This is a genomic window from Rothia koreensis, from assembly GCF_052232265.1.
Classification (GTDB): domain Bacteria; phylum Actinomycetota; class Actinomycetes; order Actinomycetales; family Micrococcaceae; genus Rothia; species Rothia koreensis.
In genome coordinates, this window is sequence record NZ_CP197643.1 from 2767943 (window position 1) to 2822968 (window position 55026).

Below are 55026 nucleotides of genomic sequence, written 5' to 3' on the forward strand. Positions count from 1 at the left end.
CGAACCAGAGCACGGCCAGCAACAGGAAAGCGGTATTGCGCCAGAGGGTCCAATGGGTCACCGGCTCCGTATTGGCTTGGCCGAAGCAATTGCACGAGACGGGCTCGTCAAATCCCAGCGCACGGTAGATCAGCGCCCAGTAGGTCACGAACAAGGCGACCGCGACCAGCGCCGCGATCGGCGCGGCCCACCCCGGAGAACACAGGAGAACAAGGCCCAGGAGGACCTCGCCCCAAGGGAACGCGCGTTTGATCCAGCCTCGGTCCAACCAAGGCGGAACACCCAACTGCTCGAAGGCCGCGGACACACTGCCTCGGGCACGCAATTTCGAAATCCCCGATATCCCGAGCACGACGGCCAGGATCATCGGCGGAGCAAGAAAAGCCGTCATGGTTGCTCCTCTGGGTCAGTGGGTGGACTTGCGGTACCGGGCGGGTTCGAGACGACGAGACCGCCGTCCTCGAGGATCGTGTCGAGGACGACGTCGAAAGCCCCCGGCGGTGGCGGCCCGTAGATTTCGGACAGCCTTTCTTCGAGGTGATGCCTGGTCCGGCCGTCCCCGGCCTCGATCCACAGATCCGCGCCGAGCTCCGAGTAGATCACCGTACGCTCCGGGTGCATGAGAAGCATCCCGTGGTCGGTGACGATTCCGCAGGTCTCGACGCTCCGCGAATACAATCGCTCCGATCCTTTCGGTTCCGGGACGACCGGGCCGGGCAGGTCGGAGCTCGGCAGATCGTGCCCCGCCGGTTCCCCGGGTGCGGACCCCGGGATGTATTTCCAGGGCTCGACCCCGGCGTCTCGTCGGGTTTCGAGAGAGTCTGCGAGGAGCCCGGGCAGTTGCGAAGAATCCGTGTAGGTCACTGCGTCGACTCCGCCGATCCGATCCGCCAATTCGGCGAGCCTCAGCAGACCGTCTCGCGTCCGCGCCAGCCCGGAGGACTGTTCCGCGAGAACCTGCAGTGATTCCAGCAATGGCAGGCAGCGCAGCCCTCGCGCCGCGTCCTCGTGCGGTCGGGTCCCGGCGTCGAGGCGGTCGAGAACGACGAGGCGCGCGAGCTCCGGACGCACGGGCGAGGCCGGATCGTGGTGTCGCAGCCCCAGGGCCGACGCCGCGATTTGGGTCTTGGGCTCTGCCGGTTTCGCGATGATCGACAACGGTTTCGGATACGGCAGAACTGCCAGAGTCTCCGGGTCGATCGCGCACGTTTCGTCGCTGAGGTACACCCATCCCGCCCGGGCGAGGGCACGCGAGGCGGTTGTCTTGCCCCGCCCGGAAGGGCCGACGAGGGCGACCACCTGGCCGGTTCCGGGCTGCATCAGCGCCGCAGCATGAAAGAGGTGCATCCGGCCGATGTGTCGGCGGATCAGCTCGAGCGTGACCAGAGAGGTGAAATCTTGGGCGACCCGGGGCACGTCGGCGTCGACCGTCAGTACGGGCACCTCACGACTCCCGACGGTGGTCGCGGGCATGGGATTCTGCCGGGTCGCGAGAACGATGCTCACGTGCTCCGGGTTCCATGGGGGCGAAGGCTCCGGGGCCGGGCACGCTTCACAATCGGTCCAGGCGGATACCAAGGTCTCGATCAGCCTTGGAGACACCCCCGGACCCGCGAAGACATCGACGACCGCCCCCATAGCCCTCATGGTGAACACGAGGGTCTCGGTCATTGTCCGTATCTATTTCTCGAAAACGTCTGTCGTGTGGAAGTTCTGGTAACTGCGGGATGCCGTCGGACCTCGTTGGCCCTGGTAACGGTTGCCGTAGGTCCCGGAGCCGTAGGGATGATCCGTGGGCGAGCTGAGGCGGAAGAAGCACAGTTGCCCGACCTTCGACCCCGGCCACAGCAGAATCGGCAATGTCGCCATGTTGGACAGTTCCAGAGTCACGTGGCCCGAGAAACCGGGATCGATGAAACCCGCGGTGGAATGGGTCAGCAGGCCGAGACGGCCCAGGGACGACTTGCCCTCCAGGCGGGCGGCGACGTCGTCGGGGAGGGTGACCTGCTCGTAGGTCGACCCCAGCACGAATTCCCCCGGGTGCAGGATGAACGGCTCGTCCGGTTTGGTCTCGATCAATCGAGTCAGCTCCGGCTGGTCCTCACGAGGATCGATGTACGGATACTTGTGGTTGTCGAACAGCCGGAAGTACCTGTCCAAGCGCACGTCAATACTCGCGGGTTGCATCATCTCCGGATCATAGGGATCCAGCCGGATGCGTCCGCGGTCGATGTCCTGGCGTATATCGTGGTCTGAAATCAGCACGGTTTAAGAATAAGACATGCTCGGAGTGCACCCGCCACCGGTTCGCACCGCTTCCGATGATGCGCTACGATAATTTCTGGTCCTTTGAGGATCATGCGGCTGTAGCTCAATGGTAGAGCGCACGCTTCCCAAGCCTGATACGCGGGTTCGATTCCCGTCAGCCGCTCCGATTCCGCCGAGCCATTCCATGAAGTGAGTTGGTCCGGTGCCACGCAGCCGGTGAATGATCGGCAACGACGACGGGCCGCAGAGGTTTCTGCGGCCCGTCGTCGTATTCCATGGATGCCCGGCCCTGATGAACGTGCCGAAGCGTCCGTCGCCCGTGACACGAAGCCCGAGACCCAGGCCCCATCATCAAGGACTCGTCCTTCAGCCGAGCAGGTTGGTCCTGGCCCCTGGTTGCTGGGCAGGGTCTTCCGGCTTGCGGAGCAGGGCCACCAGGAAGGTGGAGTCCGGGCCCCACGGGTCGAGCTCCCAGGTCGACAGCCTGAGATCCACGTCCAACCCGGCATCCTCCGCGTCCTGGAAGAAGTCGTCGAAGAGATACCCCCGGCCTGCGCCGAACCCGACCGCTGCACGTCCGCCCGGCGTGAGGGCACGCTTGAACCCTTCCAGAACCGCCCGGCGGGTGGATGGAGCCAGAAAAGTCATCACATTGCCCGCGCAGACCACGGTATCGACCGCGCCCATGACCTCGGCTGGCATCGCCGCGTCCAGGTCGGCGAGGTCACCGGTCAGCCAAGTCGCCTCCGGGTGGTCGATGCGAGCTTGGTCGATGAGTTCGGGGTCGACGTCGGTCCCGATCACCCGGTGTCCGCGGCGTTCGAGTTCGCCGCCGACGCGGCCCGGTCCGCATCCTGCGTCGAGGATGGTCGAACCTCGCGATGACATGGCGTCAATCGTCCGGGCTTCCCCGTCCAAATCGGCTCCCTGCGCGCGCATCGCCTCGAACCGTTCGATGTACCACCGGGAGTGACCGGGGTTGTTCTTCTTCTGGACTTCCCACAGTGAAGGTTCGCGCATGCGTCGAGTCTAGCCTGCCCCGTGGGTCAGTCCTTCCCTGGCCCCGAAGACCTCGGGCCAGACGCCCAGGATCACAATCAGCGCCAGGAACACCAGGCCCATGGCCGCGATCAGGGTCGACCGGAAGGCCGGGTGCAATTCGTGCCACGAGACGAGGCCCTTGTGCTTGGCGGCCAGCTCCGTGACATTGATCGACGAATACACGGTGGTCTGGGGTGTGACCTTGCCGGACAGGGTCCGGAGCGTCTTGGCGTCCCAGACACGTCCGTCAAAACGCATCAAGGATTTTCCTTGGGGGCCCGTGAACCAGAGGCCGGGGATCCCCCTGTACCTCAGTCGTGCCCAGGCGCCGTCCCCGGCCGACAGGGCCGCTTTGGGCTTCAGCTTCTCCACGAATATCGTGTGCTCGATGCTGGCTCTGGCGACTGCCTTCCACCCGAAGAGCCGCCCTCTCAGGACGTGGGTTTCGGTGATGACGGCGACGGCGGGCTTCAGGATCGAGTACACGGCGGTGGCGGCAACGACTTCCATGACCAGCACCACGATCACGAAGGCAGCCGCGGGGCGCTTGAAGTACAGGATCGCGAGCAGCGCCACGGCCAGCAGGACGGTGGGCAGCACGGCAAGGATTCTGCGGCCGTAGGAATGGATGCGCGGATAGAACCCTTCCTCGAGCCGACCGTACTTCGCGGGAACGTCCCTTACGTTTTCTGCCATAACTCCAGCCTATTCGATGCCTGCTGCGTGGCTTCCGACACCCTATATGCTGGTATCCATGTTCCCCCGCTCCCCCGTGAACCGAGCACTGGCGACATTCTGCGTCGGACTGCTGGCGACGGCGGGTTTGGCCGTGGCCGCCATGGCCCTGATCTCGCATTACGCGTTCGGCCCCACGGCCCCGGTCAGGAGCTACATGCAGGCCATCCAGAACGGGGACGGCGGCAAGGCCATGGACCTGATGAACGCCGATGTTCCCGATTCGAATGCGGCCATGCTGGACGGCCGGTCGCTGTCCGAGGCAACACGCACCCTGGACCATCTCAGGTACAGCGTTCACCAGGAGTCGGAGGATTCCGCGGTCGTCACGGTCGAGTACAGGCTGAACGGGGCGACGTCGAGCACCGAATTCCCCGTTCACCGGACAGGGGTCCACGCGGGGGTCCTGGAGGACTGGTCCATCGATTCGCGCACGTTGCCCACCGTCAAGGTTTCGACGCCCGGGGTGGAAACCGCCACGGTCAACCGACAGAAGGTTGGGGTGCAGGGCGGGGACCAGGACTTCGCGGTCTTCTACCCTGGCGTCTATACCGCGGAATACACATCGTCCCTGGTGACAGCGCCCGAGACGACAACCACCGTGACGGATCCCGAACCCGGCCACGACGACACCAACAGGCCGTCGCTGTCGCTGAAGCCAGCGCCCAGCCAACACGCCAAGGACTCCATCAAGTCCCAGGTCTCCGGAAAGCTCGACGAATGCGCCCGGCAGAACACCTTGTATCCGAAGGGATGCCCCTTCGAATACGAATTCCGCGGGCGCGTCCAGGGCGACGTGCGCTGGAGCATCAGCGAGTACCCGGATTCCTCGGCCACCGTGGACCAGCAGGGTCGCTGGAAACTGACAAACCCCAAGGGAAAGGCCCAGATCGAGTTCCAGTCCCTCGATCTCTACACGGGAAAGGTCAGCACCGTGAAAAAGACCGTGCCGTTCCAGCTGAACGCCGCGTTGCAGGTCAAAGGCGACCAGGTCGTCGTCAACACCCACTGAACCGGGACGGGCTCAGTTCACGCCTCGCAGGTCCAGAGTCATGGTGTGTTCGTCCTCTTCGTTGCCCGTGACGCGAACCGGTATCCCCCAGTCCTGCTGGTAGAGGTGGCACGCCGCGTGATCGGGGATTTCGCCACCGGGCTCGCCATCGCAGGCGGCCGCGCGCGCGGTCACGTGCAGCACGGCGTCGGTGATGTCCGGGTTCAACGTCAACGTTCGTGTCAGGCCCTGTTGCGCGCCGGATCCCTCGACGATGAACTCGGGAGGAGTCGCCGAGACCTTGAGCTGCGTGGGATCGCCCCAACGATCGTCCAGTTTCTGGCCGGTCGGCGCGGAGAACCGAGAGACGATCTCGAGAGTGTCCCCTGCCAGCAAGGACGGCGGGCGCTGCGTCTGAGACGCTCCTTCGTCGACCCTCTGGGCCTCCTTCGGGATCGGGAGGCGAACGACTTGGTGCGCGTTGGCCTCGACCACGAGCAGCAGCGGATCATTGCCTTCTCCGCGGTCTTCGAGCAGAACATCGGACGGTTCCGCGAGGTCACGGGCCAAGGTCGTCAGTTCTTTCGCTACGGGGTCCCATCGGCGTACCGCGCCGTTGTAGGTGTCAGCAATGGCCACTGACTGGTCGGGCAGGACCGCGACTCCCAAGCAGTGCTGCAACCGAGCTTCCTCGGACGAGCCGTCGCGGAAGCCGAAGTCGAACAGTCCTTGTCCCACGACAGAGGTCACGGTGGGTCCGCCCTCGTCGAAGGCAATCTTCCGCACGGCTGACGTCTCGGAATCGGCGACCCATACGGTTCCGTCCGGTGCCTGCGCCAGGCCGGAGGACTGCGCGAACCACGCGTCGGCGGCGGGACCGTCGAGGAGACCCTCTGCACCGGTTCCGGCCAGGACCTGGACGGTTCCCGCCACGGGGTCGAAAGAGAAGATCTGGTGGGTACCGGCCATGGCGACCACGAACGCTTCGATGGCATCCGACCAGAGGACATCCCACGGCGAGGACAGCGACACGGTCAGGGGGTCGGCCGCGGGGTCGATGACGTTGGGGTCGCCTGTGCGAGCGCCCTCCGCGTCGAGCAGCCTCTGGACACCATTGCCGGCAACGGTCGAGACCTTGCCGGTGCCGAGCTCGATTCCTCGCAGACGGTGATTGACGGAATCGGCCACCAGGACGTCGTACCCGACGCTGTCCCGAAGCCTTTCCGGAACGATCGCGAGGCCCTGCGGTTCGTTGAACCGGGCCTCGTCCGAGGTTCCGTCCTCATAGCCTTTGTCGTTGCCGCCCCAGGCCCGCAGGACCTTCTCGAGGGAGGAATCGAGCTCGACCACGCGGTGCCGGCCGGTGTCCGTGACCAGGTAGGTCTGGTCATCGGCGTCCGGCGACCTCAGCTCGGCCGGGAGAGCATTGATCTTCCCGGGAAACGACAGCACGCCCTCTTGTTTGGGCCGCGGAACATAGGGGCCGCTCCCCCGGTGCAGAGTGCCCTTGGCCTCGTGCTCCTCCGCCAGCTCGTGAACCAGCGAGACCAGCCCTTGCACGTGTCCCTCGCCGGAGAGGTGCGCGACGACATAGCCCTCCGGGTCCACGACGACGAGCGTCGGCCATGCTCGCGCGGTGTAGGCCTGCCAGGTGCCCAGTTCGGGGTCGTCCAGGACCGGGTGGCGCAGGTCGTAACGATCCACGGCCGCGGCGAGCGCCTCGGGATCGGCCTCATGTTCGAATTTCGGGGAATGGACTCCCACCGTGACGAGGATGTCCGAGAACTCTTCCTCGAGCGGACGCAGTTCGTCCAGAACGTGGAGGCAGTTGATGCAGCAGAAGGACCAGAAGTCGAGGATGACGATCTTTCCGCGGAGGTCGGACCACGTCAGTTCTTTCCCACCAGTGTTCAGCCAATTGCGGCCGGTCAGCTCCGAGGCGCGTACACGGGGCGCGCGTTCAACCATCGAGTCCTCATTTCTGTGTGGGCGCGGCCCGCTGGGGCCGACTGCGTGGATGCTTGCGGAAAGAGTAACAACCGGGGGGACGGAGATGTTCCGTGTGTCGTCGTCGCGTCATTCACCTGTGCGCAAACGTCATATTCGAACACACCGGGGTTCATTGTGGACGGAAACTAGCGACGGTCCCGCGACGAGGAAGTGCCCTCTTCGTTGAGGCGTTCGAACATTTCGTTGTACGCCTCCAGTTCGGCGTCGCCATCCCGGTCGGCCTGCCGGTCGATGCGTTTCGCCAGGCGGCCGTCGGCAATGGACCACTGCACGCCGACGACCACGGCGATCAGCATGGTCGGGATCTCGCCCATGCCCCACATGATCGATCCGCCGAGCTTCTGGTCCGCGAGCGCGGAGAGGCCCCACGGACGCCCGACGTTGCCGAACCACGAAGCCTGCAACAGCGCATTGGAGCTCATCAGCGCGATCCCCACGAAGGCGTGGTATCCCAGGGTCGCGATGAGGACGACGAGGCGAATCGCGTACTGCGGACGACGCGGGATCGGATCGATTCCGATCAGGACCAAGAGGAACATGTACCCGGTGAGCAGGAAGTGGGCCATCATGAATTCGTGACCCACGTGGTATCGCAGGGCGACCCCGAACAACGGGGTGAAGTAGAAGATCACGATCGATCCCGCGAAGTTCACGGCCGCAACGATCGGGTTGGTCACGATCTTCGACCAGGTCGAATGCGTGAACCACAGGATCCATTCGCGCGGCCCGCGTGTACCGTCCTGTCGCGGTTCCAGTGCCCTCAGGAACAAGGTCACCGGGGCGCCCAGGACCAGGAAGATCGGGATGATCATCGTCAGCAGCATGTGCTCGACCATGTGCGCGGAGAACAGCACCCTCGAGTAGACGGGCAGAGAGCCCGACGTCGCGAAGGTCAGGAATGCAAGACCCACGATCCACGAGACCAGTCGCAGCGGGTTCCAGTTGCCGCCACGGGACCTGACTTTGAGGAAGGCCCACACGTAGAACCACACGGCCAGAACGGCGACGGCGACCCACAGCCAGTCCCAACGCCACGTGGTGAACCATGTGGCCGTCGTGGGTTCACCCGGCATTTCGTACCAGGTGATGATGCGCGCGGGGGACGCGTCCGGTTTCAGCTCCTCCGGAACGGGCGGTGCGCTCCTGGAGAGTGTCACGGCGACACCGGACACGGTTCCCATGATCACCAGCTCCGCAAGGATCACCTGCCAGATGCCGCGGAAGGCACTCACCGCGCCCGACTCGACCCTCGGAATCAGGTACAGGCGGTGTGCCGCCCCGGCGATACCCAACAGGAGGGTGAGCGCCGCCTTGGTCACGATGAGGGCCCCGTACGTGGTGCCGAGATCGGAGAGGCCGTAGATGCGGATGTCGGCGTTGATGATTCCCGAGAACAGAACCAATACGAATCCGGCCAGTGCGACGGCCGAGTATCTCCTGAGCACGACCACGGCCATGGGGGCTCGACGGTCACGTGCGCTGAGAGTCCCACGTTTCTTCTGCGGAACGGTCCCCGTCCCGGCGTCGGGCCCCGAGAGCTGACGGGACAGGAAGGCCAGGACGACGAGGCCCCCGAACCACAGGCTCACACCCAAAAGGTGAAGGCCGAGCGAGTTCACGGCGCCCATGTGATCGTCGCCGCCCGAGGAGTGGCCGCTGAGGGCGAGAGCCACGAGCGCGACCATGGACACCCCGAGGGTCAGCAGAAGACCGAGCAATTGCCGCACCGCGAATATCAAGGTGGTCACCACGGCCGCGACAACGATGATCGTCGTCTGTTCCTGGCCGCCCGCGATGCTTTGCATGTAGCTGAGCAACTGACTCGTGAAGGCCTTGTCGCTGCTCACGGCTGTCCCGGCGACGTCGGCGTAAGAAAGAATCAGCACCGCAACTGCTGCAATGGTCCAGGTCATGGACGCGACGGCCCCGAAATTCAGCGCGGCAACGAACGGAGGGTATTCGTCGGTCGCGGCCGCTTCTCTGTCCCGGATGCCCTGCACTTCGTCCGCCGAGGCGTGGGCCAGGTCCTCGCTGGTGGCATACTCCGAATCCGCGATCATGCGGCCGCTGCTCCGCCGTCGACCCGTGCTCTTCGCGTCGGCAGCGTAGCGGGGGATGAAGAACACCGTGAACACCAGCGCCCCCATGGTCGCTGCCATGGAGATGTTGTGGATCGACGTCGCGACGGGCAGAGCCCACCGCACGAATGGCCCGGGGTCGTTCAGGCTCGTTCCCGCCGCGGTGCCTGAGAGAACCAGCGACACGACGAGGAACACGAGGGTCGCGCCCGGCACCACGAGCAGCCACGGGCGATGGAGTCCTCTCGCGAGTCCCTGTGGTACCTCCCGCCTCGGCGCGGTCGTCCGACCGCCGGCCTTCGGCTTGCTGCTCGTCATCAAATCCTCGGTTCGAAAAGTGGGTGAAGTCGTTGTCTTGCCCCTTCCGGGGAAGGGGCAAGGCCGTTCGAGCGCTACGTCTCGAAAAGGAAGTCCCCGATGAATCCGTTCTGGTCGCATCCCGGAGGAATCGCGAAGACTGCGGAACCGATGGGGACGGTCCACGTGTTGAGCATGTCCAGTTCGGCCAGTCGTTGCTGGATGGGCACGAATTGCTTGACCGGGTCCGCCTGGTAGGAAGCGAAAATGAGCCCTGTTCGGCTCACCCCGCCTTCGGATGATCCGGACTGGGACAACCCGGACGCATTCGAGACCGGCAGGTCATAATTGTACGGCCGTCTCAGGATGCGTTCGACCGGGCTTTGGGCCGTCGCCCGACGAACGTGCGCATAATCCGCGACCACGGGGAAACCCACCGGGGTCTTGGCCGTCAGGTCCACCGGGTCGGTCTCCTTCGTGCCGGTCAGGGGCGCGCCGTTGGAAAGTTTCCTTCCGACGGCGTCCTCCCGCCCAGGATTGTCCACTTCGTCCCACGTGTCCAGGTTCATGTGTATTCGCCGGATCACCAACGAGGTGCCACCCTCGATCCAAGGCTCCAGTCCGTCCGCCGAACCGTAGACGACGTCGTCCATGCTCGAGTCCTCGGTGCTGGGGTTGATCGTTCCGTCGACCTGACCGAAGAGGTTCCGCATGGTGGTCCCCTTCTTCAGGGATCCCGCCGCGTTGCGAAAACCTTCCTGGACCCAGTGGACTCGGCCGAAGCTGCGGATCTCCTTGAGCAGCATGCGCTGGGCGTGCGCCAACGTCATTCTGTCGTCGCAACAGATCTGCAGAAGAAGGTCGGCCGGCCCGTATTCGTCGGTCAACTTGTCGATCTTGTCGAAAGCCGGAAGCGGTTTGAGCCAGGACGGTTTTGCCCCGGGGTTGGCGAGATCGAAGATTTTCTCCCCGAACCCGAAGGTGATCGTGAGATTGGCGGAGATGCTCGCCAACTCGGGTTCCTGGTCGTTGATCGGCCCTTTCCCCGACGTCAGGGACGCGGCGTCGTCGGTGAGGATCCGAAGCATGCGCCGGATGTCCGACGACGTCGTCCCCTCCCTGAGGCGGAGCCCGATGAAGTTGCCGTATGCAGGAGCCGGAGTCGCGACACCGGCCTGACGCTTGCCGTGGAAGGCCACGGTCGAGGCCGCAAGCGAGGTGCCTCCCGAAGCCGCCTGGGGGTTTCCTGAGTCGTCCGAGGCGTCCGAAGAGCCGTGGTGGCCGCCGCGGCGGGCGAGCGAGACGCTCGCCCCCGCGGCGGCACCGACGGATGCAGTCGCCCCGCCGACGAGCAGATTTCTACGGCTCCACAACCCCCGCCGTGGAGCCGGATCCTTCGTGCTGTCGATCATGGGCTCGCTCCCCTACGAAGAGCAGCTGGGCAGCTTGCTCGAGCTCTCGCTCATTCCGCCCATGTCGTGGTCGGAATGCTCACCCATGTCGTGACCGGAGTGATCGCCCGGAGCCTGGCTCGCGTCCTGTCCCGCCGACGAGCCGGATCCTTCCGCCGGGTCGTAGTTCTCCTTCGCGCCGCTGTAGTCGCGGATCGGGGCATCGATGTCCATGCTCTTTCCGTCCGCGGTCTTCACGGTGACCTTGATGCTGTCGCCGGCCAGCAAGGAGCACTTCAGGTCCATGAGCATGATGTGATTGCCCCCGGGCTTGAGCTCGATGGACTTGCCCTTCCCGATCGTGAACCCGTCCTCCTTCTCCTTCATGGACGACGCCCCGGTCTTCGGGTCGGTCACGGTTTCGTGCAGCTGGGTCTTGCCGGCCGCCTTCGTCTCCGCGGAGGTTACCGTGACGTCATGGTCGGAGGTGTTCTCCAGCGTGCCGAACACCGCAGTCATGCCGGAATCGGCCGCCTTCGCCCACGGATCCTTGACGGACAGCCCGGCCCCGGAATTCTTCGCTTCCGAGGAGGTCGAGGCCGAACTCGTGCTGCCGGCGTCCTGAGAGCCGCCGCATCCGGTGAGGGCCAGGGTCGCGCTGGCGGCGAGGATCGCGGGCGCCAGGAGAATTCGTGTCTTCTTGGTGATGGACACCGTTCCTACCGCCCTTCGTCGTTCTTCTTGGCGCGGACCCGTGCAATCAGGAGCGCGACGACGGCCAGCACACCGAGGGCGATGACCGCGCCGATGAGGGCGCTCACCCACACGGGAAGTCCGGAGTCCTTGGTCTCCGAGTCGCTCGAGGCGGCATCCGAAGAATCGGAGCCACCGCTCGAGTCGGAGGAAGCTTCGTTGCTGGGCTTCGCCTGGTCTCCGGAGCCTCCGTCGCCCACGGTGAAGTTGTAGACACCTTCGATCGGGTGGCCGTCCTGGGAGACGACACGCCAGGCCACCTTGTAGGTCTCGTTCTCGGCGTCCGAGGAGATCTTCTGGGTGACGTCCTTGCCCTCTACGGTTGTCTCTCCATTGCTCACGGTCTTGCCGTGCGAATCCGTGACAACGACCTTGTTGCCGTTGTCGACGTGGGTGATGTCCCCGGAGAAGGTCAGGGTCACGTGGTCCGGGGCCGTGCTGACCGAGGTGTCCTGGGCGGGATCGGACTGCACGAGCTGGTCGTGGGCCTGCGCAGCCGTCGGGCTCATCAGGAGCGCGAAGACCGCCAGGGCGATCATGGTGGGAATGGTCATGGCGCGTCGGAGCGCCACGGCACGGGTTGTTGTCTTTTTCTTGATGGGTTCGGCGATAGCCATGGTCTTCTCTCTTGTGTCGCTGAGTGCTCCGGGCACGGCAGGGCTCAGTGCCCCGGCAGGACCCGGAGTGGTTGGTTTCAGACGGAAGCGAGAAGAGAAGGCGGACCGCGCAGAGGCACCGGTCCGGCGTAGGCCTTGCGAACGAGGACACGGACCGTACGAGTCACCGGCAACGGCCGGGAGACGGAATCGATCGGCTTCGGCCGGGGAATCGAGGAAACGACTCGCTCCAGGCCGAGGCGGATGGCTTGGGACAGCGCCGCGAGTGCGGCGTCGCCCCGACGTATCGCGAGGTAGGTCAGCCACGCCGCAGCGAGGTGTGTCATCACCATCGCGGGAGACATCCCGGTCGCGTGTCCGCTGACGGTCGCGGTCAGCGACCCGGTGCCGTGCATCATGTGGTGACTGTGCGCGGACATCTCTCCGCCGCCGGCAGGCGCCATGACGACGCCGTGGCCCGTCTGCGCGAAGAGCCAGTGGAGGATCCCTTGGGAAGAGACGACACTCAGGATCGTGGAGAAGGCCGAGCGTCTGACCCCGCAGAGGAGTACGCACACCAGGCCGGACAGCGCCCAGCACACGGCGACGAGTGACGCCGGCGGGACGTGCCCCATCGCGAGAACGTGTGAGACCACGCCCGAAAAAGTGGAGATGGTGGCCAGGGACCAGCCCCGGACGAGACGGGGGATACGCTGCGACGCGGCGCGAGAAGCCACAACGTCCACCCCCTGAGCCTTCCGTGTGCGAGGCAATCGACCGGGACGACGCGGTCGCGTCGCCCCGGCCAGTCTACCAACGGTTCTGGTCGTCCCGACCCGCCTGTCAGCGCAATCACTCGGCTCACACGGACGAAGCCCCGCCCCGAGAAAGGCCCGGCCTTACCAAGGGAAAGGCCCCGCATCCCTGATGAGGGATGCGGGGCCTTCAAGCGTCTGCAGTCGGATGACTACTTCTTGGCAACAGCTGCCTTCAGCTTGGAACCAGCGCTCAGCTTGACTCCGTGGCCGGCGGGGATCTTGATGGTCTCGCCGGTCTGGGGGTTACGACCGGTGCGTGCTGCACGATCGGTGCGCTCCACGGACAACCAACCGGGAATGGTGATCTTCTCGCCCTTGGAAACCGAGGATTCGAAAACCTGGAAAACAGCATCCAGAACGCCGTTGACGGCGGCCTGGCTCATGCCCGACTTCTCGGCAACCTCGGAAACGAGTTCGCTACGGTTCTTAGCCATATCTGTGTCCCTCCTGAGACTTGAATTTTCTTGGCTCCAGCCGACTATACCGGCCTACACCCGAAAAATTACCAGCTTGACTTGGTAATTCCCGGCAATTCGCCCCGATGCGCCATCTGGCGGAAGCGGACGCGGGAGATACCGAACTTCTGGAAGGTACCGCGCGGACGACCATCGATCTGATCGCGGTTACGGACACGGATGGGGGAAGCATTGCGGGGAAGCTTCTGCAGACCCAGGCGGGCCTCCTCGCGCTCCTCCGGGGTTGCATTCTCGTCCACAAGGGTCTTCTTGAGGGCGGCACGCTTTTCCGCGTAGCGCTCAACGATGACCTTGCGCTGCTCGTTACGAGCGATCTTGGACTTCTTGGCCATAGCTCTTAGCGCTCCTCTCGGAAATCGACGTGCTTGCGGACGACCGGGTCGTACTTCTTCATGACCAGGCGGTCCGGGTTGTTGCGGCGGTTCTTGCGGGTCACGTAGGTGTAACCGGTGCCGGCAGTGGACTTGAGCTTGATGATCGGACGAACGTCCTTGGTATTCGATGCCATGCTTAAATCTTCTCCCCGCGTGCAAGGATGTCGGCTACGACGGCGTCGATCCCGCGGCTGTCGATGACCTTGATGCCCTTGGCGGACACGTTCAGCGTGACATTGCGGCGAAGGGACGGGACCCAGTAGCGCTTCTTCTGAATGTTCGGATCGAACCGACGCTTGGTGCGGCGGTGCGAGTGCGAAATGCTGTGTCCAAAGCCGGGAACAGCTCCGGTCACCTGGCAGACGGCTGCCATAGTTTCTCCTCCAAATGTTGACACGATGACGGTGCGCAGTTGTGGCTTCCACGAGGGCTGCCTTCCGAGCGCTCCGTCACCTACTTAGAGCACCGGGTTATTCGCCGGGACAGAGTGTGGAACAGGCGCCTGCGTGAGATTTTCAGGCCCTGCCCCCGCCGCGGGATAACGGTGAAGCTTTATTCGGTGCCGAGAGGTGGACTCACCACTACGACAGCGTTAAATACTATGGAATCGGCGTATCAATCGCAACCTGCGGCCCGCGGAACATGGCCTTAATCACCGGATTCCGACGCCGCGCCCGGCTCGGATTCGGTCACCGTCATGCTCTGCAATTCCGGGTATTTGGGTGACATCGAGTCCCCCGACGACGTTCCTCGCAGCCTCCGCCCGACCCAGGGAAGAGCGAATTCTCGGACCCATTCGACGTTCGCTCTGGTGGTCTGGACGCGCGAGACCTGTCGCATCTTCGGCAGGGGCTCCAGCCCCAGGTCCACCGCCGGCGTCACCTCGAGGGCTTCCAGGACCTTCCCCGCCAGTTTCCTGTGCCCGCGGGTGTTCATGTGCAGCCGGTCCGGAGCCCAGTACCGGGAGTCCGAGAATTCCTTGCTCATACGCCAGTAGTCGACCAGGATCAGCCCATGACGGTCCACGATCTCCCGGAGCAATTCGTTGTAGATGGCGGCGCGCCCACGAGTGCCCTTGAAGACACCGTAGAAGTTCTTGGCGTCGAATCCGGTGAACGTCAGGACGTGCGCGCCGCTGGAACGCAGCCTCGAGATCGCGTCTTCGTAGCCGACCATCATGTCGTCGATGTCCACGCTGGGTCGCAGGATGTCATTGCCGCCCGCGTATATGCTCACGAGGGTCGGCTCGAGCTCGAGGGCGGCGTCGATCTGCTCGTCCAGGATCGGCGCCATGGTGCGTCCCCTGATGGCGAGGTTCGCGTACGTCGTCCGGGGGAAGCGGAGCGTGAGCTGTTCGGCCACTCGGTCGGCCCACCCACGGACGCCGTTGGGACGGTCGGGGTCGACGTCGCCCACGCCTTCGGTGAAGGAGTCGCCGACGGCCACGTACCGGATGGGATCCCTCTCTGTGCGGTCCTCGGACCCCTCCCGGCTGGCGTCGGACATGATTCTCCCTACGATGCGGTCTACGTTGTTTCCGGACCTTTCCTCATGTCGGAAAGCCCCTCATCATTGACGTTATGCCCGCGTGCAATGCTTCGCAATCCGAACGATACCGACGTCGCCGGGATCAGGACTCGGCGTGGCCCGCCTTCCAATAGCCCATGAAGGAGATGCTCGACTTCGGGATTCCGGCTTCGTTGGCGCAGACGCGTCGGGCCGCGCGCACGACCGAGGCCTCCCCGGCGAGATAGACGTATGTGCTTCCGGGGTGGTCGGCCGTCTGCCACACGAATTCCTCCGCGGGGAGCCTGACTCCGAGAGGACTGTCGGCGTCCTCCTCCTTGGGCTCGAGCTCAAGGATTTCACGCAGGGCCTGAAGGGTCAAGGCCCCACGAACGCCGTCCTCTCTCCGCTCCAGCCAATGGAGTTCGACGTCGCTGTTCTCACGTGCGCGGGCCAGCAGCGGCTCGGCATGCTCGACCAGATCGCCGTTGCCTTCCGGAACTTCCAACAGAAAACGGGCTTTGCACCCCGTGGGCAGCGTACGCAGAACCGACATCGCCGCGGGAACGGCCGTCTCGTCCGCGCACACGATCACGGTATCGGCCTGCTCCGGCTTCCACATGGCCCAGAGCTGCCCGTCCCGGGGCGGGCCGATGAAGCTCAGGCCGTCTCCGACCCGAGCGGACGAGGCCCACGACGCCCCGGGCCCCATGGCCTGCGATTGGCCTTCTTCGTCCGTGCCCTCGGGGGGATGCAGGACGAAATCGACGTCGATCTCCACACCGTTCTTGCCCTCGGCCGAGGTCCAGGGACGCGAATCCCTCAACGTATAGGTTCGGATCCACCCACCGCGCTCCTCGGGCGACGCCGCGAACCACTCCTTCCGCCACGCGTCGTGAAGATCCGGAACCACGGGGTCCGTGCGGTCCGGGTGCGGGATGAAGAGCTTGATGTACGAATCCAGGACCTGTTCGTTGCCGTCGCCCGCTGGAGCCGCGAGCCGGCTCAGCTGTTCGGAGGCCAGGCTGATTCGCACGAAGTCGCGGCTCAGCTTCTTCGCGGCAGTGACCTCCACCTGGAAAAGCTCCATGGGAATCTTGCTCACGACATTTCCTTCCTTGGACTCGGGACGACGATGGGCGAGCCGCTCGCATCCGGCGACACGACGGCGTCGAGCCCGAAAACCTCCGTCAGGTTGTCTCGGGTGAGGACCTCTGACGGCGCACCGGACATCTTGATCTGCCCGTCCTTCATGGCCACCAGGTGATCCGCGCACCGCGCGGCGAGATTGAGTTCGTGGAGGACAAGCAGCATGGTCGTGCCGCGCGACCGGTTGAGACGGACCACCAAGTCCAGCAGGTCCACCTGGTGAGCGAGGTCCAGGTACGTGGTCGGCTCGTCGAGGAGCAGCACGTCGGTTTCCTGGGCCAATGACATCGCGATCCAGACGCGTTGGCGCTGACCGCCCGAGAGCTCGGCCACCGGGACATCGGCCAGTTGCTCGGTGTGCGTCGCTTCGAGCGCCCAGGCGACGGCGGCGTCGTCCTCGCGCGACGCCTTGGAGAACATTCCCTGATAGGGATATCTCCCGCGAGACACCAGATCCGCGACCGTGATGCCGTCCGGCGCGATCGGGTGCTGAGGCAGAAGGCCGACCCTCCTGGCGAAATCGCGGGAACCGTATTTGGAGACGTCCTTCGAGTCCAGGTGGACTCGACCGCCCGCAGGTTTGAGAAGCCTCGAGAAACCGCGCAGGAGCGTGGACTTGCCGCACCCATTGGGGCCGATGATCGCGGTCACCTGCCCCGAGGGAACCTCGAAGTCCAGGTTTTCGACGATGTTCCTGCCCCCGTAACTCAGGGTCAGGGATTCGGCACACAGGCGGAGGCTCTGGGCCGGTTTCGACGTACTGGTCATGGTGGGAGCCTGGGTCGCGGTCATGGGGTCAAGACCTCTCTTTCTGGGCAGCGGCAACGAGCCAGAGCAGGATGGGCGCGCCCACGATGCCTGTCACGACGCCGACGGGGAGTCGGCCGCCCGGGATCAAATTGGCGGCCACGAAGTCTGCGAGCACCACGATGATTGCGCCGATCAGCGCGGACGCGGTGAGGGAATGCTTGCCGCCGACGCATTTCCGGGCGATCGGACCGGATACGAAAGCGACGAAAGTGATGGGACCCGTCATGGCGACGGCGAAGGCCACGAGCATGACGGCCAGAACGACGTAGAGCCAGCGGGTACTCGCCACGGGTACGCCCAAGCCCGACGCCATCTCGTCCCCCACCTCGAGCGCGTGGAGATTCCTGGAAAACAGCGCGATCAGCGGCAACACGACCACCAGTACGAGCCCGAGAACGGAAATCCGTTGCCATGAGGCCGATCCGAGGGACCCCGTCAGCCAGATCGCGGCGTCGGCGGCCTTGTAGATGTTGACTCGGGACAACAGGTAATTGGTCAGGGCGACGGCCAGCACGGAAATTCCCAGACCGATCAGGATGAACCTGTTTCCGACCATGCTCTCCCGCTGCGCCGAGAGCCCGAAGATCACCGCAACGCATGCGACCGCTCCGATGAGGCCACCCGTGGCCATGCCGGTTCCGGCGGCCCCGAACATGGAGACAGCCACCACGGCTCCGAGGCTCGCCGAGGTGTTGATCCCGATGATGTCGGGGCTGGCGAGCGGGTTGCGGAGCAGAAGCTGGAAGATCGCGCCGGAGCAGCCGAAGGCCAGGCCCGCCAGGGTTCCGAGGACGGCGTGAGGCAGTTTGTCCTGCAGGACGATGAATTTCGCTCCGGCCGCCCCAGGGATGGAGTGTCCGGCAAGAATCGAGAAGAAGTCGGGGATCGCGACCGTGTAGGTTCCGAGAAGAACGCGGATCGCGAAGACCCCCACCAGCCCGATGGCGAGGGCGATGACCATGGCCACCGGGCGGACGCTCCTCCGACGACGGAGGAATCCGACCTCGCGCTGGACGGCTTCTGCCGCAGGGGCATCCGGTCGCTGATCGATTGCGGTGCTCACAGGTTCACCGCCTTCCGGGTACGAATGAGGTAGATGAAGATCGGGACGCCGACGATTGCCATGGTCACGCCGACCTCGATCTCCGTGGGAGGCAGGAGCACACGTCCGACCACGTCGGCCCACAGCAGGATCACGGGGCCGGCCCCGAGGCTGAGCGGCATGATCCACCGATAGTCGGGTCCCAGGACGGCGCGCAGGGCATGAGGAATCATGAGGCCGAGGAATGCGATGGGCCCGGCCAGGGCGACGGCCGCGCCGCACAGGAGGGTGATGCCCACGAAGATCACGAATCTCTTCAGGGCGACCTTTTCCCCGAGAGACTGAGCCATGTCGTCGCCCAGGGCGAAGTTGTTGATCGAGGAAGCGAGACCGACCGTCAGCACGACTCCGATGACGACCAGAGGCAGGACGGACAGGAGATCCCCATAGGTCGAACGGGACAGCGAACCGATCTGCCAGTGGCGGAATTCGTCGAGAGTGTCCTGACCCTGCAGGATCATCGCATTGGTGATGGACATCGCCCCCGCGCTGAATGCGGCCCCGACCAGGGCGAGCTTGACCGGCGTCGCACCCGATCGCCCGATGCTTGCGATCGAGTACACCAGAACGGCCGCGAGTGCGGCACCGATGACAGCCCACACCGCGTAGGTCCCGGCACCGGAGGCACCGACGGTCGCGATACCGACCACGACCAAACAGGTCGCTCCGGAATTGATCCCGAGAATCGCCGGATCACCGAGGGGGTTCCTGGTGACGCCCTGCATCGCCGCACCGGCGGCGGCGAGAACCGCGCCGATGACGATTCCGATCACCGTGCGGCTCAGGCGGTTGGCCATGAGGACGGATTCCGAGGAACCGGCATCCGGGTGGAAGAGGGCGCGTCCCGCGGTGACCGGGTCGACCGGTTTGGACCCGATGAGCAGGGACCCGATCACGGCGACGACGAAGAGCGCGAGCACGCCGACCAGGACCAGGCCCCTCCGGGACCGGCGCCTGACCGGCGTACTCTGCCGAACGGATTCGGCGGCTGCGGACATCAACTCTCGGAACTACTTCTTGCCGTTCGACACGGCGTCGGCAATCTTGTCGATGAAGTCGGTGTTGTCCACCAACCATTCGATGCCCAAGGGGGTGTTGCCCATGCCGAGACCGTTCTTCTGGTCGGAGTCCAGAACTGCCGCGTCCTTGGCGATCGCAGGGATCTGCTTGAGGACGTCGTTGGACTTGATCTTCTCGACGTCGTCCTTGGACTCGACCCAGGAGTAGATCATGTCGGAGGTCAGCTCGGAAGCGCGTTCGTTGGACCAGGTTCCGTAGAAGGTGTCGGCCTTGACGGACTCGGCGGCCTCCGAGTTCTTCATGCCGAGGCTCTCGAGGAAATTCACCCGGCCGTCCCCCTGGGTGTACACGGAAATGCTCGGCTGGGCTTCGGAGACGGACAGGTTCGAAGCGACGAACGTGGCGTCCTTGATCTGGCTGTGCTTTTCGCCGGCCTCCTTCAGCTTGGACTCGACCTTCTTGACGACGTCATCGGCCGTGGACGAGCGGCCGAGGGCCTTGCCGATGGTCCTGGTCGAGTCCTGCCACGGAACCATCCAGCCGTCCTTGTGGTCCTTGGAGTAGACCACGACGGGAGCGATCTCCTTGAGCTTGTCGAAGGTTTCCTGGTCCATGCTGCCGACCGCCGCGAGAATCAGGTCCGGGGAGAGCTTGGCGATCTCCTCGAAATTGATCCCATCGGTCTCAGAGAACCGCGTCGGCTGGTCGCCGCCGAGCTCCTTGACCTTGTCATCGAACCAGTCGGTCGAGTGGTTCTTGTTCTCGCCCCAACCGACGTACCCGGAACCGATGGGGACGACGCCCAGCGAGAGCGCGATCTCGGCGTTGATCCAGCCGAGCCCGACGACCTTCTTGGGCTCGGAGTCGATCTTCGTCTCGCCGAACTGGGATTCGAGGGTCACGGGGAACGCATCGGGATCCGCCGACGAGCTGCCGCCGGCCGCGGACGAATCCTTTCCGTCGTTGGAGCCCGTCGAGCATCCGGCCAGGGCGAGCGCCGCGGCGGACGCGGCGGCTGCTTTCAAGAAGGTGCCACGGGAAATGGAAACCATAATGTGATGTATCTCCTAGTCAGGTGGGGCTGCGTTCGATCGAGGGAAGCGATCGCCGGGCTCCCTGGGGTGCGGGTGTTCGTGACCGTCGGGTGCGAACTCGCCCCCAACATAAGGCAAGCCTCATCATACTATGGCCCAGACCGAATTAGGACAGTCATTTGTGATTGAATCCATGCCTTCGGTCGTGACAGCTCCGGCCTCGCCGCAGGCACGCGGGCAATCGCGAGCACGGACACGAAGCCTGCGGCGAGGAAATCATCTGAAATGATGGCTTCATGACTTTCTCTCGACGTTCCACACCGCTGGGCTCTTCCGTTTTCCCCTCTGACTGGACCCCCACCGCGGTGGTCTTCGACTGCGACGGCGTCCTGATGGACACGGAGAAATCGTGGGTCACCACCATCGCGCGCGTGAGCCACGATCTGGGGCTGGCGAGCCCCGAACATCTCGCCGACCGACTGACGGCCCTTCCGGCCGCGACCATCGCCGAGGCCCTGGCGGCCGAGGAGCTTCCCGAGAACGCACCCGAAGCGGAGGTACAGGGGCGCGGTCAGGAAATCCTGTCGATGCTCTCCGCTCTGGACGTTCAACGCATCGAGCGAGGCGTCGACCTCATTCCTGGCGCCATGGACCTGGTGCGCGAGTTCTCAGAGGTCCTGCCGGTCGGTGTTGCGTCGAATTCGACGCGAACGATCCTCGACGCCAAATTGGAGACCACCGGGTTCAAGAAGTACCTGGGGACCTGGGTTTCCTGCGACGACGTCGCCCAGGGAAAGCCCGAACCGGACATGTACATCCGGGCCGTGAACAACCTGGGAGCCCAGTGCGATCGGGCGCTGACCTTCGAGGACTCGACCCCGGGCGCAGAGGCGGCCGTGGCAGCCGGGACGAGAGTCACGGTGCTCGCGGAGGATGTCGACGCCGCCCCTCCGGCCCACTTCGCCACCACGAGCTTCGAGGACCCAGAATTCCGCCAGATGGTCCGCACCTGGCTCGGAACCGGGTCCTAGAGTCTCCGCTCGTCGAGCCACGGCGGGTGCACGACACAAAGCAACACCCGGCGTTGCGGGGCTCGCACTTCCTCGCATCACCGGGTGTTGCCTAGTCAGGTTATCCAACGCAGCTGACATTTCGGTGCATTGGGCCTGAACCGATCCTGAAAGGTTCTGGTCTCCAACGTATCCACAGGCCGTTACACGCGGCGGTCGGGAGGCCTACGATGGAAGAAGCAGTCGAGCCCGAGCACGAGGTGCCACGGGGCCTGAGGGGAGGCACGGAATGAGCAGCACCAGAGGCGCCGGCGGAATGCATGCCGCGGACGAGGAGCCACCCGCCTACGGGATCAGGATCAACGGCCCCGGTGGACATCACCCGGACCACCAGACCTCCGGTTCCCGTGGACCCATGGCGGGCGCGGACAACGGCTCGGCCACACCCCACCCCATTCGCCCTCGGGCCAGCGCCTACCGCCGGATGGTCGGCGGCCTTTCGTTTGCAAGTTGCATGCTGGGGATCCTGGTGGTCTTCGGCCTCGCGGCGGCCGCACACCCGCGGTGGGCCATTCTCGGGGCACTGCCCCTGGTGGTCGGAGCCGCCGGGCTGATATCGGTCCGGTGGCGGCTGGTCCCTGTCTTTCGGGACCACGAAGGCAGGCGGCAGGCCCGTCGCGGCACACGGTGGTTCTGGCTTCCAGCAGGCATGGTCGCGCTCAGCATCGTTTTCTTCGTGATCGGGTACATGGTTCCCCACTGGATGCACGGGTCCAACGACGTCCTCGTGCGGAATCATGTGGTGATGTGGACCGAGTTGGGATTCTTGTTCCTTCTCATGGCGAGCCTCGCCGCCGGCCTCGTCGCCCTCGGCCTGTGGAGCACTCCCGACGACGACGATGCGATCCTGCGGCGCACGGACTACGCCGAGCGCGACAGGAAGAAGCGGGGCGGATCGACCGGGGACCTCTACGATTCGGACTGGATCCAGGGACACGGCTGAGTACTCTCGGGCCGCGGTGAATGGCCCCGAGCTGTGATCTGTACCAATATGGTTCCCATGGCAACCAGCGCATTCTTCGGTCTCGATGTCGGCACTTCCAGTACCAAGGCGGTATTGGTGGGCCACGACGGTTCGGTCCTCGACTCCCGGACCCGGGAGCACGAGGTCGAGCGTCTTGCTCACGGAGTCGTTCAGATGGACATGACCATCTGGTGGAAAGAATTCCAGGAACTCTACGGCGACCTGGTGCGCAGCAACTCCGTGCGGATCGAGGGCATCGGGGTTTCCGGAATGGGGCCCTGCGTCGGCGTCGCGAGCGAGGGCCGACCGATCGCACCTGCTGCTCTCTACGGCGTGGATTACCGGGCCCGGGCCGAGATCGAGGAGCTCGCCGAGGAGCTCGGTCAGCTGGAACTCCTCAAGGGCTACGATTCCCAACTCACGTCCCAGGCGGGCGGGCCCAAATTGCTGTGGTTCGCCAAGAGGTACCCGGAAGCATTCGCGAGAGGCGCCCGTTTCTATATGCCCTCAAGCTGGATCATCCAGCATCTCACCGGCGAATACGTTCTGGATCGTCATTCGGCGAGCCAGTGCACTCCCTTGTACGATCCCCAGACCCAGGAATGGGACACCGACATGGCGGAGCGTCTCGCTCGCGGCACCGAACTGCCGCGCCTCGGCTGGAGCAACGAGGTCTGCGGCCGGACGCAAGAAATCCCCGACCTGCCGGAGCTCGAGGCCGGAATACCCGTGATCTTCGGCAGCATCGACGCCTGGGCCGAGCAGGAATCCGTGGGAGCGACCGAGAACGGCGAGTTGTTCCTGATGTACGGGACCACGCTGTTCCTCATCGCGAACTCTGGGGAAAGGCTGCGGCACGCCTCGATGTGGGGAACCACCGGAACCCGCCGGGGCACCCGCAATCTTGCCGGCGGGCTCGCCACCTCCGGCGCGCTGACCCAGTGGTTCCGGGACATCTCCGGGGTGCGCGAATACACGGCCCTCATCGAAGCGGCCGAACAGGTCGCCCCCGGGTCGGACGGCCTGCTGACCCTGCCCTACTTCGCCGGAGAGCGGACACCGATCCAGGACCCGGATGCGCGCGGCGTGATGATCGGGCTGACCCTCGAGCACGGACGGGGACACGTCTACAGGTCTCTCCTGGAGGCAACCGCCTTCGCCGTTCGGCACAACATCGAGGTCATGGAGCGGGCGGGCGCTTCCATCCACTCGATCACCGCCGCGGGCGGTGGTGTCGGTTCGGACCTGTGGCCGCAGATCGTTTCCGACGTCACCGGTCGGCCACAGCGCATCCACCGCTATTCCGTGGGTGCGGCCTACGGTGATGCGTTCATGATCGCGGAGGCCCTCGGCGTCGTCGACGACCTGGATCAATGGAACCCGGTCGAAAAGACCATCGAGCCCCGTGAGACCCCCGTGTACGACGCGCTGTACGAGGACTACCGGAGCCTGTACGAGGCAACCGCAGACATCCAGCACCACCTGGCGGGGGTCGCCGAGAGAACCGGCCACGCACCCGAACAACCCGAGCCCGACACGTCGACCACCATCACCGAGGAGCAAGCATGAGTGAGCAACCGTTCGCTGGCAGCATCGCCGTCGTCACGGGCGCGGCAAGCGGTATTGGCGCGGCCATCGCCGAACACCTGGCCGCGAAGGGCGCCCGGATCGCCGGGGTCGATGTGTCACCGGCACTCGAGGATGCGCTCGCCGCTTTGCCCGGAAGCGGTCACCACGGCTTTCGTGCAGACCTGTCCGATCCGGCGGAAGTCGGCAAGGTGACCGACGACATCGCCTCCGGCCTGGGGACACCTCAGATTCTCGTCAATTCGGCCGGGGTGGTCTTCCTCGATCCGGCCACCGAGCTCAGCCCCGGGGACTGGAAGAAGACCATCGATATCAACCTCAGCGGCTCCTTCTACATGGCCCAGGCCATCGGTCGACTCATGACGGACGCCGGGTACGGGCGCATCGTCAACCTCGCGTCCCAGGGCGCGGTGGTCGGGTTGGACCAGCACGCCGCATACTGCGCCTCGAAGGCCGGCATCGTCGGACTGACCAGGGTCCTCTCCCTCGAATGGGCACCAAAGGGAGTCACGGTCAACGCGGTCTCGCCGACCATCGTCGAAACCCCACTCGGCAAGAAGGCCTGGGCCGGGGAAAAAGGAGAGGCGGCTAAGCGGCAGATTCCTGCCGGGCGCTTCGCCCAGCCCGAGGAAGTCGCGGCCATGGTCGGGTACTTGGTGTCTGAGGAAGCCGCCATGGTCACGGGCACCAATATGGTCATCGACGGCGGCTACACGAGCGTATGAACAGCCTCGATGGCTCCATCGCGATCGTCACGGGCGCGGGGCGCGGCATCGGTTTCGCCGTTGCGAGAGACTTGGCCTCGCGCGGCGCCTGCGTCGTCGGCGTCGGGTCCTCACGGCAGGTCGAGGACTCCGTGGCCAGGCTTCCCGGTAGCGACCACATGGCCGTGCGCGCCGACCTGTCGGACCCGGACGCCGCCCGCCACGTGGTGGATCGGGTGGTCACCGAACGAGGAACACCCCAGATTCTGGTGAATTCCGCGGGGATCTCCAAGGTCGGTCCGGCGTCCGAAGTTCCTTCCGAGGACTGGCGGGCCGTCATGGACGTCAACCTCGGCGGCACATTCTTCATGGCGCGGGAAGCCGCACGGACCATGATCGAAGCCGGGTACGGCCGCATCGTGAACCTGGGTTCCCAGGCCGGCGTCGTCGGGCTCGAGGACCACGCGACGTATTGCGCGTCGAAGGCCGCGGTATCCGGACTGACCAGGGTCTTGGCCGCCGAATGGGGGCCGCACGGGGTGACCGTCAACACCGTCTCCCCCACCATCGTCGCGACCGACATGGGAGCAATGGCCTGGTCAGGGGCCAAGGGCGACGACGCCCGGAGCAGGATTCCCGCAGGCCGCTTCGCGGATCCGGAAGAGGTCGCGGCCATGGTCGGTTACGTCGTCTCCCCCGAAGCCGGAATGATCAACGGGGCGGACCTGCTGATCGACGGCGGCTACAGCAACGTCTGACCGTCCGTCAGGCTGTCTCCGGGTAGATCCGATCGCGGCATTCGACGTACCGGTCGAGGAGCCACGGCGTCGGGTCGGACGTGACCTCCACGGTGTCCGCGGCCTCCCAACGGGGCGGCTCGCTCGCACCGGACAACGCCCACGCGGCTTGCCGAGCCGCTCCGAGGGCCACGAATTCCCGCGTTTCGGGCAGGAGCACCGGTCCCCCGATCACGCCGGACAATATCTGTTGGAAGGCCCGCGACTGGGCGCCCCCTCCGATCAGGAGGACGCGTTGCGCCCGTGTCCCGGTCTGCTGCTCGACCTTCCTCAGACTCTCGGCCATTGAGCATGCCAGCCCCTCGATCATCGCCCGGGCCATGGTCTCCCGCGAGAAGTCGGCACCGATATCCAAGAACTGGCCCCTGGCCTCCGGGAGGTTGGGGGTCCGCTCGCCCGCGAGGTACGGGACGAACACGGATCCGCCGGCCCCGGGCTCGACGGACAGCGCCATGTCCGAGAGTTCCTCGTGGGAGACGCCCAGCAGGTGCGCGGCCTTGTCGAAAACCTGGGCCCCGTTGAGCGTGGTCGCCAACGGCAAGTACCGTCCGGAGGCATCGGCGAATCCCGAGATGGATCCCGTCGGGTCCTGCGACGGAACATCGCTGACCACGGCGACCACCCCCGAAGTTCCGATCGACATGCTGACGTCGCCCGGCCCCATACCAAGGCCCAATGCCGCGGCGGCGTTGTCTCCGGTTCCCGGGGCGATCAGCGCACCCGTGGAGGTCTGCCCCACGGCCTGATTCGGCGAAGCCAGGCGGGGCAACTCGACCGCGTGGCCAGCCGCCCATTCCGCGACGTCCCTCAGCCACTGTTTGGACTCGGGATCGTAGTACGCCGTCCCCGAGGCCTCCCCGTGGTCCGTCCAGAGGTCGCCGGACGTGTTGAGGGTCCAGGTCAGGTAGTCGTGCGGCAACGCGATCCGGTGAATTCTTTCGGCGTTCCGCGGCTCGTTCTCGCGCACCCACCGGACTTTGGTCGCCGTGTAGGAGGCCACCGGGACGCTTCCGATGCGGCGTGCGGCCTCGGCCGGACCGCCCAACCATTCGAGCAGCTCCTCGGCCTGGGGCGCCGATCGGGTGTCGTTCCACAAGAGGGCGGGGCGGATCACGTCGTCGTTCTCGTCCAGGAGAACCATGCCGTGCTGCTGTCCGCCGACCGCCACCGCCGAAGCCCGGGGAAGGAGATCCTCGGTCACCGTCCTGAGCGCGGCGACCCACTCCGTGGGGTCCACTTCCGTCCCGGCGGGGTGAGCGGCCCGGCGTTCCTCGACGACCTCTCCGGTGGCGGCGTCGACCAGCACCGCCTTGCAGGATTGCGTGGAGGAATCCACACCCACGACGTACGTACTCATGCCGAACGCTCCTTCACGACTCTTACTGGCACCGCAAATCCCCGGCGCAGACCCATGGAATCCGCCGGGGACGCGCACACCCACGCTATATCAATCGGCCAGGAGCTTCTCCAGGGTCTTGAGGCTGCCGACCTCGTGCAATGACCGCAAGACCGCGACGTACTCCTCCGTGAACCGGGGCTGATCGACCAAGTCGCCGAAGAAGTCCTTGTCCCTCAGGAACGCGAGTTCGTCCTCCTTCTGGGCCTGGGCGGCGGCTCGGACCTTCTCCTCCGCGTTGTCCACGATCGCGATCGAGTTGCCCTGCTCGTCGATGCCCTCGGCGTAGCGCGCCCAACTGGCCACGATGGCCGCCGCCATGCGCACCTCGCCACCGCTTCTCAAGTTGTCCTGCACCACCGGAATGAGCCACTTCGGTATGCGGTCCGAGGATTCGGCGCAGAGCCGCGGCACGGTGTCCTTGACGTACTTGTTGGTGAACCGGCTGATGAGCGTGCGGGCGTATTCGTCCACGTCGATTCCCTCCACGGGATCGAGCGTCGGTTTCGCCTCGCGCATCATGTAGGCCATGAGGAAGTCGGCGATCAGCGGGTTCGACACGGCTTCGTCCACCTTGTGGTACCCCGCGAGGTGGGCGAAGTAGCACAGGCCCTGGTGCGAGGAATTCAGCATCCGGAGCTTGAGCTTTTCGTACGGCTCGACGTCGTCGACCATCTGGACCTCGACGTCTTCGTAGGGTGGCCGACCGTTGACGAAGTCGTCCTCCATGACCCACTGGATGAAATCTTCGGTGATGACGGGCCAACCGTCCTCGTATCCGAATGCGTCTCGGACGTACTGCCTGTCCTCGTCCGTGGTCGCCGGGGTGATCCGGTCGACCATGGAGTTCGGGAAGCTGACGTTCCCCTCGATCCAGGAGGCCAGTTCCGGGTCGACGGCCCGGGCATGAGCGGTGAAAACCCGCTTGGCCATGTCGCCATTGGCCTGGATGTTGTCACAGCTCCGGACGGTGAACGGGGTGATGCCCCGCTCGCGGCGCACCTTCAGCGCCTGAGTCACCAGCCCGAAAACCGTACGCGGATGCTCCGGATCCGCCAGATCCGCGGCCACCAGCGGGTTCTCGAGATCGTATTCGTGCGTGACCTGGTTGAAGTTGTACCCGCCCTCGGTCACGGTCAGGGACACGATCTTGATGTTCTCCTGAGCGAGGTACTCGACCGCGCCGGCCGGGTCCTCCGGGGCCCAGATGTAGTCGACGATCGATCCGATGACCCGAATGTCCTCATGTCCGTCCGGGAAACGAGCGACCAGGGTGTACAGGTAGTCCTGCTCGGCCAGGGTGTCACGCATGAACTTGTCATTCGGCAGAACACCCATGCCGCAGATCGCGAAGTCCTTCGCCTCACCCTGCGACAAGAGCTCGTCCAAGTACCTCGCCTGGTGAGCACGGTGGAAACCACCGACCCCGAAGTGAACCACGCCGACGTCGATTTCGCTGCGGTCGTAGGACGGAACCCGGAAGGTGCTGCCTTCGGGAAGTCGTGACGTCGCAGACCGTTCGATGTCCTGGAGCGTCGAGTTCTTGAGTCTGACCATGATGTCGGCCTTTCGGTAGGCTGCGATCTGTTGCGACCGCTGGACGTCGTTCCGATGAATCGGGATGGAATTACAAGGATTTGCCGAGCAGTTCCAAGATCATCGCCATCGAAATCGCTCCCGGGTCCGGGTGACCGACCGACTTCTCCGCCAGGGGCCGCGCCCTTCCCTTCTGCGGACGGAGTTCGGAGGTCTTCTCTGCGCTCTCCCTGGCATCCGCGACGGCGGCCGCCCATGCCTCTCGCAATGAACCGCCGTGTGCTTCGAGACTGTCCGCGAACGGCAGCAACGCGTCGAGAAGGGTCTTGTCGCCGACCGAGGCGCCGCCGAGGGTGACCATCGAGTCCGCGAAGGCCCTGACGGCACGAAGGAGGTCGTCGTCCGCGAAGTCCTCCGCGGCGTCGTCGATCGTGTTCGCCGCTGCCTCCAACGAGGCTCCCCACAGCACACCCGACGTGCCGCCGGCCTGCATGGCCCAGGAACGTCCCGCAGACTTCACGAGCGACGCCGGACCTGCTTTCTCCGGGGCCTCTTCGATGGCTTCCAGGGCCGCATCGCTTCCCCGGACCATTCCGCGCCCGTGGTCGCCGTCTCCCGCGTAGGCATCGATCTCCCCGAGATACGCCTCCTGCTCGTGCATCAGGTCGGCCACGGCCGAGGCCGCGGTCCTGACGCGCTGGGCAATCTCGAGCGCTGCGTCGCTGGCCTCCACGAGAGAGTCCTCGTCCAGGGCCGTCGATTTGCCTTCGTACGTCTCGTCGATGGTTCCCAGCGGAGCACCCTGCTTGCGGTAGGCCGCGGCGTAGGCATCCGCGGTCCACAACGGCTCCAGCTCGTCGTCGAGCCAGAACACGGTCAGGGACACTCCGCCCATGTCGAGACTGGTCACGAGTTCGCCGACCTCGGGGTGCACGATGTCGTACCCGGCATCGCGCAGCAGGGGCGCGATGGTCCTGTAGAGGAGGAACAGCTCTTCGTACTTCGTGGTGCCCAAGCCGTTGACGATCACGCCGATCCGACCGCCGGGTTCCTCCGGAGCATCCTTGAGGACCGTGCGGACCAGGAGCCTGCCCAGCTCCTCTGCCGACAGCCGGACATCGTCACGAATTCCCGGCTCCCCATGGATCCCGAGCCCAACGCCCATCTGGCCGGTCTTGACCTCGAAAAGAGGGGTCTTCGCGCCCGGCATCGTGCATCCCGAGAAGGCGACGCCGAGGGTCCGGGTGCGTCGGTTGGCCAGGTTGCCCAGGCGTTCGACGTCGTCGAGGCTCTTGCCCGCCGCGGCCGCCGCTCCCATCGCCTTGAAGACGGTGAAGTCGCCGGCGATCCCGCGGCGATTGTCGAATTGGGGGTCGGAGGCGATGTCGTCCTTGACGACGACGACGCGGGTGTCGATCCCCTCGGCACGCAACATCTTCGCGGCGATGCCGAAGTTCATGTTGTCCCCGGCGTAATTGCCGAACGTCAGCACGACGCCCTTGCCCTGGTCTGCGGCCTTGGCCACGGAATAGACGTGGGCGGCGGAGGGCGACGTGAAGATGTTGCCGACCACGGCGCCGGAGGCGAATCCCGGTCCGACGAGGCCGGCGAACGCCGGATAGTGACCCGAGCCGCCGCCGACGATCACGGCAACCTGCGGGGTCTTGGGCGGAAGCGAAATCACGCCACCGGGCACTTGGGCCAACCGGTCCGAATACAGGTCGACGAACCCTTCGAGCTGCTCATCGGAGAATTCGGCGGGATCGTTGTAGAGCTTGGTCATGGGAGCGGTCTCCTCCTGGTGGTCGCCGAACTGCGCGCGAGCCGTCGACCTGGTCGTCCGTGGCAGGGGCCTGATGTTCGTGCCCCCAAGGGGTGGCCGAAGGGTGCGGCCCGTGGCTGGCCGGGCCGCACCCGAAGGCGGTTACTGCTGGGGGAAGATCGAGACCTTGATGGACGAGCCGGCCGAGTCGGCGACGCTGTCCAAGGCCTCCTGGAACTTCTCCAGCGGGAACTGATGGGTGCAGACTTCGTCGAGGGGCAGCTTGCCCGACTCGATGAGGCTGATGGCCTTGGGCCAGGTGTACGGCCCGAGGTGCGCGCCGAGGACGCTGAGTTCCTTGTCGTCCGAGATGATGGACCAGTCCACGGAGACGTCCTGGCCGAAGACGGAGTACTCGACGTAGGTTCCGAGCTTGCGCAGGAGGTTGAGGCCCTGACCGACCGCGGAGGGGTGACCGGTGCACTCGATGTAGACGTCGGCGCCGTAGCCGTCCGTCATCTCCTTGATCTTGGCGATCGCGTCTTCCTCGGCGATATTGATCGTGACATCCGCGCCGCACTTCTTGGCGAGATCGAGCTTGGCGTTGTCCATGTCCAGGGCAACGATCGTGAGCGGGTTCTTCTCCCGCGTACCCATGATGGCGCCCAGACCGATGGGGCCCGCACCGGCGATCACGACGACGTCCTCGAACTTGATGTTGGCCCTCTCGACGGCGTGCAACGAGCATGCCAGGGGCTCGGCGAAGGCCGCGTGCTGGGGCTTCACGTCCGAAGAAATTTTGTGCACCCGCGCCCGCTTGGGAACGAGCATGTACTCGGCCATGCCGCCGTCGAAATTGCGGAATCCGAACATGTCGTGCGGGCCGCACATCCAGTACTCGCCGCGGAGACAGAAACGGCATTCCTCACAGGGAACGATCTGCTCGACGACGATGCGGTCCCCCTCATGGACACCGTGGTAGTTGAACGCCTGGTCAGTGCCGGAAACGATCGTGCCGGTGATCTCGTGCCCGGGAATGGTGTCTTCCTTGGCCCACTGGGGACGGTTCTCGTCGCCCCAGAACTTGACGGCCCCGTGGTAGCACTTCAGATCCGACGCGCAGACACCCACGGCTTCCACCTGGATGATCATGTCGTCGGAGCCGAGCTGCGGTACCGGACGCGTCTCGAGGGTGTAGTCCTCTGGCTTGTTGCAGACGATGGCCCGCATCTCGGTCGGTAGAGCGGTGGTGCTCATGGTCACTCCTTCGTGTCGCACGTGATGTCACGCACAACACATTGTTTTAGACCTCAGCACACATGTCAAGCACAAATGTTCACACTGGGGGTGATCGGCGTTACGATGTAGCGAAACCTGAAACACGTCAAGCGAGTACCCATGGACGAGAAGAAGAATCCCAAAGACCTCTACGACGCCGACCGCCTCTATGCCGTCGCGCGGATGTACTACGAAGAGGGCAAGGGGCAATCCGCGATCGCGGAAGCCTTCAAGGTCTCGCGCCCCACCGTCAGCCGCATGCTGACCCACGCACGCACCAGCGGGATGGTCCAGATACGCATCATTCATCCCGATGCGGAGGGCCGGTCCGACCTGGCCGAAAGGCTTCGTTCGGCCCTGCACCTGGAAGAGGTCTACCTCGCCCGCGGCATGCAGCCCTCGACCATGGGGCAAGGGATGCTTCCCCCGGTCCAGCGGGCCGTGGACGCGATGCGGCTGACCTCGGGGGATGCGCTCGTGATCTCCTCGGGGATGGCCCTCTACGGCATCGCGCAGATGAGGCTTTCCCGCATGGACGGGGTCAAGCTGGTGCCGTCGGTGGGCGGCGTGTCCGAGCCGGAGGCCTGGCACCAGACCAATGAAATCGTCCGGATGCTCTCCCAGAACACGGGAAGCACCCACACCCCCTTGTTCGCGAGCGCGATTCCCTCGAAGAGCATCTACCAGGCACTGCAGAAGGACGAGTCCTTCGCAGAAGTGCGCAGGCTGTGGCGCTCTGCCAAGGGAGCGATCGTCGGCATCGGGTCCCCCACCACGGGACGCACCTCACTGTCCTCGGCGATTCCGAAGGACAGCCTCCCCGACTCGATCGGAGACGTCTGCCTTCACTTCTTCAATCGCGACGGTCGGGAGCTGACGTTTCCCGGGTCGGACCGCATCGTGCGCATCCCGACCGAGGATCTGTCCACGATCCCGTATTCCACGGCCGTGGCCGTGGGCGAAGAAAAATGCTGGTCGATCGTCACTGCGGCGTCGATGAAGTTTTTCCGCCGCCTGGTCACGGACGAAGCGACCGCAACCCACATCCTGCGGGCGTTGCGGGTCTAGGCGCTCTCGGCGTTCGGCTGCACTCGGGCCACCCGCACCCACGAGGCGCCGATCAGTCAGGGGTGGGCAAACGAATCGTCCGGCCGCCATCGAGGACGATGACCTCGCCGCTCAGGAACCCCGAGTGGTCCCCGCCCAAATAGACTGCGAGATCCCCGACATCAGTCGGCTGGCCGAGACGTCCGACGGGGTGAAGATCGCGAAGGGCCGAGCGGGCCTCAACCGGATTCTCCTTGGAGTCCAGGTACTTCTCGCTCAGGTCCGAGGTGATCCAACCGGGCGCAATGGCATTGCACCGGATGCCCACCGGTCCGAGGTCGATGGCCATGGCTCGGGTCATACCGTGTACCGCGGCCTTCGAAGCCGCATAGGCCGCGTGGGCCGGGTTGGTGAGCATTCCCTCGACCGATCCGATATTGATGATGCTTCCTCCGCCTCTCTTCCGGAGGTGGGCGACGACGGCCTGCGACAGGAACAGCGGGGCCGTCACGTTGACAGCTTCCATGCGTTGCCAGTCCTTCAGGGGCAACTCCGAGATGTGGTGCTCAGCCATGAGCCCGGCGTTGTTGACCAGAATATCGAGCGCCCCGAAGACCTCGGCGGCCCGGTCGACCACGTCCGCGAGTGCCACCGCGTCCGACAGATCGACCGGCACATGGGCGACGTCGGGACGCTCTTCCAGCTCAGCATCCAGACGCGAGCGTTGGGCGACGACGACATTCGCGCCCTCCTCAAGGTATCTTTCGACGATTCCGCGCCCGATCCCCTGGCCCCCCGCCCGTCACGAGCGCCACTTTGTCAGCGAGTTGCATGGATCCTCAGCTTCCCACCGGCTTCGCGCCGGTCACTTCGATAGTTTCGCCCGCGATGTACCGGGATTCGTCGGAGGCCAGGAAGAGGATGACGTCCGCTATGTCCTCTGGTTCTGCGACACGTCCCAGCGGCACAGTTCGGCCCAGGTCGTCCACAGCGCTCTCGGGGTCGAGACCACGCCGCTCGAATCCGGACCGGAGCATCGGCGTATTGATCTCGTGGGGGCACACCGCGTTGACCCGGATGCCGTCCGGGGCGTGGTCCCGGCCGAGACTTTTCGTGAACGAGGCAACGGCTCCTTTGCTCGTGCAGTACGCGATGTGACCCGGACCTGGATAGACACCCCATACGGAAGAGGTGTTGATGATTGTTCCGCCATTGGCCTTCATCAGAGGAATCGCGGCGCGACAAATGTAGAACATGGCGGTCAGGTTGACGTCGAGGGCCGTGTGCCACATGTCGTCGGTCGTTTCGAGAATCGTGCCCCAGGGGATGATGCCCGCGTTGTTCGCCACGATATCGAGGCGTCCGAATTCCTTCTCGGCCAGTTCAACGAGCTTGCCGCAGTATTCGGGCTCGCGGATGTCCCCCGCCAGATGCACGGCCCGACCCTGCCGGTCACGGATCTCCTGGGCGAGTCTGCTCGTCTTTTCTTCGGCGAGATCGCTCAACACCACGGCCGCCCCCTCGTCCGCGAGCTTCCTCACCAGGGTCTGACCGACGCCGCCCGCCGCTCCGGTCACCACAGCAACCTTGTTCTCGTAGCGCATGTCTATCCGTCTCCTTGCTCATTGAATGTCGCCAGCTGGGCCAGGCACCTTCGGGCGAGGCTCTTGCTCACGCCGGCTTGTCGCGCGATCGCCCCGATCGATTCCCGTCGGGCAGTAGCCCCAGTCCGGCGGGAGGTGTGCGGATCGGCGGTGTATGCTCCGGCACCCACCGCCGAGGCGACACGCTGTATCGCCCATCGGGGAACCCGCGGTGCTGCGCCCAGCGTTCCCTGCCGCATCTGTTGCCGTGGCTCGGGCCGGGTTCCGACGCCCGTCATCGAGGGGTGTCCGCAACCGCCGCCGCCACTGCTGCACGCCCTCCGACGGACACCGCCGCGTCGGCGCGGCCGAGGCCCCCGCAGGTCTCCCACGACTCCCGCGCCACCAGGGTGTGGGCGACGTCGCGTTGCATCTGGTCGATCAAATCCTGGACGTTGCGGAACGGAAGCTGTTCTCTCAGGAAGGCCTCCAGGTCCACGCGGAGTTCGAGACCGTAGAGATCGCCCGTGTACCCGATGACATGGGCCTCCAACAACGGTTCTGCCGACCCCGAATAGAACGTTTGACGTCGCCCGATCGACACGGCGGCCGGATAAGCTGCCCCGCTGGGCAGCCGAACCGTTCCGGCCCACACGCCGTCGAGGTCCTCCCGCCCCGTGATCGAAATATTGGCAGTCGGGAACCCCAGGGTCCGGCCCCTCTGGTCCCCCGGTACCACTCGTCCGGTAATCGTGGTCATGTCGCCATCTCCTTACTGCTCACCCTGCGGCGCGGGACCGGTTCCCTCTGGCCCGGTGTCGTGGTCGGCGTCGTCGATCTCCCGCGCGACCCGGAATCCGCTCTCGATCGCACCGTCGATGAACCCGGCCCAGATATTGGCGAAGTCCCCGCTCGCGAAGTGGACTCTGCCTTCGGCCCGGCTCATGAGTTCGTGGTAGGTCGTGAATTGGTGCGGGCGGCTGATCATCCACGTCTCCCCCGCCCATTCGTCCGACATCCAGTCGTGGCCGGTGGCCTCCAGGACCTCAAGGTCATCGCGCCAGGCCCGCACGGCCTCGCGGACCTGCTCGATGTCCTCGATGTCGAGGCGGCTCGAGTCGGCACCGAACGCGACGAGGACGGCGTCGTCCTCTCCCACGTACTCGGTACGGATCACCGACAACGGGTGTCGGGGTGTCGAATAGGCGAAGAACGGTTCGATCGGCCCTTTGACCCGGATCCAGACCTTGATCCCCTGCGAGGCGGTCTTCTCCTCGGAGGACGATTTCTTCTCGGAGGACAGCTCCGGCGAGTACTCGATGCGGTCAAGCACGTTCTGCGGCAGGGTCACGACGACGTCGCGCGCCCGGACCTCCTGTCCGTCCCCGAACTCGACGGTTGCGCCGTCGTCGTCCTGACGGATCGCACGGACAGGGCTGTCGAGCAGTATTTCGGCCCCAGATTCTTCCGCGATGCGCGCGGCCAGGGTCTTCGTCCCTTCCTTGAGACGGAAGATTGCCGTGGACTCGTGCATCAGTTTCCAGTGCCCCGCCGCGGCGGCGGTCCACCGCAACCCGTTGACGAAACTGCTGCGATCCGGCGGGCCGTTGAAGTGACCCACCCACGCCGCGGCGTTCGCGTCCTGCTCTTCGGGAGGCAGGTTGAGGGCGTCGAGCCGCTCCTGGAGAGTCACGGCATCGGCTTCGGCGAGCTTCTCGTTGGCGAGCGGAGTGTCCGGGCGCGGAATCCAATCGGTCGTGTCCTCCAGGAGCCGGGTCATTCCCGGATCGATGAGATCCATGAATTCTTCGAGGTCTCCGGTCTCCACGTGGCCTCCGGAATACCAGTAGGTCCGTTCGGCACGGGGACCGCGAGTGACTTCGAGACCATAGCGGCTGATTTCGGACCAGACGTGGGGTTGCGTCCAGTGGACCCAGGTTCCGCCGAGTTCCAGGTCCCGGCCCAGGCGGTGGTCCGTCCAGGTGCGTCCACCGATACGGTCCCTGGCCTCGAGGACGAGCACCTTCTTGTTTTTGCGTCCGAGCTCCCGCGCGGCGACCAGACCCGCGAATCCGGCGCCGACGACGACTGCGTCATATGTCTGCATCATGTTTTCCTTCTGTGCTGTTATCCGGTGGCGCTGCTATTGGTTCTCGGGCAGGACAAACTCGCCGTCGACGCGGCGGACCAGGTTCCAGGGGTTCGAATCCAGCAGGCTCTGGGGCAGGAGTGCCTCGGGCGTGGACTGGAAGACCACCGGGCGAAGGAAACGGTCGATGGCGAGGGTTCCGACCGACGTCGACCGGCCGTCCGAGGTCGCGGGGAAGGGCCCGCCGTGGACCATGGCGTCTCCGACGTCCACGCCGGTCGGCCACGCGTTGAACAGCACCCGACCGGCCGTGAGCTGGACCGCCGGGACGAGATCCCGGGCAAAACGAATGTCCTGGGCATCCTCGGGATCCAGGTGGAGCGTCGAGGTGAGCTGACCTTCCGTCGAGTCGACGGCCTGGAGCAGGTCGGCCTCGGAGGAGTATGTGATGACCAGGCAGAAGGCCCCGAAAACTTCGTCGGAGAGTTCGGGTCGGGCCCGGAAGTTCTCGGCCGTGGTCCGGTAGACGGTCGGGGCCGGAGCGTTTTCGGTGTCTCCCTCGTGCCCCCGGGCAATCAGTTCGACCCCTTCCACGTCGGCGATTCGCTTTTCCCCCTCGACGCGGGACCGGCAGATGCCTTCGGTCAGCATGGGAAGCCCACTCACACGGGAGAGCTCCTCGACAACGAGGTCGACGAAAGCGTCCCCTTCAGCGCCCTCCGGAACCCAGAGGAGGCCCGGAGCCGTACAGAGCTGACCCGCCGATCCGTTGAGGGACCCGACGAAACCCTCCGCGAGCGCGCCTGCGTTGTCTCGGATCGCGGACGGCAGGACATACACCGGGTTGATCGAGCTCATCTCCGCGTACACCGGAATCGGTACCGTGCGTGCCGCGGCCGTCTCCATGAGGGAGACGCCGCCGGATCGCGACCCCGTGAAGCCGATGGCCTTGATGCGCGGGTACGCCGCCAGCTGCTGGCCCACGGATTTCCCTGCCCCGTAGACCAAAGAGAATGTTCCCACCGGGAGGCCCGCCGAGATCACCGCGTCCGCGATAGCCTGCCCGACGATGCGGCTGGTCGCGGGATGGGCGTTGTGAGCCTTGAACACGACGGGGCAACCCGCCGCGAGGGCGGACGCCGTGTCGCCTCCGGCGACCGAGAACGCCAGGGGAAAGTTCGAGGCTCCGAAGACTGCAACTGGGCCGAGAGGAATCTTGACCTGACGGAGATCCGGACGGGGCAGCGGTTTCCTGTCCGGAAGGGCCGGTTCGATTCGCGCTCCCAGGTAGTCGCCCGCCCGGGCCACGGTTGCGAACAGGCGAAGCTGATTGGCCGTGCGGACCAGTTCCCCGGACAGTCGCCCCTCGGGGAGCCCGGTTTCCCGCTGGGCGGTTTCGACAACCTGTGTGCCCACGGATTCCAGGTTCTCGGCGATCGATTCCAGGAAGACGGCTCGCGTCTCGGGGTCCGTGGACCGGTAGGTCGCGAAGGCCTCGTCGGCCAGCCGCGTCGCTTCGTCGACCTGGTCCGAGTCCAGAAGCGAGAATTCGTCCCCGAAGGCCTGATTGGTCCGGGGATCCACGCCGCGGACGGTTCCTGCGCCTCCGGTCACCGAGCGCGTGCCGATGAGCGAACCCTGGATGGTGGTCGTGGTCATGAGTCTTCCTCCTTCGCCGGTCCCGCGGCGTCGACAGAGGAAGAATCAGGATCCGATCATTGGCTCACTTGGATCGAGCCCTCGGAAGATTCGTTGTCTTCGTTCGACGTCGCGGAATACAGCAGTTTCTTGATGTCGTGGGCCCCGTTGAGCAGGATCCGCAATTTCTCGTTGCGGAAGCTCACGGAGTCGAATTTGTAGCTCTGGGCCACGAGGGCGAGGGCCGCAACCATCACTCCGTGGCTGTCCTGGATCGGAACGGCCAGCGAGTAGACCCCGTCCTCGAGTTCGTCCTCGATCTCTGCCCACCCGTTGCCCCGCACGGATTCGAGTTCCTTGACCAGGTCGTCGTAGTCCGTGATGGTCTTGGATGCGATCTTCTTGAGCCCCGAAGCCGCCATGGACCTGAGCTCTTGCTCCTTAAGATCCGCCAGCACCAATTTCCCGGTGGCCGACGCGTGCAACGGCCATTTCATGCCGCTCATGTCGTTGAGCCGCACGGCCATCGTTCTGGGCGACTTCTGCATGACCAGGTCGAGGTCGCCGGGCCCCTGCATCACACTCAGGGTCACGGTGTCCTCGAGGTCCTCCGCGATGCCTTGGACGATCGGTTCGACCCGGGCCGCGATGCCTACCGTCGGGTCCACACTGCGAGCGATACGAGCAAGGTCCCATCCGAGCTTGTAATGGTTGCTCGAGCGATCGACGAACCCTTCTTCCTCCAGGGTGAGGAGGATGCGGAAGACCGTGGGCCTGGGCAAGTCGACGATTCTCGCGACTTCGCTGACCGTCACGGGGTCCGGGCTGCCGGCTACGGCCCTGATGATCTGGACCGCCCGGGCCACGGACCGGTTGCCGCCCGTCGTGCCAGAGGTTGCTTCGAGGTCTTTGTCGGTCATTCTGTGGTGGCCTTCCTATCGATTACCACCAGCCTATGGCCTAGCTTCCGTATCTCACGCGGACACCACCCCATCCTTCGAACACGCCTTCCAGGTCTGTTCCGGGTTGCATCTCGATCGCTTCCAGGCAGCTGCCGGGAAGAACGACGTCGCCCTCCGAGAACGTGATCCCGTATTCCGACAGCCGCCGGCAGAGCCACGCGATCGCCGAGATGGGACTTCCATAGATTTCGGACGTATTGCCGGTCATGACCGTGCGCCCGTCGATGTCGATCCGCCCCGGCATGTCCGCAAGATTGACGTCGCTCAGGGACCTCGGTTGCGAGCCGAGAACGATCGCCCCTGTGGAGCCGGAGTCGGCCAACGTGTCGAAGATGCCGATGTCCCAGTCCCTGACCCGGGAGTCGATGATCTCCAGGGAGGGAATCACACAATCGGTCGCGCGGATGACGTCCGCGGACGTGGTGTGTTTTCCGCCCAAGGGACGTTTCAGGACGAACGCCGGTTCCAGCTCGACGAAAGGCTGAATATAGTCCTCGGACGGAAGGGTCACGTTCTCCGGATGGAACTGATGAGCCATGATGTACCCGAAATCGGGTTGGTCGATCCCGAACCGGTTCTGCATCGCTTTGGCGATGTTCCCCAGCTTGAACCCCGCCACCGCGTCCCCGCGTTCGACCTTGAGCCGGACCACTTCCTGTTGGACACGGAATGCGCGGTCGGGCGTCAAACCCGTCTCATCCGGGAAGATTCGGTCGAGCGGTTCGCGACGGTCGGTCGCGTCGACGATGGAGTGGGCGATTGTCTCGATATCCATGAAGTCTCCTATGTGGTTTGCCGCAGGAAGTCACCGAGGTGCCAGATGCGCATCGAGGAGAGCAGCTCCCGCGGATCCCACACGGAGGATTCATCGATGAGCTTCCCGTCCCGGTGCTCGATGAACGATGAACCCATCACGGTCACGGTGCGCCCGGTGGGCGGCACGCCCATGAATTCACCCGTGTGTTTGCCGGTGCTGCGCCAAAGGATCGCGATGACGCCGTCGTCCTCGATCGCGTTGACCACCTCGACGGTGAATTCGCTGAAGGCCGCGGAGGACTGTCGTATCTGCTGGGTGACCTCCTCGATGCCCTCTTCGCCAGTCTTCGAATGACGCCGGTACTCGGAGGCCGCGAGGTCCTCGAAAGCCCGGGTGTCGCCATCGCCCCAGGCACGCGTCCATGCGTCGGTGACCTTGTTCAACATGTCGGTCATCGTGCTACCCCTCCCGTGTGAGCGGAATCGATGTCGATCCCCTCGTAGCGTCCGAACTTGCCACCCTTGAAGAGCAACGCGTCGCCGACGCCGGCCTCCATGACCTCCACGGAGCCGACGATGACGTAGTGGTCGCCCGCCACGACCTCGGACAGAACCTGGCAGTCGATCCACGCCAAGGAGTCCTTGAGACGTGGCGTGCCGAGTGGGCTCTCCGAGTAGGCGACGTCCTTGAACTTGTCAGTGCCCTTGCGGGACAGGGCCCGGCAGACCGGCAACTGGTCCTTGGTCAGGATGTTCGCGGTGAAGCGCTCCATGTGCCGAATGCTGGGCCAGGTGCTCGACGACTTGTCGACGCAGAATGTGACCAACGGCGGGTCGAGCGAGAGGGAGGCAAACGTACCGACGACGAGCCCCATGGGGTATCCCTCATCGGTGCGCCCGGTGATCGCGGTGACTCCCGTGGGAAGTTGCCCGAAAACCGTTCGGTAGTCCTCCTTGGTAATGACGTTCTCCGCCGCGGGGGCGGCTGAGGGTGCAGCGGTCATGATGACTTTCCTCCTTCGTGTGTTCTGTGCGGATCGATCAGGATCCCGCAGTGGACAGGGCTTGGGGCGCGGGGGCCGTGGCCAGTTGGTTCGGGTGTGTGTCCGCCCCTTGTGGTGAAACAGTGGTACGGCGGTACTTGGCCCCGGGGTGATCGCTTCTCAGATGATCCGAGGTCCCGCCGAACAGCGCCGCCCTGAGCGAGGTATCCTCACCCGGCGTCCGCATGAGACCGCGGTCGACGAGTTCGGGCACCACGTGTTCGGCGAAATCGCTGACATCCTGGTACGCCACGGCATGGGCCAGATTGAACCCATCGATCCCTGTCTCGTCGATCCATGACTGGAGCTCGTCCGCCACGGTGGCCGGACCTCCGACAATGACCGGCGAGGTCCCGCCCAACCCGATGTACTCGGCGATGTCTCGCGGCGTCCATTCCTTGGTGGGGTCCATCTTCGAGAAGAGGTCCACCATGGTCTGGCCCGCGTTCGTGTTGACGTTGGCGAGGGGAACGTCCGGGTCGAACGTATCCATGTCCAGACCGGACCAGCCGCTGTACCGAGCCATGGCACCGTCGTAGGAGACGTAGGAGAGGTATTCCTGTGCTTTGCGCTCGGCTTCTTCGTCTGTGGCCGCGCTGATCACGGTGATCATCTGCAGGACCGCAATGTTCTTCGGGTCCCGACCGTTCTCGGCGGCACGGTGTCGCAGATTGTCGACCTGCTTCTTGAGCCCGGCCTTCGAGGTGGCATTCATGAACACTGCCTCGGCCGTTTGGGCCGCCAGCTCCGTACCCCTGCTGGACCCGCCGGCTTGGAAGATCACCGGCGTACGTTGCCGGGAAGGCTCGCAAAGATGGATTCCGGGGACCGAAAAATGCTCTCCCCGGTGTTCCACGGGATGAATCTTGTCCGGGTCCGCGTACATGCCGTTGCTGCGGTCCGCCGGGGCCGCGTCGTCTTCCCAGGAACCTTCCCAGAGTTTCAGGGTCACATCGATGAACTCTTCGGCCCTGGCGTAACGCTCTTCGTGACCGAGGTGGTGCTCCCCCATTCCGTGATTCCTGGCCGCGCTGTCCGAGTAGGACGTCACGACGTTCCATCCGACGCGGCCGTCGGTCAGGTGGTCGAGGGTCGTGAACTTTCGCGCCAGGGAATACGGATTCTCGTAGGTCGTGCTCGCCGTGACCCCGAACCCCAGACGGGAGGTAACGGCGGCCATGGCGGGGATAACGTACGTCGGATCGTTGGCAGGCAGCTGTGCGCCGTCCTTGAGCGCATCCTTGACGGAGCCCTTGTAGACATCGTGGTAACCGACGTTGTCCGCGAAGAAGATTCCATCGAACCCGGCGTTCTCGAGCATGGTCGCGTACTCGGTCCAGTAGCGCACCGAGGTGTACTCATCCCCGCGGTCCTTCGGATGCCGCCAGAGTCCGGCAGACAAGTGAGCGGGGCCCGTGAAATCGAAGGCAAAGAGCCGAATCGGCGTGTCCATCTCGCACTCCTTCGTGTTCATCTAATGAACGTATCGTTTACTGAATGACTACAACCTACGGTAGTCCAAATCACAGGGTCAAGAGCTTTCTCGGTCGAAATTTTGGCGACCCTCGGTGGCAGTGTGCGAGCAAAAAAATGGTAAGCACCCTGATTTGTCAGCGTTCTGAACCATCAGGCCCCAAAATATCCGAACTGACCACGAAGTTGACCGGACTTCTTGACCTGTGATCCAGGGCACCCTACGATGATGCATCAAGCACCAACAACGTCCATCTAATGAACATTTAAAAGTTGTTGCTTCGGCGACCCCTGGGACCCTCGACCGGATCGCCACCCCCAACTGCATCCGAAGGAGTCAAAAGATGGCGCAGCAGGAGAACACCGAGTCACCATCGGCCCCGCCCCTCGTGGGGCGTGACCTCGAAGTTGGCGACGTGGTCATCGTGGACCGGAAGAAGATGAAACAGGCTCAGATCGGCGCCGGCGTCGGCAACTTCATGGAGTGGTACGACTTCGGAATCTACGGGTACCTCGCGGTCACCATCACGACCGTCTTCACCCATGGGATGGATGAGAGCATCGGCCTCCTGGTGACACTGGCCGGGTTCGCCGTTTCCTTCATCATGCGGCCCTTGGGCGGCATGGTCCTCGGTCCGTTGGGAGACAAGATCGGCCGACAGAAGATCCTCTACCTGACCATCACTCTCATGGCCTGTTCCACGGCCCTGATCGGCCTCCTCCCCACCTCTCACACCATCGGATTGGGGGCCCTGATTCCCCTGTACCTGCTGAAGATGATCCAGGGATTCTCCACGGGCGGCGAATTCTCGGGTGTGGCAACGTACGTCTCGGAGTTTTCGGCGGACAAGAAGCGCGGCATCGCGACGTCGTGGCTCAACAGCCAGTCCATGTTGGGATTCGCGGCCGGTGCCGGCGTCGTCGCCATCACGTCCACGGTGACGACCCGCATCTGGGGCGAGGACGCGATGCTCGACGGCGGCTGGCGCATCCCGTTCCTCGTCGCCATCCCTCTCGGTGCCGTGGTCATTTGGTTCCGCACGCGGACCCCCGAGACTCCAGCCTTCGAAGACGAATACAACAAGTCCGTAACCATTCCGCCCGGATCGATCTTCCGTCGGTACGGCTTGCTCGGCATCATCAAGAACTTTTGGCCTGCGGTCCTGATCGGCTGCGCCCTGACCGCGGCGGACAGCTCTCTGTCCTACATCCTGACCAGCTACATGCCCACATACCTCGAGACGGAGGTGGGCGTCACCTCGGTGGGCGCGGCCGTGGCCACGGTCCCGATCCTTGTCCTGGTGGCTGCGGGCATCCCATCCGTCGCCCGCTTCTCGGACATCGTGGGCAGGAAGCCCGTCTATCTCATCGCCATCGCTTCGACCTTGATCCTGCTGATACCGGCCTTCGCCATCGTGCACCGAGGCACGGAGTGGTCGGTGTACGTAGCCATGTTCCTGATAGCAATTCCGGTGACCGGATATCTGTCCCTCACCGCATCCGTGCTGCCCGCGCTGTTCCCCACGGCATCCCGCTACGGCGGAATGGGCCTCACCCACAACGTTGCACTCTCGGCCTTCGGAGGGACGGCCCCCTTCTTCAGCCAAGGGTTGATGCAGCTGACGGGAAGCTCCTATTCCCCGGCCTTCTACGCAATGTTCTTCGCGCTGCTCGCGCTGGTGGCCCTGTTCTTCATGAAGGAGTCGGCCCGCCGACCGCTCGTGGGATCCGTGCCCGTGGTCGAAACTGCCGATGAGGCCGAAGCGCTGGTCCGCGACCAGGACCGCGACGAGAACCTGGACACCTCGACCATGCCCATCTTTCTCCCCGTGAACCGGGCTCACTGACGCCTTTGATTCCCGAGCCGATCACAAACACGTCCGATACAACACACCCCAGGAGGACACCATGTACTCGACCTCAGCACCCCAGACCACGCTCGCCTCCCTGGACGCCTACCCCTCGGCGTCCACGTTCTTCGGGAACATCCGATCTCTGCCTTGGGAGGGACTGATCCCCGACGAGCGCCCTGAATGGTAAACCAACAACTCGTGCCGGGGGTCGATCATGTCGACCCCGGCCTCGGTGCGTCCGCCCAGAGTGGGCGACAAGGAGGACTCATGGAATATGGAATAACGGGCCGCTGGGCCATCGTCTGTGCCGCGAGCAGAGGACTCGGCTACGGCTGCGCAGAAGCTCTCGCGCGACACGGTGCGAACGTGGTGATCAACGGAAGGGACCGAGCGTCGCTCGAAGAGGCCGCCGAGAAGCTGCGGGCCGTCGCCCCGAAGAGTCAGATCCTGCCCGTTCACGGTGATGTCACCGACGACGATGTCCAAGGAACACTGATCGACTCCTGCGAACAGGTCGACATTCTGGTCACCAATGCCGGAGGCCCGCCCCCCCGGGAGACTTCAGGAACTGGGGCACGGGCGAGTGGGCGTCGGCCCTGAAGCAGAACATGCTCACCCCGATTTCACTGATCAAGGCGACCGTCGACCACATGGCCGAACGAGGATTCGGAAGGATCGTCAACATCACCTCGTCCGCCGTCAAGGCGCCCATCCCCGAGCTGGGGCTGTCCAACGGAGCACGGGGAGGGCTCACGGGGTTCGTCGCCGGTCTGGCCAGGCAGCCGCGTGTCGCTTCCCGCGGAGTCACCATCAACAACCTGCTGCCTGGCACATTCGCGACCCAACGCCTCATGGACACCCTTGATGCCCAAGCCGAAAGCAGCGGCAGGAGCCGAAACGAGCTGGACGAAGAGGCGAAAGCCGCCATACCGGCAGGCCGGTACGGAAATCCCGAGGAATTCGGGGCAGTCTGCGCCTTTCTCTGCTCCGAGGATGCCGGGTACCTCACTGGCCAGAACATTCTTCTCGACGGAGGCGCCTACCCGGGCACGCTCTGAGGTCGCACCAACGACGACGCCCCCGCGGCAACCGAAGCGGTTGCGCGGGGGCGTCGTCGTCAGTGAAAGTAACCGCGACCGCTCAATCGCGGCCCGGACAGTCAGTCTCGACTGGTCGAGTCCTGAATGGTCACGTGATTCTCATTGGCCTCCTGGATCGCGAGGGCCTGAGTATCCGCTTCCTTGATCTTGCGGCGGTGCTCCGGGTCGTCCTGCTCGGTACGCAGGTGGCCGACCATGATGAACGCGCAACCGTAGAGGGCGACGAATGCCCAGATCACGGTCGAGTTCTGGGCGAAAGTGCTCATGCCCATGGCTCCCGTGATGTTGAGGACCACGGCAACCACGGCCGTGCCGAGGAACGTCGCGCCACCGGCCGCCGTCGTGTACATCGCCATGGCCGCACCCCGGTGTTCGGGAGCATTGGCCGGCATGATCGCCCCCATGGGAACGAACCCGGCCAGGAAGATGCCGTAGCAAATACCGGCGATCACGGAGAGTATGTACCCCCAGTTCGATCCCGCGGGCACCATATGGGGCACGTACCACCAGGCCAGCAGCGAGACCGCCGAGGCGAACACACCGAACCAGCGCACCGTGGTGACCCAGCCGAGCCGGTCGCCCAGGTTGCCGAAGAACGCGTTGAACAGAATGTTGCCCGCGTAGACGCACACCGTCATCGCGAGCCATCGGGACTGGCCCCACCCCAGCGTCGTGCTGATGACCGCCGGCATGATGATGAACATGCCGAACTCAGGCGCGGTGTTGATCAGTCGGACCAGGAAACCCTGGAGGACCTTCGTGTTGGTGAAGGTCAGGCGCAGGCCCGAGAAGATCACCTGGGAAGCGGTTTCTCCCTCGGGAGCGATGCGACGCTTGCCCTTCGAATCGTGGCACCCGAACCAGACCAGCAGGAAGCCGATGACGTTGAGGAGGCAGGAGAAGATGATTGCCCCGGTCTCGCCGATGGTTCCCCCACCGAAGGCGGGGATGGCGCCGATTGCCACCAGCGAGCCAAGGGTCGGCAGACCACCGGTGAACATGACGTAGAACCAACCGATCGCCGTTCCCGCCTTGGACTTGAGCGCCGTGATGTTGACCCACACCAGGAACGAGAAGGTGAACAGAGGCATCCCGAACCCGCGCAGGAAGTAGGTGACCGCAACGAGCCAGAAGATCCCACTGGCCATCGCCAGGATGAATCCGACCTGGAAAACGGCCCAGACCAGGAAGCCGATGAGCATGACCCTCTTGGGTCCGATGAGGTCGGACAGCGCTCCCGAGAGGTAGCTGCCCACGGCCACGGCGAGCGAGTACGAAGCGATAATGCCCGCAACCGCGCTCTCGGGGCTGTGCAGGACTTCGACGAGGTGAGGGGTGAGGATGTTCGACTCGACACCCAAACCGGTCATGAACAGGAGGACTCCGAGGAAGCCCCATTTGAGGACCGAAGGTATGCCGATACGGTCGAGGTAATGCCCTTCGACCTTGAGAGGTACCGAAGAATCGGCAGTGGAAGACATAAGGTGCTCCTTCTTGGGGCTCGACGCTCGTCCCCGTTGACAAACTCCGCGGTGAGTCGCTCGTCATTCACGAAGAACCGAATGACGTGAGACGTCCCACACGCATGCGGTTAGCCTAAACGCGAATTGCGACATCGCACAACCGTTCTGAACATATGTTCATGGCTTCGTCGCACCCAGGACGTCGATCCGGCGAAAAATTCGCATGCCGCCTCGGGCATCATCTCGGGAGCGAATCCCATCCCCCACCAAATATTTCGCATTGTGACGTAGCGCGTAAGGCGGCGCTACACATCCCCGCGACTGGTGGCGCTGGGGACGACGCGTGATGTAATTGGGGCTGACAGGCGGGCACTCCGGGCCACCGGTCGCGCCCCGTCGAATCACCCCGCAGATCATCGCACCGAGTAGAGAGATTCATAGCCGTGAAGAAAAAACTTGGCGCCCTCCTGGCGATCGTTCCCTTGGCCCTCGGGCTTGCCGCGTGCGGCGGCAATGACACACCCAGCGGCCCGGAGACCAAAGACGGAAAGACGGTCGTGAAGATCGCCATCGCCAAGGAGATGGAGGTCAACAAGGTCCTGAAGGAAGAAGCCGCAAAACAGGACATCGACATCGAGTACAAGGAACTGGACAACTACACCGAGGCCAATCCCCAGTTGACGCAGGGGCAGGTGGACCTCAACTGGTTCCAGCACATCTCCTACCTGGCGAACTACAACGTGGACAACGATGACGACCTCCAGATCGTCGGCCCCACCGCGATCTTCCCCATGGGTCTCTACTCCAAGAACCACAAGTCGGTCGATGAGATCCCCGAGGGCGGCAAGATCGCCATCCCGAATGACGCCGTCAACGAGGCCCGTGCCATCAACGTTCTCAAGTCGGCAGGCCTTCTGAAGCTCAAGAGCGATACCCTGCAGCCGACCGAGAACGACATCGACAAGGACAATTCCAAGGTCAACGTCACCGCGGTCGAGGCGAACCAGACCGTCGCATCGATGTCGTCGGTCGATGGCTCCGTGGTCAACAACGACTTCCTTGACGACGCCAACCTGGACCCGAAGAACGCACTGTTCCAGGACGATGCTTCGCAGGATTCCGCCCTTCCGTACGTCAACCTGTTCGTCGCCCAGAAGGGCCAGGAGGACAACGAGACGTACAAGAAGATCATCGACATCTACCGCAGCCAGCCCGTTCAGGACGCACAGCAGAAGTCGTCCAAGAACACCGCCGTGGTCGTCGACACCGACGTCCAGAAGCTGCGCGATGTCCAGAAGAAGCTCGAGGACGAGAACAAGGACAAGGAAAAGGACAAGTAGTCGTTCCTTCGTCCCAGGATTCCTCCTCCGCGTTCGACGCCGGTCAGGCAGTGCCGCTGCCGACCGGCGTCGAACGCGCTCACGGCACCGCAACCACGCAGGCCGAAACAACCGACAAGCAAGGAAAGCACATGACCGAGCACACGAGTCCCGTGTCCGAGGCGCACTCCTCGGACATGGTGGTCCTCGATCACGTCACCAAGGTGTTCAGGACCGGGAAGACTCCCGTCAGAGCCGTGGACGACGTCTCGCTCAGGATCGGGCGAGGACAGATCTACGCGATCATCGGCTATTCGGGCGCGGGGAAATCCACCCTGGTCCGCCTGATCAACGGCCTGGAATCGACGACATCCGGGACACTGACCGTGGAGGACACCACGATCTCGGGAGCCAAGGAACCCGAGTTGCGCAAGGCCCGAACGAACATCGGCATGATCTTCCAACAGTTCAATCTGATGAATTCCAAGACGGTCGCCGGCAATGTCGAGTTCCCGCTCAAGGTCGCCGGGTGGCCTGCCGCCCGGCGCAGGAAGCGGGTCCAGGAACTGCTGGAATTCGTCGGACTGGGTTCGCGGGCCAAAAGCTATCCCGAACAGCTCTCGGGCGGCCAGAAGCAGAGGGTCGGCATCGCCCGTTCGCTCGCGAACGAGCCGTCGCTGCTGCTCGCCGACGAATCGACGTCGGCCTTGGACCCGGAGACCACCGAGGAAGTCCTGGGGCTGCTCAAGAAGGTCAACGAGGAGCTCGGGATCACGGTCGTCGTGATCACGCACGAAATGGACGTGGTCGCGTCCATCGCCGATCGCGTGGCGGTCATGGAGAACGGGAAGGTCGTCGAGGAGGGAAACGTCTACGACGTCTTCTCGAACCCGCAGACCGCCCCGGCACGCCGCTTCGTCTCGACCACGGTCAAGCCGACGCCCTCGGGCGACCGCGCGTCGGAACTGATCGAACGGCACAAGGGGTACCTCGTGAGCGTCGAGGTCACGGACCACACCGATCTCGGCGACGTCCTGTCGAAACTCGGTGACCGCAAGGTGCGTTTCAACATTGTCGAGGGCGGGCTCGAAACCCTTCAGGGCCGCACCTACGGCAAACTCACTCTCGAGCTGTTGGGCGAAATCTCCGCGGTGGACGCCGCCGTCGAACAGCTCAAACTCGTGACCAACGTCCAGGAGGTGCGCGCCTGATGACGCTGAACTCCCACTCCCTCATCGCGGCCACGCTCGAGGCGAAGCCCAAGACCGACTGGGCTGAAGTCCGCCCGGAGCTGGTCCAGGCCACGCTCGAGACCATCCAGATGGTCGCCATCACCATGGTCATCGCCGGCATCGGGGGCTTCCTGATCGGGCTGCTTCTGTACACGACCCGGCGCGGGAACATCCTCCAGAATCGGCCGTTGAATTTCGTGCTGAACCTCGTGGTCAATTTCGTGCGCCCGATCCCCTTCATCATCCTGCTGGTCGCGCTGGGACCGGTCATGCTGGCCACGATCGGAACGACCATCGAAATGAAGGCCGCGGTCTTCGGCATGGTCGTCGCGGCCGTCTTCGCGGTGGCCCGCATCGTCGAGCAGAACCTGGTCTCGATCGACCCAGGTGTGATCGAGGCGGCCAGGGCCATGGGCGCGTCCAAGGCGCGCATCATGTTCTCGGTGATTCTTCCTGAGGCCCTCGGTCCGTTGGTGCTGGGCTACACGTTCCTGCTGATCGGTGTCGTGGACATGTCCGCGATGGCCGGTTACATCGGTGCCGGCGGACTCGGCGACTACGCCCTGTCCAAGGGGTACCAGCGGTTCAACTGGGACATCACGATGGCGTCCGTGCTGATCATCATCGTGATGGTCCAGTTCGTGCAGCTCTTCGGCAACTGGCTCGCCCGCAAGATCATGCGGCGATAGTCCACCCGGGGACGCCTCCCAACGATGTACGAGGCCCGCGGCACTTTCCGAGGAAGGTGCCGCGGGCCTCGTTCCGTTCCGGCCGTCTGCCGACCTGATCAGAGCCTGTCCAGAACCAACGTCCTGACTTCCCGCCGCAGGGTCTTGCCGAGCATCGAGCGCGGGAAGTCCTCGACCTCGACGATGCGCCGGGGAACCTTGTAGCGGGTCACCTTGGTGTAGCAGTGCTGACGCAACGCATCGACGTCGAGGGCGTGTCCCGGCGCCATGATGACGGCCGCGACGACTTCTTCGCCTCCGCCGTCGGCCGGGATGCCCACCACGGCGGCGTCCTTGACCGTGTCGAAAGTCTTCAGGGCCGTCTCGACCTCGCTCGGTGTCACGTTGAACCCACCGGTGATGATGATTTCCTTGAGACGGTCGACGACGAACAGGAACCCGTCCTCGTCCATGGTCACGACGTCGCCGGTCCGCAACCAGCCGTCCTCCGTGACGGTCGACCGGGTGGATTCTTCATTCTTCCAGTAGCCACGGAACCTCTGCGGCCCCTTGACCCACAGCTCCCCCGATTCCCCGCGGGCGACGTCCTGGAGCGATTCCGGGTCGACGATGCGGATGTCGGTCGAGGGGAACGGGGTACCGATGGACCCGGCCCTGCGGGTGTCGTTGAGCGGGTTGCACGCCACGAGCGGCGCGCATTCGGTCAGGCCGTAGCCTTCGACCAGGTACCCGCCCGTCTTCGCTTCCCAGTCGGCAACGAGCTGGGGCGGCAGATTCATGGCCCCGGAGACCGAGTAGCGGATCCCGGACAGGTCGGTCCCCTTCTCGTTGGCCATGTCCAGCATGCGTTGGTACACCGGGGGCACGGCCGGGAGGATTGTCGGCTTGGACTTCTTCAGGGCGGCGAACACCAAGTCCAAGTCCACGGTCGGGAAGAGCACGAGCTTGGCACGCACCGCAATGGCAACGCCCAGACCGAGAGTCATGCCGTACGCGTGGAAGAGCGGCAGAAGACCGTAGATGACCTCGTCGTCGTCCGGACCGATCCATTCCTGCCCCATACGGGCGTTGGACTCCAGGTTCCGGTGGGTCAGCATCACGCCCTTGGGGTCTCCGGAGGTGCCGGACGTGTACAGAAGAAGCGCCGTGTCATGGGCGGTGGGCCGGTGGTGGTCCTCTGCGATCGGATCGTTCTTGAGGAGGGTCTTCCACGGTGCGGTGCGCGGGGCGGAACCCGCCAGCTTCCCGCGGGAGGCACGGGATTTCTTGAGGGGAAGCTTGAGGGCAAGCCGGAGGTGACCCGGCATCGCCTCGATCAGGTTGACCGAAACAACCTGGCGCGGGCGCAGGTCATCTGGCTGATTCGTGATTTTGTCCGCGATCTTGTCCCAGACGAACGCGACCTTCGCCCCGTGGTCCTCGAATTGGTGGCGCAGCTCGCCCTCCGTGTACAGGGGATTGTGCTCGACGACGACGGCGCCCAACCTCAGCGTCGCGTAGAAGGCGACGACGTGTTGCGGACAATTGGGCAGGATCAGCGCGACACGGTCACCGGCCTGAACCCCCATGAGCCGCAGCCCTTCGGCCACTCGCGAGACCTGTTCTCCGAGGCTCGTGTAGCTCGTGGTCGCGCCGAAGAACTCCAGAGCCGTACGGTGTCCGGCCTCCCTCACGGATTTCTCCAGGACGTGAACCAGGGAGGTCTCCGGAAGATCGAGAGAAGAGGAGGTGTACGAGTTGTAATTCTTGAACCACGGCCGCTGCATCGTCTGGGGCTCGGGGTTCTGCTCCTGAGGTTCTGCCATGTACGAGATTCTGCCATGCCGCCTCCTGACCTGGAATACTGGCCATCATGAGTGCACGCCGCAAATCACAATGGACGGAAGAAGAAGTTCGCGAGGTACTGAGGGAGATCAACAAGAGGATGCTGATCGGCGTCGGCGTTGCCGTGCTGGTCGGGGTGGTCATCATCGGACTCGTCGCGATCTTCTCCTGAGCACCGCTCCATTGCCCCTTCCCCACTCGGGCGCACTTGGTGCGGCCGGGAAAGGCTCGACCGAATGAATGAGACCGTAACCAGCCACGACGACCTGACCATGCGGGAACGCATGCACGCCGGTCTTCCCTACCGCGGGTCGGGCACGGCGAACGAGACCAACAATGAGCCTGCCGGCACGTCCCGCACGTCGGCCGAAGCAGCCCGCATGACGGATCGTTACCAGCGCCTGGACCTGGACGATGACCCCGCTGCCCAGGAACTCCTCGGAGATCTCCTGGGAAGCATGGGCGAGGAAGTCCGCATCCGGCCCCCGTTCTATGTCGACTACGGGTACAACATTCACATCGGCGACAGGCTCTTCGCCAACTTCGGGCTCACGATCCTCGATGTCTGCGAGGTCCGGATCGGCAACGACGTGCAGATCGGGCCCCACGTGCAGATCCTGGGTCCGACCCACCCGCTGAACCCCGTCGACCGCGCCCGGGGTTGGGAAGGCGGCTGCCCCGTCACGATCGAGGACAATGTGTGGCTGGGCGGCGGAGCGATTGTTCTGCCCGGCGTCACCGTGGGTCACGACTCCGTGATCGGCGCGGGTTCGGTGGTCAGCAAGGACGTTCCGCCCTTGTCCGTTGCGGTCGGATCGCCAGCCAAGGTGGTCAAGACCCTCCACCCGGACGAGCGTTCCGGCCAGTATGCTGTCGAGAACTTCCCCAAGGAATACCGACAACAGATCGCAACGGAATTGCATTCTAGGGAGAACGACCGCACGAGGACGAGCGAGGAGCTTTCATGACGCAACGACCAACGGAACCCTGGGACGACCCGTACGGCGAGGATTCGGCCGCGAATCGCACGATGCCTCTGGACGGGGACGCTACCGAGGTGCTCGACGACCGTGGGGCACGCGGACTCGATGAGGACCGTACCGAAGTCCTGGACGGCGGCAGGACGGAGGTCCTCGACGACCGCACGGACATCCTCTCTGCCGCAGACCAACGCACGCAGGTCCTGGACCACGGGTCCTGGGGGTCGGCGACGCAGGACTCGAATGCGACCCGGCCGCTGCCATCCTACGGTGAAGGTTCTTCCGCCCCGAGCGCGCAGAAACGTTCGGGCCTCGAGTACGACGAAGAAACCGACCGCACCGGGGGACCCCGCAGCTTCCGGCCGACCTCGCCGGAGGACGCCCCTGGCGCGTCGACCGGAAGGCCCGGCTACGCCAACGGCCCTGCAGGGCAGGCCGCGGCACCGTCCGGTCCCGACCTGCGCGGCATGGTCATCAGACGGCAGAAGGCGGAGTACGGCCGGCTGCAACTGCTTCCCGGTCTGCTCGGGTGGCTGGTCGCGACGGCGCTGGTCGGATTCCTGACGTGGGCGCTCGGAGTCCTCGCCCCCATTGCGGGCGCATCGGGCCTGCCGACGCACTTGGGGAACTCGGTCAGGGACCTGGCCGATGGTTCGGGTCACGGGGCCCTGTGGTGCGGCGTCTTCGGCGTCGTGTTCTTCGTGTCCTACGTCGTCGGCGGGTACGCGGCGGGCCGGGCCGGGCGCTTCTCCGGTGCCAAGCAGGGCGTGGCCGTGTGGCTGTGGCAGCTCATGGGTACCGCGGTCACCACGGTGCTGACTTTGTTCTTCGCGGACAGGATGGGCGAGAGCCTTCCGCTCGGCTCGGTCCAGTCCCTGGGCGGCCCCTCCTTCGTGTGGGGACTGGTCGCGGCGGTCTGCGTGCTCGTGATCGGCCTTCTCGGCGCGATCCTCGGTGGGCTCTGGGGCACCCGGTTCCACCGGAGCGTCGACCGCTGGGGCTTCGAGGGGCACTGAGCCCACAAATCCTCTTGTGCCTACATGTCCAGCAGGAGCGCGGGCTCCTCGAGGACCGAGGCCACATCGGCCACGAACCTCGCCGACAGGTCGCCGTCGACGATGCGGTGGTCGAAAGATCCTCCGAGCGTCGTGACCCACCGGGGGATGACTTCGCCGTCGACGACCCAGGGCTTCTGCTTGATGGTGCCGAACGCGAGGATTGCTGCTTCCCCGGGGTTGATGATGGGTGTGCCCGTGTCGATGCCGAGGGCGCCGATGTTCGTGATGGTCAGCGTTCCACCGGACATGTCGCCGGGCTGGGTCTTTCCTTCACGCGCCGTCTTGGTGAGCGCATTCAGGGCCACGGCCAGCTCGCGCAGGGAGAGGTCCTGGGCGTCCTTGATGTTCGGGACCATCAGGCCGCGCGGAGTCGCCGCCGCGATGCCGAGGTTGATGAACCTCTTGATCAGGATCTCGGAATCCGTCCACTGCGAGTTGACCTGGGGGTTCCGCGCCGTCGCCCAGATCACGGCCTTGGCCAGGATCAGCAGCGGCGTGACTTTGACGCCCTCGAAGGTCGGCGAGGACTTGAGCCTCTTGACGAATTCCATGGTGCGCGTGGCATCCACGTCCACGAAGATCGACACGTGCGGTGCCTCGAACGCGGACTTGACCATGGCCTTGGCCGTCGCTTTGCGCACTCCCTTGACCGGAACACGTTCGATCCGGTCTTCCTGGCTGCCCTGTTCGACCCAGAAGTTCGAGGGCTTGTGGCTCTCGACGTCCTGCGCGTGGGCGGCGTAATTGACCAGGTCCCTCTGGGTCACCTGGCCGTTGGAGCCGGTGGCCGGCACGTCCGCGAGGTCGATCCCCAGGTCCTTGGCCGCTTTGCGTACGGGAGGCTTGGCCAGGGCGGGGCGACGAGGCGGTTCCGAACCAACGGTTCGGTGCGCTTCCGCCTGCGCCATGGGCTGGTCCGCGGCACGGCCCGGGAAACGCTTGAGCGCGCCACGGCCTTCCTCGGCCAATTTTCTGGCGCGTTCGGCGATCCCCGAACCAAAGGTTCCGCCCTGGAGCGGCGCACGATTCAGGATCTGGGTCAGCAGTTTCTCCCACGGCTGCGTGGCACCGTCCGCGGCGTGAACGCTCTCTTCGCTGCGGCCCGATGCGGCACCCCCGGAGGACCGTCGCTTGCGGGCCCGCCTCTTGACCGGATCGGCCTTCGGTCCCGACCCCACGAGCGCGGCCGTCTGCGCATCGGACCCTTCGCTCGCGGACGCGTTGTCGGGGACGGCCGCCTGGTCGACGTCGCCCGCGGCCGGAGCCGCCTGCGCGGCGAGGCTGTCGGCTTCCTTCTCCGCCACGGTGGTCGTGGAGTCGACGTCGTCGGCGGGCAGCTCCGGTCCCGGTGCCGGTCCGGTGGTGTCCGCTTCC

Annotated in this window: 55 protein-coding genes and 1 tRNA gene (2 of these 56 only partly in view); 18 read left to right on the forward strand and 38 right to left on the reverse strand. The window is 64.7% G+C overall.

Annotated elements, in window-relative coordinates; all coding sequences use genetic code 11:
- The 3 genes in view from ACTSLZ_RS12315 to dcd are tightly spaced (at most 9 nt apart) and all read right to left on the reverse strand, a layout consistent with a single transcriptional unit that may run on beyond the window.
- A protein-coding gene (locus ACTSLZ_RS12315) for a MauE/DoxX family redox-associated membrane protein (RefSeq protein ID WP_443095198.1) crosses the window boundary here: on the reverse strand, window positions 1-391 show its 5' end (the start). It extends 710 nt beyond the left edge of the window; the window shows 391 of its 1101 coding nt (coding positions 1-391); its start codon is at window positions 389-391; the stop codon falls past the left edge of the window.
- Window positions 388-1671 (reverse strand): hypothetical protein, encoded by a 1284-nt coding sequence (locus ACTSLZ_RS12320; protein ID WP_443095199.1) that lies wholly within the window; start codon window positions 1669-1671, stop codon window positions 388-390. The genes ACTSLZ_RS12315 and ACTSLZ_RS12320 overlap by 4 nt, the downstream gene beginning before the upstream one ends.
- Window positions 1672-1680: 9 nt before the next feature.
- On the reverse strand, window positions 1681-2265 hold the full coding sequence (gene dcd / locus ACTSLZ_RS12325) for a dCTP deaminase (RefSeq protein WP_436594515.1): 585 nt from the start codon (window positions 2263-2265) through the stop codon (window positions 1681-1683).
- A 95-nt stretch (window positions 2266-2360) separates the two neighbouring features.
- Between dcd and ACTSLZ_RS12330 the strand changes: the two genes are divergently transcribed.
- Window positions 2361-2431 (forward strand) — tRNA-Gly (locus ACTSLZ_RS12330).
- 203 nt (window positions 2432-2634) lie between these two features.
- On the opposite strand, the gene ACTSLZ_RS12335 is transcribed toward ACTSLZ_RS12330, so the two are convergent.
- Window positions 2635-3288, reverse strand: coding sequence for a class I SAM-dependent methyltransferase (locus tag ACTSLZ_RS12335; RefSeq protein WP_443095200.1), 654 nt, complete (start codon window positions 3286-3288; stop codon window positions 2635-2637).
- Window positions 3289-3297: 9 nt separating this feature from the next.
- A complete protein-coding gene (locus ACTSLZ_RS12340; RefSeq protein ID WP_129314588.1) occupies window positions 3298-4005 on the reverse strand; it encodes a hypothetical protein in 708 nt (235 codons plus the stop codon).
- 58 nt (window positions 4006-4063) lie between these two features.
- On the opposite strand from ACTSLZ_RS12340, the gene ACTSLZ_RS12345 reads away from it, so the two are divergent.
- Window positions 4064-5056: a hypothetical protein gene (locus ACTSLZ_RS12345; protein WP_443095201.1), complete on the forward strand. Its 993-nt coding sequence runs from the start codon at window positions 4064-4066 to the stop codon at window positions 5054-5056.
- Between the two features lie 12 nt (window positions 5057-5068).
- On the opposite strand, the gene ACTSLZ_RS12350 is transcribed toward ACTSLZ_RS12345, so the two are convergent.
- The 16 genes from ACTSLZ_RS12350 to ACTSLZ_RS12425 form a co-directional block, all read right to left on the reverse strand.
- Window positions 5069-7003 (reverse strand): NHL domain-containing thioredoxin family protein, encoded by a 1935-nt coding sequence (locus tag ACTSLZ_RS12350; protein WP_129314586.1) that lies wholly within the window; start codon window positions 7001-7003, stop codon window positions 5069-5071.
- Window positions 7004-7170: 167 nt separating this feature from the next.
- Window positions 7171-9441, reverse strand: coding sequence for a cytochrome c oxidase assembly protein (locus tag ACTSLZ_RS12355; protein WP_443095202.1), 2271 nt, complete (start codon window positions 9439-9441; stop codon window positions 7171-7173).
- A 74-nt stretch (window positions 9442-9515) separates the two neighbouring features.
- Window positions 9516-10832: a Dyp-type peroxidase gene (locus ACTSLZ_RS12360; protein WP_129314584.1), complete on the reverse strand. Its 1317-nt coding sequence runs from the start codon at window positions 10830-10832 to the stop codon at window positions 9516-9518.
- 12 nt (window positions 10833-10844) lie between these two features.
- Complete coding sequence (locus ACTSLZ_RS12365; RefSeq protein WP_443095203.1) at window positions 10845-11525, reverse strand: copper chaperone PCu(A)C; 681 nt, start codon at window positions 11523-11525, stop codon at window positions 10845-10847.
- Between the two features lie 5 nt (window positions 11526-11530).
- Window positions 11531-12181: a copper resistance CopC family protein gene (locus ACTSLZ_RS12370; protein ID WP_129314582.1), complete on the reverse strand. Its 651-nt coding sequence runs from the start codon at window positions 12179-12181 to the stop codon at window positions 11531-11533.
- 77 nt (window positions 12182-12258) lie between these two features.
- Window positions 12259-12897 carry a hypothetical protein gene (locus tag ACTSLZ_RS12375; protein WP_443095204.1) on the reverse strand — a complete coding sequence of 213 codons (639 nt, stop codon included), beginning with the start codon at window positions 12895-12897 and terminating at the stop codon, window positions 12259-12261.
- A 230-nt stretch (window positions 12898-13127) separates the two neighbouring features.
- Complete coding sequence (locus ACTSLZ_RS12380; protein ID WP_443095205.1) at window positions 13128-13412, reverse strand: HU family DNA-binding protein; 285 nt, start codon at window positions 13410-13412, stop codon at window positions 13128-13130.
- Between the two features lie 68 nt (window positions 13413-13480).
- Complete coding sequence (gene rpsN, locus ACTSLZ_RS12385; protein ID WP_048683817.1) at window positions 13481-13786, reverse strand: 30S ribosomal protein S14; 306 nt, start codon at window positions 13784-13786, stop codon at window positions 13481-13483.
- A gap of 5 nt (window positions 13787-13791) precedes the next feature.
- Complete coding sequence (gene rpmG, locus ACTSLZ_RS12390) at window positions 13792-13962, reverse strand: 50S ribosomal protein L33 (protein ID WP_030015328.1); 171 nt, start codon at window positions 13960-13962, stop codon at window positions 13792-13794.
- Between the two features lie 2 nt (window positions 13963-13964).
- Window positions 13965-14201, reverse strand: a complete 237-nt coding sequence (rpmB, locus tag ACTSLZ_RS12395) for a 50S ribosomal protein L28 (protein WP_129314578.1) — start codon at window positions 14199-14201, stop codon at window positions 13965-13967.
- A gap of 275 nt (window positions 14202-14476) precedes the next feature.
- On the reverse strand, window positions 14477-15334 hold the full coding sequence (locus ACTSLZ_RS12400; RefSeq protein ID WP_129314577.1) for an SGNH/GDSL hydrolase family protein: 858 nt from the start codon (window positions 15332-15334) through the stop codon (window positions 14477-14479).
- Window positions 15335-15458: 124 nt separating this feature from the next.
- Window positions 15459-16439 carry a siderophore-interacting protein gene (locus tag ACTSLZ_RS12405; RefSeq protein ID WP_443095206.1) on the reverse strand — a complete coding sequence of 327 codons (981 nt, stop codon included), beginning with the start codon at window positions 16437-16439 and terminating at the stop codon, window positions 15459-15461.
- Window positions 16436-17275 (reverse strand): ABC transporter ATP-binding protein, encoded by an 840-nt coding sequence (locus tag ACTSLZ_RS12410; protein ID WP_443095207.1) that lies wholly within the window; start codon window positions 17273-17275, stop codon window positions 16436-16438. Before ACTSLZ_RS12410 ends, ACTSLZ_RS12405 begins: the two co-directional genes overlap by 4 nt.
- A gap of 4 nt (window positions 17276-17279) precedes the next feature.
- A complete protein-coding gene (locus ACTSLZ_RS12415; RefSeq protein WP_443095208.1) occupies window positions 17280-18356 on the reverse strand; it encodes a FecCD family ABC transporter permease in 1077 nt (358 codons plus the stop codon).
- Complete coding sequence (locus ACTSLZ_RS12420; RefSeq protein WP_129314574.1) at window positions 18353-19393, reverse strand: FecCD family ABC transporter permease; 1041 nt, start codon at window positions 19391-19393, stop codon at window positions 18353-18355. Before ACTSLZ_RS12420 ends, ACTSLZ_RS12415 begins: the two co-directional genes overlap by 4 nt.
- Window positions 19394-19405: 12 nt before the next feature.
- Window positions 19406-20467, reverse strand: a complete 1062-nt coding sequence (locus tag ACTSLZ_RS12425) for an ABC transporter substrate-binding protein (RefSeq protein WP_436594528.1) — start codon at window positions 20465-20467, stop codon at window positions 19406-19408.
- 278 nt (window positions 20468-20745) lie between these two features.
- Between ACTSLZ_RS12425 and ACTSLZ_RS12430 the strand changes: the two genes are divergently transcribed.
- The 5 genes from ACTSLZ_RS12430 to ACTSLZ_RS12450 all read left to right on the forward strand — a co-directional run bounded on the left by ACTSLZ_RS12430 (window position 20746) and on the right by ACTSLZ_RS12450 (window position 25532).
- Window positions 20746-21480, forward strand: a complete 735-nt coding sequence (locus ACTSLZ_RS12430) for an HAD family hydrolase (RefSeq protein ID WP_443095209.1) — start codon at window positions 20746-20748, stop codon at window positions 21478-21480.
- Window positions 21481-21748: 268 nt separating this feature from the next.
- Window positions 21749-22462 (forward strand): DUF1109 domain-containing protein, encoded by a 714-nt coding sequence (locus ACTSLZ_RS12435; RefSeq protein WP_129314571.1) that lies wholly within the window; start codon window positions 21749-21751, stop codon window positions 22460-22462.
- Window positions 22463-22519: 57 nt separating this feature from the next.
- Window positions 22520-24052: an FGGY-family carbohydrate kinase gene (locus tag ACTSLZ_RS12440; RefSeq protein WP_443095210.1), complete on the forward strand. Its 1533-nt coding sequence runs from the start codon at window positions 22520-22522 to the stop codon at window positions 24050-24052.
- Complete coding sequence (locus ACTSLZ_RS12445) at window positions 24049-24795, forward strand: GolD/DthD family dehydrogenase (RefSeq protein WP_443095211.1); 747 nt, start codon at window positions 24049-24051, stop codon at window positions 24793-24795. The genes ACTSLZ_RS12440 and ACTSLZ_RS12445 overlap by 4 nt, the downstream gene beginning before the upstream one ends.
- The gene (locus ACTSLZ_RS12450) at window positions 24792-25532 is read left to right on the forward strand and encodes a GolD/DthD family dehydrogenase (protein ID WP_443095212.1); all 741 of its coding nucleotides are present in this window, start codon (window positions 24792-24794) and stop codon (window positions 25530-25532) included. The genes ACTSLZ_RS12445 and ACTSLZ_RS12450 overlap by 4 nt, the downstream gene beginning before the upstream one ends.
- Window positions 25533-25539: 7 nt before the next feature.
- Here ACTSLZ_RS12450 and xylB read toward each other — a convergent pair whose 3' ends face one another.
- From xylB to ACTSLZ_RS12470, 4 genes are all read right to left on the reverse strand, one after another.
- Window positions 25540-26928, reverse strand: coding sequence for a xylulokinase (xylB, locus tag ACTSLZ_RS12455; RefSeq protein ID WP_443095213.1), 1389 nt, complete (start codon window positions 26926-26928; stop codon window positions 25540-25542).
- A gap of 90 nt (window positions 26929-27018) precedes the next feature.
- The gene (locus ACTSLZ_RS12460; RefSeq protein WP_443095214.1) at window positions 27019-28524 is read right to left on the reverse strand and encodes a mannitol dehydrogenase family protein; all 1506 of its coding nucleotides are present in this window, start codon (window positions 28522-28524) and stop codon (window positions 27019-27021) included.
- A 70-nt stretch (window positions 28525-28594) separates the two neighbouring features.
- Complete coding sequence (locus ACTSLZ_RS12465; protein ID WP_443095215.1) at window positions 28595-30286, reverse strand: dihydroxyacetone kinase family protein; 1692 nt, start codon at window positions 30284-30286, stop codon at window positions 28595-28597.
- A 141-nt stretch (window positions 30287-30427) separates the two neighbouring features.
- Window positions 30428-31522, reverse strand: a complete 1095-nt coding sequence (locus ACTSLZ_RS12470) for a zinc-binding dehydrogenase (protein WP_129314564.1) — start codon at window positions 31520-31522, stop codon at window positions 30428-30430.
- A gap of 141 nt (window positions 31523-31663) precedes the next feature.
- Here ACTSLZ_RS12470 and ACTSLZ_RS12475 point away from each other — a divergent pair, with 141 nt between their 5' ends.
- On the forward strand, window positions 31664-32611 hold the full coding sequence (locus ACTSLZ_RS12475; protein WP_129314563.1) for a sugar-binding transcriptional regulator: 948 nt from the start codon (window positions 31664-31666) through the stop codon (window positions 32609-32611).
- Between the two features lie 52 nt (window positions 32612-32663).
- Here ACTSLZ_RS12475 and ACTSLZ_RS12480 read toward each other — a convergent pair whose 3' ends face one another.
- The 10 genes from ACTSLZ_RS12480 to ACTSLZ_RS12525 form a co-directional block, all read right to left on the reverse strand.
- Window positions 32664-33374, reverse strand: a complete 711-nt coding sequence (locus ACTSLZ_RS12480; RefSeq protein WP_443096140.1) for an SDR family NAD(P)-dependent oxidoreductase — start codon at window positions 33372-33374, stop codon at window positions 32664-32666.
- A gap of 55 nt (window positions 33375-33429) precedes the next feature.
- Entirely contained in the window at window positions 33430-34194 is a 765-nt protein-coding gene (locus ACTSLZ_RS12485) for an SDR family NAD(P)-dependent oxidoreductase (RefSeq protein ID WP_443095216.1), read from the reverse strand.
- A gap of 274 nt (window positions 34195-34468) precedes the next feature.
- A complete protein-coding gene (locus ACTSLZ_RS12490) occupies window positions 34469-34933 on the reverse strand; it encodes a riboflavin kinase (RefSeq protein ID WP_443095217.1) in 465 nt (154 codons plus the stop codon).
- Window positions 34934-34945: 12 nt separating this feature from the next.
- Window positions 34946-36283 carry a flavin monoamine oxidase family protein gene (locus tag ACTSLZ_RS12495; protein ID WP_443095218.1) on the reverse strand — a complete coding sequence of 446 codons (1338 nt, stop codon included), beginning with the start codon at window positions 36281-36283 and terminating at the stop codon, window positions 34946-34948.
- Window positions 36284-36316: 33 nt separating this feature from the next.
- Entirely contained in the window at window positions 36317-37921 is a 1605-nt protein-coding gene (locus ACTSLZ_RS12500) for an aldehyde dehydrogenase (NADP(+)) (RefSeq protein WP_443095219.1), read from the reverse strand.
- A gap of 56 nt (window positions 37922-37977) precedes the next feature.
- Window positions 37978-38820 carry an IclR family transcriptional regulator gene (locus ACTSLZ_RS12505; protein WP_129314557.1) on the reverse strand — a complete coding sequence of 281 codons (843 nt, stop codon included), beginning with the start codon at window positions 38818-38820 and terminating at the stop codon, window positions 37978-37980.
- A gap of 40 nt (window positions 38821-38860) precedes the next feature.
- On the reverse strand, window positions 38861-39637 hold the full coding sequence (locus tag ACTSLZ_RS12510; protein ID WP_443095220.1) for a 2-keto-4-pentenoate hydratase: 777 nt from the start codon (window positions 39635-39637) through the stop codon (window positions 38861-38863).
- Between the two features lie 8 nt (window positions 39638-39645).
- Window positions 39646-40074, reverse strand: a complete 429-nt coding sequence (locus tag ACTSLZ_RS12515; protein ID WP_443095221.1) for an ester cyclase — start codon at window positions 40072-40074, stop codon at window positions 39646-39648.
- Window positions 40071-40622, reverse strand: coding sequence for a flavin reductase family protein (locus ACTSLZ_RS12520; RefSeq protein ID WP_443095222.1), 552 nt, complete (start codon window positions 40620-40622; stop codon window positions 40071-40073). The genes ACTSLZ_RS12515 and ACTSLZ_RS12520 overlap by 4 nt, the downstream gene beginning before the upstream one ends.
- A 37-nt stretch (window positions 40623-40659) precedes the next feature.
- Complete coding sequence (locus tag ACTSLZ_RS12525; protein WP_129314807.1) at window positions 40660-42114, reverse strand: LLM class flavin-dependent oxidoreductase; 1455 nt, start codon at window positions 42112-42114, stop codon at window positions 40660-40662.
- 364 nt (window positions 42115-42478) lie between these two features.
- Between ACTSLZ_RS12525 and ACTSLZ_RS12530 the strand changes: the two genes are divergently transcribed.
- The 4 genes from ACTSLZ_RS12530 (at window position 42479) to ACTSLZ_RS12545 (ending at window position 45045) form a co-directional block, all read left to right on the forward strand.
- Window positions 42479-43981, forward strand: a complete 1503-nt coding sequence (locus tag ACTSLZ_RS12530) for an MFS transporter (RefSeq protein ID WP_443095223.1) — start codon at window positions 42479-42481, stop codon at window positions 43979-43981.
- Between the two features lie 61 nt (window positions 43982-44042).
- Window positions 44043-44174, forward strand: a complete 132-nt coding sequence (locus tag ACTSLZ_RS12535) for a hypothetical protein (RefSeq protein ID WP_321201181.1) — start codon at window positions 44043-44045, stop codon at window positions 44172-44174.
- Window positions 44175-44254: 80 nt separating this feature from the next.
- Window positions 44255-44587, forward strand: coding sequence for an SDR family NAD(P)-dependent oxidoreductase (locus tag ACTSLZ_RS12540; RefSeq protein WP_443095224.1), 333 nt, complete (start codon window positions 44255-44257; stop codon window positions 44585-44587).
- A gap of 8 nt (window positions 44588-44595) precedes the next feature.
- Entirely contained in the window at window positions 44596-45045 is a 450-nt protein-coding gene (locus tag ACTSLZ_RS12545) for an SDR family oxidoreductase (RefSeq protein ID WP_443095225.1), read from the forward strand.
- Window positions 45046-45146: 101 nt separating this feature from the next.
- On the opposite strand, the gene ACTSLZ_RS12550 is transcribed toward ACTSLZ_RS12545, so the two are convergent.
- Entirely contained in the window at window positions 45147-46568 is a 1422-nt protein-coding gene (locus ACTSLZ_RS12550) for an RbtT/DalT/CsbX family MFS transporter (RefSeq protein WP_129314553.1), read from the reverse strand.
- Window positions 46569-46993: 425 nt separating this feature from the next.
- Here ACTSLZ_RS12550 and ACTSLZ_RS12555 point away from each other — a divergent pair, with 425 nt between their 5' ends.
- From ACTSLZ_RS12555 to ACTSLZ_RS12565, 3 genes are all read left to right on the forward strand, one after another.
- Window positions 46994-47890, forward strand: a complete 897-nt coding sequence (locus tag ACTSLZ_RS12555) for a MetQ/NlpA family ABC transporter substrate-binding protein (RefSeq protein ID WP_321201180.1) — start codon at window positions 46994-46996, stop codon at window positions 47888-47890.
- A 131-nt stretch (window positions 47891-48021) separates the two neighbouring features.
- Window positions 48022-49080 carry a methionine ABC transporter ATP-binding protein gene (locus ACTSLZ_RS12560; protein ID WP_397555119.1) on the forward strand — a complete coding sequence of 353 codons (1059 nt, stop codon included), beginning with the start codon at window positions 48022-48024 and terminating at the stop codon, window positions 49078-49080.
- Window positions 49080-49790 (forward strand): methionine ABC transporter permease, encoded by a 711-nt coding sequence (locus ACTSLZ_RS12565; protein WP_443095226.1) that lies wholly within the window; start codon window positions 49080-49082, stop codon window positions 49788-49790. Before ACTSLZ_RS12560 ends, ACTSLZ_RS12565 begins: the two co-directional genes overlap by 1 nt.
- 98 nt (window positions 49791-49888) lie before the next feature.
- On the opposite strand, the gene ACTSLZ_RS12570 is transcribed toward ACTSLZ_RS12565, so the two are convergent.
- Window positions 49889-51595, reverse strand: a complete 1707-nt coding sequence (locus tag ACTSLZ_RS12570; RefSeq protein WP_443095227.1) for a long-chain-fatty-acid--CoA ligase — start codon at window positions 51593-51595, stop codon at window positions 49889-49891.
- Window positions 51596-51642: 47 nt separating this feature from the next.
- Here ACTSLZ_RS12570 and ACTSLZ_RS12575 point away from each other — a divergent pair, with 47 nt between their 5' ends.
- The 3 genes from ACTSLZ_RS12575 to ACTSLZ_RS12585 all read left to right on the forward strand — a co-directional run bounded on the left by ACTSLZ_RS12575 (window position 51643) and on the right by ACTSLZ_RS12585 (window position 53610).
- Window positions 51643-51786: a hypothetical protein gene (locus ACTSLZ_RS12575; protein WP_397555121.1), complete on the forward strand. Its 144-nt coding sequence runs from the start codon at window positions 51643-51645 to the stop codon at window positions 51784-51786.
- 64 nt (window positions 51787-51850) lie between these two features.
- On the forward strand, window positions 51851-52582 hold the full coding sequence (locus ACTSLZ_RS12580; RefSeq protein ID WP_443095228.1) for a sugar O-acetyltransferase: 732 nt from the start codon (window positions 51851-51853) through the stop codon (window positions 52580-52582).
- Entirely contained in the window at window positions 52579-53610 is a 1032-nt protein-coding gene (locus ACTSLZ_RS12585; protein ID WP_443095229.1) for a hypothetical protein, read from the forward strand. Before ACTSLZ_RS12580 ends, ACTSLZ_RS12585 begins: the two co-directional genes overlap by 4 nt.
- Window positions 53611-53630: 20 nt before the next feature.
- Here ACTSLZ_RS12585 and ACTSLZ_RS12590 read toward each other — a convergent pair whose 3' ends face one another.
- Window positions 53631-55026 carry the 3' portion of a dihydrolipoamide acetyltransferase family protein gene (locus tag ACTSLZ_RS12590; protein ID WP_443095230.1) on the reverse strand. Its footprint extends 266 nt past the window's final position, so the window shows 1396 of its 1662 coding nt (coding positions 267-1662); its start codon lies off the right edge, out of view; it ends in the stop codon at window positions 53631-53633.

What these genes read in the sequence shown, in the direction of transcription:
- ACTSLZ_RS12320 (WP_443095199.1), bottom strand. Translation starts at nt 1,671, where the DNA reads ATGACCGAGACCCTCGTGTTCACCATGAGGGCTATGGGGGCGGTCGTC.
- ACTSLZ_RS12335 (WP_443095200.1), bottom strand. Translation starts at nt 3,288, where the DNA reads ATGCGCGAACCTTCACTGTGGGAAGTCCAGAAGAAGAACAACCCCGGT.
- ACTSLZ_RS12340 (WP_129314588.1), bottom strand. Translation starts at nt 4,005, where the DNA reads ATGGCAGAAAACGTAAGGGACGTTCCCGCGAAGTACGGTCGGCTCGAG.
- ACTSLZ_RS12345 (WP_443095201.1), top strand. Translation starts at nt 4,064, where the DNA reads ATGTTCCCCCGCTCCCCCGTGAACCGAGCACTGGCGACATTCTGCGTC.
- ACTSLZ_RS12350 (WP_129314586.1), bottom strand. Translation starts at nt 7,003, where the DNA reads ATGGTTGAACGCGCGCCCCGTGTACGCGCCTCGGAGCTGACCGGCCGC.
- ACTSLZ_RS12355 (WP_443095202.1), bottom strand. Translation starts at nt 9,441, where the DNA reads ATGACGAGCAGCAAGCCGAAGGCCGGCGGTCGGACGACCGCGCCGAGG.
- ACTSLZ_RS12360 (WP_129314584.1), bottom strand. Translation starts at nt 10,832, where the DNA reads ATGATCGACAGCACGAAGGATCCGGCTCCACGGCGGGGGTTGTGGAGC.
- ACTSLZ_RS12370 (WP_129314582.1), bottom strand. Translation starts at nt 12,181, where the DNA reads ATGGCTATCGCCGAACCCATCAAGAAAAAGACAACAACCCGTGCCGTG.
- ACTSLZ_RS12380 (WP_443095205.1), bottom strand. Translation starts at nt 13,412, where the DNA reads ATGGCTAAGAACCGTAGCGAACTCGTTTCCGAGGTTGCCGAGAAGTCG.
- rpsN (WP_048683817.1), bottom strand. Translation starts at nt 13,786, where the DNA reads ATGGCCAAGAAGTCCAAGATCGCTCGTAACGAGCAGCGCAAGGTCATC.
- rpmG (WP_030015328.1), bottom strand. Translation starts at nt 13,962, where the DNA reads ATGGCATCGAATACCAAGGACGTTCGTCCGATCATCAAGCTCAAGTCC.
- rpmB (WP_129314578.1), bottom strand. Translation starts at nt 14,201, where the DNA reads ATGGCAGCCGTCTGCCAGGTGACCGGAGCTGTTCCCGGCTTTGGACAC.
- ACTSLZ_RS12400 (WP_129314577.1), bottom strand. Translation starts at nt 15,334, where the DNA reads ATGTCCGACGCCAGCCGGGAGGGGTCCGAGGACCGCACAGAGAGGGAT.
- ACTSLZ_RS12410 (WP_443095207.1), bottom strand. Translation starts at nt 17,275, where the DNA reads ATGACCGCGACCCAGGCTCCCACCATGACCAGTACGTCGAAACCGGCC.
- ACTSLZ_RS12420 (WP_129314574.1), bottom strand. Translation starts at nt 19,393, where the DNA reads ATGTCCGCAGCCGCCGAATCCGTTCGGCAGAGTACGCCGGTCAGGCGC.
- ACTSLZ_RS12425 (WP_436594528.1), bottom strand. Translation starts at nt 20,467, where the DNA reads ATGGTTTCCATTTCCCGTGGCACCTTCTTGAAAGCAGCCGCCGCGTCC.
- ACTSLZ_RS12430 (WP_443095209.1), top strand. Translation starts at nt 20,746, where the DNA reads ATGACTTTCTCTCGACGTTCCACACCGCTGGGCTCTTCCGTTTTCCCC.
- ACTSLZ_RS12435 (WP_129314571.1), top strand. Translation starts at nt 21,749, where the DNA reads ATGAGCAGCACCAGAGGCGCCGGCGGAATGCATGCCGCGGACGAGGAG.
- ACTSLZ_RS12440 (WP_443095210.1), top strand. Translation starts at nt 22,520, where the DNA reads ATGGCAACCAGCGCATTCTTCGGTCTCGATGTCGGCACTTCCAGTACC.
- ACTSLZ_RS12445 (WP_443095211.1), top strand. Translation starts at nt 24,049, where the DNA reads ATGAGTGAGCAACCGTTCGCTGGCAGCATCGCCGTCGTCACGGGCGCG.
- ACTSLZ_RS12450 (WP_443095212.1), top strand. Translation starts at nt 24,792, where the DNA reads ATGAACAGCCTCGATGGCTCCATCGCGATCGTCACGGGCGCGGGGCGC.
- xylB (WP_443095213.1), bottom strand. Translation starts at nt 26,928, where the DNA reads ATGAGTACGTACGTCGTGGGTGTGGATTCCTCCACGCAATCCTGCAAG.
- ACTSLZ_RS12460 (WP_443095214.1), bottom strand. Translation starts at nt 28,524, where the DNA reads ATGGTCAGACTCAAGAACTCGACGCTCCAGGACATCGAACGGTCTGCG.
- ACTSLZ_RS12465 (WP_443095215.1), bottom strand. Translation starts at nt 30,286, where the DNA reads ATGACCAAGCTCTACAACGATCCCGCCGAATTCTCCGATGAGCAGCTC.
- ACTSLZ_RS12470 (WP_129314564.1), bottom strand. Translation starts at nt 31,522, where the DNA reads ATGAGCACCACCGCTCTACCGACCGAGATGCGGGCCATCGTCTGCAAC.
- ACTSLZ_RS12475 (WP_129314563.1), top strand. Translation starts at nt 31,664, where the DNA reads ATGGACGAGAAGAAGAATCCCAAAGACCTCTACGACGCCGACCGCCTC.
- ACTSLZ_RS12485 (WP_443095216.1), bottom strand. Translation starts at nt 34,194, where the DNA reads ATGCGCTACGAGAACAAGGTTGCTGTGGTGACCGGAGCGGCGGGCGGC.
- ACTSLZ_RS12490 (WP_443095217.1), bottom strand. Translation starts at nt 34,933, where the DNA reads ATGACCACGATTACCGGACGAGTGGTACCGGGGGACCAGAGGGGCCGG.
- ACTSLZ_RS12495 (WP_443095218.1), bottom strand. Translation starts at nt 36,283, where the DNA reads ATGATGCAGACATATGACGCAGTCGTCGTCGGCGCCGGATTCGCGGGT.
- ACTSLZ_RS12500 (WP_443095219.1), bottom strand. Translation starts at nt 37,921, where the DNA reads ATGACCACGACCACCATCCAGGGTTCGCTCATCGGCACGCGCTCGGTG.
- ACTSLZ_RS12505 (WP_129314557.1), bottom strand. Translation starts at nt 38,820, where the DNA reads ATGACCGACAAAGACCTCGAAGCAACCTCTGGCACGACGGGCGGCAAC.
- ACTSLZ_RS12510 (WP_443095220.1), bottom strand. Translation starts at nt 39,637, where the DNA reads ATGGATATCGAGACAATCGCCCACTCCATCGTCGACGCGACCGACCGT.
- ACTSLZ_RS12515 (WP_443095221.1), bottom strand. Translation starts at nt 40,074, where the DNA reads ATGACCGACATGTTGAACAAGGTCACCGACGCATGGACGCGTGCCTGG.
- ACTSLZ_RS12520 (WP_443095222.1), bottom strand. Translation starts at nt 40,622, where the DNA reads ATGACCGCTGCACCCTCAGCCGCCCCCGCGGCGGAGAACGTCATTACC.
- ACTSLZ_RS12525 (WP_129314807.1), bottom strand. Translation starts at nt 42,114, where the DNA reads ATGGACACGCCGATTCGGCTCTTTGCCTTCGATTTCACGGGCCCCGCT.
- ACTSLZ_RS12530 (WP_443095223.1), top strand. Translation starts at nt 42,479, where the DNA reads ATGGCGCAGCAGGAGAACACCGAGTCACCATCGGCCCCGCCCCTCGTG.
- ACTSLZ_RS12535 (WP_321201181.1), top strand. Translation starts at nt 44,043, where the DNA reads ATGTACTCGACCTCAGCACCCCAGACCACGCTCGCCTCCCTGGACGCC.
- ACTSLZ_RS12540 (WP_443095224.1), top strand. Translation starts at nt 44,255, where the DNA reads ATGGAATATGGAATAACGGGCCGCTGGGCCATCGTCTGTGCCGCGAGC.
- ACTSLZ_RS12545 (WP_443095225.1), top strand. Translation starts at nt 44,596, where the DNA reads ATGCTCACCCCGATTTCACTGATCAAGGCGACCGTCGACCACATGGCC.
- ACTSLZ_RS12550 (WP_129314553.1), bottom strand. Translation starts at nt 46,568, where the DNA reads ATGTCTTCCACTGCCGATTCTTCGGTACCTCTCAAGGTCGAAGGGCAT.
- ACTSLZ_RS12560 (WP_397555119.1), top strand. Translation starts at nt 48,022, where the DNA reads ATGACCGAGCACACGAGTCCCGTGTCCGAGGCGCACTCCTCGGACATG.
- ACTSLZ_RS12565 (WP_443095226.1), top strand. Translation starts at nt 49,080, where the DNA reads ATGACGCTGAACTCCCACTCCCTCATCGCGGCCACGCTCGAGGCGAAG.
- ACTSLZ_RS12570 (WP_443095227.1), bottom strand. Translation starts at nt 51,595, where the DNA reads ATGGCAGAACCTCAGGAGCAGAACCCCGAGCCCCAGACGATGCAGCGG.
- ACTSLZ_RS12575 (WP_397555121.1), top strand. Translation starts at nt 51,643, where the DNA reads ATGAGTGCACGCCGCAAATCACAATGGACGGAAGAAGAAGTTCGCGAG.
- ACTSLZ_RS12580 (WP_443095228.1), top strand. Translation starts at nt 51,851, where the DNA reads ATGAATGAGACCGTAACCAGCCACGACGACCTGACCATGCGGGAACGC.
- ACTSLZ_RS12585 (WP_443095229.1), top strand. Translation starts at nt 52,579, where the DNA reads ATGACGCAACGACCAACGGAACCCTGGGACGACCCGTACGGCGAGGAT.